21 protein-coding genes are annotated in these 42,261 nt (G+C 73.7%); 7 read left to right on the top strand and 14 right to left on the bottom strand.

All coding sequences use genetic code 11. The features are described 5' to 3' along the window. Positions 1-789, top strand: a 789-nt coding sequence (locus ACZ6CL_RS38845) for a discoidin domain-containing protein (RefSeq protein WP_468945276.1), incomplete at its 5' end; no start/stop codon positions are given. A 65-nt stretch (positions 790-854) separates the two neighbouring features. Next, positions 855-8,105: a type I polyketide synthase gene (locus tag ACZ6CL_RS38840; protein ID WP_468945274.1), complete on the top strand. Its 7,251-nt coding sequence runs from the start codon at positions 855-857 to the stop codon at positions 8,103-8,105. Here ACZ6CL_RS38840 and ACZ6CL_RS38835 read toward each other — a convergent pair. The 8 genes from ACZ6CL_RS38835 to ACZ6CL_RS38800 all read right to left on the bottom strand — a co-directional run bounded on the left by ACZ6CL_RS38835 (position 8,084) and on the right by ACZ6CL_RS38800 (position 26,745). Beyond that, complete coding sequence (locus ACZ6CL_RS38835) at positions 8,084-9,538, bottom strand: glyceraldehyde-3-phosphate dehydrogenase (protein ID WP_468945271.1); 1,455 nt, start codon at positions 9,536-9,538, stop codon at positions 8,084-8,086. The two genes, ACZ6CL_RS38840 and ACZ6CL_RS38835, sit on opposite strands and share 22 nt — an antisense overlap. Positions 9,539-9,664: 126 nt before the next feature. After that, complete coding sequence (locus tag ACZ6CL_RS38830; protein ID WP_468945269.1) at positions 9,665-10,231, bottom strand: cupin domain-containing protein; 567 nt, start codon at positions 10,229-10,231, stop codon at positions 9,665-9,667. A gap of 1 nt (position 10,232) precedes the next feature. After that, complete coding sequence (locus ACZ6CL_RS38825) at positions 10,233-12,203, bottom strand: class I adenylate-forming enzyme family protein (protein ID WP_468945266.1); 1,971 nt, start codon at positions 12,201-12,203, stop codon at positions 10,233-10,235. Continuing rightward, positions 12,200-23,953: an amino acid adenylation domain-containing protein gene (locus tag ACZ6CL_RS38820; protein WP_468945263.1), complete on the bottom strand. Its 11,754-nt coding sequence runs from the start codon at positions 23,951-23,953 to the stop codon at positions 12,200-12,202. Before ACZ6CL_RS38820 ends, ACZ6CL_RS38825 begins: the two co-directional genes overlap by 4 nt. Before the next feature lie 543 nt (positions 23,954-24,496). Beyond that, positions 24,497-24,979, bottom strand: a complete 483-nt coding sequence (locus tag ACZ6CL_RS38815; protein ID WP_468945261.1) for a hypothetical protein — start codon at positions 24,977-24,979, stop codon at positions 24,497-24,499. Positions 24,980-25,080: 101 nt separating this feature from the next. Next, a complete protein-coding gene (locus tag ACZ6CL_RS38810) occupies positions 25,081-25,566 on the bottom strand; it encodes a DUF6010 family protein (protein WP_468945258.1) in 486 nt (161 codons plus the stop codon). A 3-nt stretch (positions 25,567-25,569) separates the two neighbouring features. Continuing rightward, positions 25,570-26,031 carry a hypothetical protein gene (locus ACZ6CL_RS38805; RefSeq protein ID WP_468945255.1) on the bottom strand — a complete coding sequence of 154 codons (462 nt, stop codon included), beginning with the start codon at positions 26,029-26,031 and terminating at the stop codon, positions 25,570-25,572. Between the two features lie 24 nt (positions 26,032-26,055). Continuing rightward, entirely contained in the window at positions 26,056-26,745 is a 690-nt protein-coding gene (locus tag ACZ6CL_RS38800; protein ID WP_468945253.1) for a DJ-1/PfpI family protein, read from the bottom strand. Between the two features lie 199 nt (positions 26,746-26,944). Here ACZ6CL_RS38800 and ACZ6CL_RS38795 point away from each other — a divergent pair, with 199 nt between their 5' ends. Then, complete coding sequence (locus ACZ6CL_RS38795) at positions 26,945-27,883, top strand: GlxA family transcriptional regulator (RefSeq protein ID WP_468945251.1); 939 nt, start codon at positions 26,945-26,947, stop codon at positions 27,881-27,883. A 69-nt stretch (positions 27,884-27,952) separates the two neighbouring features. On the opposite strand, the gene ACZ6CL_RS38790 is transcribed toward ACZ6CL_RS38795, so the two are convergent. Further along, complete coding sequence (locus ACZ6CL_RS38790; protein WP_468945249.1) at positions 27,953-29,233, bottom strand: YeeE/YedE family protein; 1,281 nt, start codon at positions 29,231-29,233, stop codon at positions 27,953-27,955. A gap of 301 nt (positions 29,234-29,534) precedes the next feature. On the opposite strand from ACZ6CL_RS38790, the gene ACZ6CL_RS38785 reads away from it, so the two are divergent. Continuing rightward, positions 29,535-31,082, top strand: a complete 1,548-nt coding sequence (locus tag ACZ6CL_RS38785) for an amidase family protein (RefSeq protein ID WP_468945247.1) — start codon at positions 29,535-29,537, stop codon at positions 31,080-31,082. Between the two features lie 9 nt (positions 31,083-31,091). On the opposite strand, the gene ACZ6CL_RS38780 is transcribed toward ACZ6CL_RS38785, so the two are convergent. Genes ACZ6CL_RS38780 through ACZ6CL_RS38760 form a run of 5 tightly spaced genes read right to left on the bottom strand, consistent with a single transcriptional unit; the run spans position 31,092 to position 36,511 of the window. Next, positions 31,092-31,556, bottom strand: coding sequence for a ribose-5-phosphate isomerase (locus ACZ6CL_RS38780; RefSeq protein WP_468945244.1), 465 nt, complete (start codon positions 31,554-31,556; stop codon positions 31,092-31,094). Next, positions 31,553-33,313: a dihydroxyacetone kinase family protein gene (locus ACZ6CL_RS38775; RefSeq protein ID WP_468945241.1), complete on the bottom strand. Its 1,761-nt coding sequence runs from the start codon at positions 33,311-33,313 to the stop codon at positions 31,553-31,555. The genes ACZ6CL_RS38780 and ACZ6CL_RS38775 overlap by 4 nt, the downstream gene beginning before the upstream one ends. Then, complete coding sequence (locus tag ACZ6CL_RS38770; protein WP_468945239.1) at positions 33,310-34,770, bottom strand: FGGY family carbohydrate kinase; 1,461 nt, start codon at positions 34,768-34,770, stop codon at positions 33,310-33,312. The genes ACZ6CL_RS38775 and ACZ6CL_RS38770 overlap by 4 nt, the downstream gene beginning before the upstream one ends. Then, positions 34,767-35,837, bottom strand: coding sequence for a 2-hydroxyacid dehydrogenase (locus ACZ6CL_RS38765; RefSeq protein WP_468945238.1), 1,071 nt, complete (start codon positions 35,835-35,837; stop codon positions 34,767-34,769). The genes ACZ6CL_RS38770 and ACZ6CL_RS38765 overlap by 4 nt, the downstream gene beginning before the upstream one ends. 5 nt (positions 35,838-35,842) lie before the next feature. Further along, entirely contained in the window at positions 35,843-36,511 is a 669-nt protein-coding gene (locus tag ACZ6CL_RS38760; RefSeq protein WP_468945236.1) for an HAD family hydrolase, read from the bottom strand. Between the two features lie 108 nt (positions 36,512-36,619). Here ACZ6CL_RS38760 and ACZ6CL_RS38755 point away from each other — a divergent pair, with 108 nt between their 5' ends. The 3 genes from ACZ6CL_RS38755 to ACZ6CL_RS38745 form a co-directional block, all read left to right on the top strand. After that, positions 36,620-37,405 carry a DeoR/GlpR family DNA-binding transcription regulator gene (locus ACZ6CL_RS38755; protein WP_468945234.1) on the top strand — a complete coding sequence of 262 codons (786 nt, stop codon included), beginning with the start codon at positions 36,620-36,622 and terminating at the stop codon, positions 37,403-37,405. A gap of 103 nt (positions 37,406-37,508) precedes the next feature. Beyond that, positions 37,509-38,768: an MFS transporter gene (locus tag ACZ6CL_RS38750; protein ID WP_468945232.1), complete on the top strand. Its 1,260-nt coding sequence runs from the start codon at positions 37,509-37,511 to the stop codon at positions 38,766-38,768. A gap of 135 nt (positions 38,769-38,903) precedes the next feature. Beyond that, a partial coding sequence (locus ACZ6CL_RS38745) for a beta-ketoacyl synthase N-terminal-like domain-containing protein (RefSeq protein WP_468945229.1) occupies positions 38,904-42,261 on the top strand: 3,358 nt, incomplete at its 3' end.

Genomic DNA, 42,261 nt, shown 5'->3' with positions numbered 1-42,261 from the left:
CGCTCACTGTGCTTCGTCACCGCCGAAGTAATCGACGCACACGGCACGGTGGTCCCCGACGCCGACCACCTGATCGCCTTCCACGTGTCCGGAGGGTCGCTGGCGGGCGTCGACAACGGCCGCCAGGAAAGCGCCGAGCGCTACCAGGCCAGCACGCGCACCGCCTTCCACGGCAAGGCCCTGGCCATCGTCCGCTCCGGCACCAAACCCGGACACCTCACCATCACCGCCCGCTCAACGGGACTACGCAAAGCCACCGCCACCCTCCGCGCCACCGGCGGAACCGCCGCCCGTGTCACCCCCACCCCACCGTTCAGCCCCGGCCCGGGCCCGGCCGCGCCCACCTATCCGCTGGCCGACGCCAGCTACTCGGGCTCGCCCACCACGCTGCCCGCCGCCATGCTCGACGGCGACCCGGCCACGGGCTGGTCCAACGCCTGCACCAAGGTGGCCACTTCGCTGCTGCCCGCCTTCAACGGAGCCAGGAAGACCGACTGGGTCTCGGTGGCCTGGGCCAAGAAGCGCCGGGTGCGCCGCGTCGAGGTGTCCTTCACCCTCGACGCGACCCACACCCTGCCCGCCTCGGTCACGGTCTCCTCCTGGGACGGCCACCGCTTCACCCCGGTCCGCGACGCGCACACCACCTGGGCCGAGGCATCCGACACCCCGACCGTCATCACCTTCGCCCCCGTCCGCACATCACGGCTGCGGCTGGATCTGGTGAGCGCCCGTCCCGGGACCGCGGACGGCGCCCAGCGGATCACTAGGCTTGAGGTCCTGGACGATTAGGACACCCCCCGTCGCGGGCACGGTGCGTATGTCGAGTTACGCCCGTTTCAGCAGGAGGAGTGGGGATGGCGGAGGTTCGCGGGGAGTTCATCCGTACATTGCCCGGCGTCCTGGAAGAGCATGCGAGGCGGGCGGGGGACCGGACGGCGTTCCAGGATGCCCGGCGGGCAGTGACGTACGCGGCTCTGGAGGAACGTACCGGGCGCCTGGCGGGCCACCTGGCACGGCTGGGTGTGCGGCGCGGCGATCGGGTGGCGCTCCCCTTGGGCAACCGCGTGGAGATGATGGAGGGTTACCTGGCGGTGCTGCGGGCGGGGGCGGTGGGGGTACCGCTCGATCCGCGGGCCACGGACGCGGAGCTGGCGTACTTCCTCGAGGACAGCGGCGCGACCGCGATCATCACCGAGGAGGGGCTGCTGCCGCGGATCGCCCGGCCCGCGGACGGCCCGCCGCGCGTGACGGTCGTGGTAGCGGCCACGGACCGCCTACCCGGCGATGCCCCCGCGGGGGCGGCCCTGTTCGAGGCGCTGGCCGGCACGGACCCGGGCGTCCCGCCCCGGGACGACCTCGGTCTGGACGAACCGGCGTGGATCCTCTACACCTCGGGCACCACCGGCGAGAGCAAGGGCGTGGTCTCCAGCCAGCGCGGCGCCCTGTGGTCGGTGGCGGCGGCCTACGTGCCGCGCTTCGGCCTCCAGCGGCAGGACCGGTTGCTGTGGCCGCTGCCGCTGCACCACGCCATGGCCCACTCGCTGTGCCTGCTGGGAGTGGTCTCGGTGGGAGCGAGCGCGTACCTCCTCGACCGGGGCGCGAGCGTCGCGCGGGCACTCGCCGAACGGCCGTTCACCGTTCTGGCCGGAGTGCCCGCCGTCTTCCACCTGCTGATGGACACGGTACGGAACGGTGTGCGGCCGCTGCCCGGCCTGCGCTTGTGCGCCACCGGGGGCGCGCCGTGTCCCCCGGCGCTGCGGGCGGAGGCCGAGGAACTGCTGGGCGCGCCACTGTTCGACGGCTACGGCGCCACCGAGGCCTGCGGGAAGATCACCGTCAACGGGTTCGGCAGGTTCCACACCCCTGACTCCAACGGTCTGCCGCTGCCGGGCGTCGACGTGCGCGTGGCCGATCCCACGACCGGAGACGACGTCGTCGACGGCGACGAGGGCGAGCTGTGGGTCCGTGGCCCCAACCTGATGCTCGGCTACCACAACCGCCCGGATGCCACCGCCGAGGTCTTCCACGACGGCTGGTACCGCACCGGGGACCTCGGCCGCCGCCTGCCGCACTCCGGTATCCAGGTCACCGGCCGTCTCAAGGAACTGATCATCCGCGGCGGCCAGAACATCAACCCGCCCGAGGTGGAGCAGGTCCTGCTCGGCTGCCCGGACATTGCCGACGCGGCCGTCGTCGGCAGCCCGCACGACGTACTCGGCGAGGTGCCCATCGCCTTCGTCGTCCCCGGCTCCGGATCCGGCGGTGTCGACACCGGGCGGGCGCTGGCCGCCTGCCGGGAGCGGCTGTCGGCTTTCAAGGTGCCCGACGCGGTGTACGAGGTCAGTTCGGTGCCCCGCACCTCCTCCGGCAAGCTCATCCGGGCGGACCTCGTGCGACAGCTCGCCGGGCGCCTGACCACGGCGCGCGATTCCGCGTCGGCCGCACTGCGCGAACGGCTGCTGCCGCTGCCTCCGGGCGGCAGGTACGACGCCGTGCTGCGCCTCGTCCTCGACGCCACGGCAAGCGTGTGCGGCGTTCCCGAACCCGGTCCGGAGCCGGACCGTCCCTTCACCGCGCTCGGGCTCGCCTCCCTCGGGGGCGTACTGCTGCGGGACCAGCTCGGCGCGGCGACCGGCCTCGACCTGCCCGCGACCCTGGTGTTCGACCGGCCGACCCCGGCCGACGTGGCGGACCATCTGCTCACCGCGCTGATCGGCGGAGGTACGGCGCACAAGGCCGGGGCGGCGGCGGTCGTGACGCCTCGCACCTCCGCCGAGGAGCGTGAGGATCCGGTGGTCATCGTCTCCATGGCCTGCCGTTACCCCGGGGACGTGAACTCGCCGGAGGACTTGTGGCGGCTGGTCACCGAGGGCACGGACGCGACCTCGGACTTCCCCACCGACCGCGGCTGGGCGCTGGAGGGGCTCTTCGACCCCGATCCGGACAGGCTGGGCACCTCCGTCACCCGACGGGGCGGCTTCCTGCACCGGGCTGCCGAGTTCGACGCGGCCTTCTTCGGGATGTCCCCGCGCGAGGCCCTGGCCACCGACCCGCAACAGCGGCTGCTGCTGGAGACGGCCTGGGAGCTACTGGAACGGGCCGGTATCGACCCGGCAGACCTGCGCGGCGGCGACACCGGCGTCTTCGCCGGGATCATGCACGGTGACTACGGCCGCCGGTTCATCCACCACGGCCCGCACGAACTGGAGGCCCACCTCGCGCTGGGCTCGGCGGGCAGCGTGGCATCAGGCCGCGTCGCCTACACCCTGGGCCTGCGCGGACCCGCCGTGACGGTGGACACCGCCTGCTCCTCGTCGCTGGTGGCGATGCACTGGGCGGTGCGGGCCCTGCGGTCGGGAGAGTGCTCACTGGCCATGGCCGGAGGCGTCACCGTGATGGCGACACCCAGCCCGTTCGTGGCGTTCAGCAGGCTGCGGGGCCTGGCGCCGGACGGCCGGTGCAAGCCGTTCTCCGCGGCCGCCGACGGCACGGGGTGGGGTGAGGGAGTCGGGCTGGTGCTGCTGGAACGACTCTCCGACGCCCGCCGCAACGGCCATCCCGTACTGGCCGTCCTCCGCGGCTCCGCCGTCAACTCCGACGGTCCGTCCAACGGGCTGACCGCGCCCAGCGGCCCGGCCCAGGAGCGAGTGATCCTGGCCGCCCTGGCGGACGCGGGACTGTCCCCGGCCGACATCGACGGGGTCGAGGCCCACGGCACGGGTACCGCGCTCGGCGATCCCATCGAGGCCCGGGCGCTGATGGCCGCGTACGGCCCCGGCCGGACCGGCGGCCGGTCGCTGTGGCTGGGCGCGCTGAAGTCGAACATCGGGCACAGCCAGGCCGCCGCCGGGGTCGCGGGGGTCATCAAGACCGTCCTGGCCATGCGCCACGGGCGGCTGCCCCGCACCCTGCACACCGGCGAGCCGTCGCCCCAGGTGGACTGGTCGTCGGGCGCCGTACGGCTGCTGACCCGGGAGGAGGAGTGGCATCCGGCGTCCGGCAGCCCACGCCGTGCCGGGGTCTCGGCGTTCGGCATCAGCGGGACCAACGCGCACGTCATCGTGGAGGAGGCCGCCCCGGAAGACGCGGCCCAGGCTGCGGCGGCCGGTACCCCGGGGCCGCTCCCGGACGCCCCTGACCCCCTTCCCCTCAGGTCGTCGTCGCTTCCGCTGCTGCTCTCCGCCGCGAGCCCGCGGGCGCTGCGCGCGCAGTCCCGGCAGATCGCGGCGCGCTTGCGCGCACACCCCGAAGCGGACCTGGCCGACGTGGCGTTCTCCCTGGCCACCACGCGCGCCACGCTCGCGCACCGGGCGGCGCTGCCCACCGCGGACCGTGCGGTGCTGCTGACCGCGCTTGACGCGCTTGCCACGGACGGGCCCGTCCCGGCGCCGGTGTCCGCCGGGCGGCTGGCTCTGATGTTCAGCGGGCAGGGCGCTCAACGGCAGGGCATGGGAAGGGAGTTGTACGCGGCCTTCCCCGTCTTCGCCCAGTCTTTCGACGCCCTGTGCGAGCGGTTCGACGAAGTCGGCGGCCTGGAGCGTCCCCTGCGCACCGTGCTGTGGGCCGGGCAGGGCACCGGGGACGCCGATCTGCTGGAGCGGACGGATTTCTCGCAGGCGGGCCTGTTCGCGTTCGAGGTGGCGCTGTTCCGGCTGCTGGAGTCCTGGGGGGTGCGGCCGGACTTCCTGGCGGGGCACTCCGTCGGTGAACTGGCGGCTGCCCACGTCTCGGGCATCCTGTCGGAAGCGGACGCCGTCGAACTGGTCGGTGCCCGGGGGCGACTGATGCGCCAACTGCCCGCGGGAGGTGCCATGGTGGCCCTGGACGCCTCCGAGGAGGAGGTGGCGGAAGCTCTGGCGGATTTCCCAGAGAGCACCGCCAGCACGGACAGCGTCGCCATCGCGGCCGTGAACGCACCTCGGTCGGTCGTCATCTCCGGAACGGAGGCGCCCGTGTCCACCGTCGCGGCGCGGTTCGCCGCGCGCGGTCGCCGCACCACGCGACTTCGGGTGTCCCACGCCTTCCACTCGCCGCTGGTGGAGCCGATGCTCGCCGCGTTCGGGCGGGTAGCCGCCCGGCTGGCCTACCGGTCTCCGCGCGTCCCCGTCGTGTCAGCACTCACCGGCCGGTCGGCCGCCCGGGACGAACTGTGCTCCGCCGCCTACTGGGTACGGCACGCCCGTGAGGCGGTGCGCTTCGGTGACGTCGTACACCGGCTTGCCCAGGACGAGCGGGTGACCGCCTTCGTGGAGATCGGGCCCGGCGCGCAGCTCACCACGGCGGCCACGGCGGGTCTGGCCGGAACGAGTGAAGAGCCGGTGTGCACGGCCACCGTACGGGCCGGTGAGCCGGAACCGGATACGGTTCTCGACGCGGTGGCCCGACTGCATGTGCGCGGGCTGCCGGTGGACTGGCGCGGGGTGTTCGCGGGCAGCGGTGCCCGGCGGGTGGACCTGCCGACGTACCCCTTCCAGCGGAAGCGCTACTGGCTGGCCGACACCGCCGGTCCGGCGCCGGGCGCCGCGGGCCCGGCGCCCGCGCCGGACGGCCATCCGATGCTGGACCAGATGACCACCGTGCCCGGCACCGAGCGTCTGCTGTGCACCGGCCGACTGTCCACGGTGGACCAGCCGTGGCTGCTCGATCACGTCGTCGCGGGCCATGTGCTGCTGCCCGGTGCCGCGTTCGCCGAGCTGGTGGTCCACGCGGGCGACGTGTGCGGAACGGAGGTGCTGGAGGACCTCGCGCTGCTCGTCCCGCTGGTACTGCCCGCCGCAGGCGACCCGGTGCGGATTCAGGTGACCCTCGGAGAGCCGGACGCGTCCGGCCGCCGCTCAGCCGACGTGCACTCCCGCCCCGCGGACTCCGGTGCGCTCGGCGCCTGGACCCACCATGCGACCGGACGGCTCGGCCCGGTCACCGGTCCCCGTGGGCCCGCCCGCGACGCCATCGTGTGGCCGCCCCCGGACGCCGCACCCGTCGACCTCACCGGCGCCTACCGGCGGCTGGCGGACACCGGCTACGACTACGGCCCGGCGTTCCAGGGCGTGACGGCCGTATGGCGGCGGGACGAAGAGCTGTTCGCCGAGGTGGAGTTGGCGGAGCCGGTGGGCGCGGACGCCCGGCGGTACGGCATCCATCCCGCGCTGCTGGACGCCGCCCTGCACGCCCGGCTGCTCGCCGCGCCGCCCGAGGGCGGCGGCGCCCGGCTGCCCTTCGCCTGGCGCGGCATGACCCTGTTCGCCGACGGGGCCACGGCCGTACGGGTGCGGATCCGCGCCACCGGCGAGGACACGGTCACCGTCGACCTCGCCGACCGTACGGGCCTGCCGGTACTCCGGATCGAGTCGCTCACCACCCGGCCGCTCCGGGAAGCCGGGAAGGCGGCGGCCGGGACCCTGTACCGCACCCGGTGGACGGACATCCCGGCCACCGCCGTACCGGACGCACCCGCGCCGGCCGTGGCGGCGCCCGACGACCTGGGCCTGGGCTCGGTCCTTCCCGTCGCCGGCGGGGGTCCGCTCGTCGTCTCCCTCGCGGCCTCCTCCGGGCCCCCGGCTCCGCTCCCCCACCGGGTCGGGGGGCCGGTCGCGGAGGCACACGCCCTGACCGCCCGCGCCCTGGACCTGCTGCGGACCAGGCTGTCCGCCCCCGGGCCCCACCTGGTCGTGGTGACGCGTAACGCCGCCTCCCCGTCGCCGGACCTGGCCGCCGCCGCGGTGTGGGGTCTGTTGCGCACCGCCCAGTCGGAGTTTCCCGGCCGCCTCACCCTCGTGGACGTGGACGAGCGGCCGGAGTCCCTGCGTCTGCTGCCCGCCGCCATCGCCACGGGTGAACCCCAGCTCGCCGTCCGGGAAGGCACGGCACGCGTCCCCCGGTTGGCCGCCGCCCCGGCCCCCGCCGCGCCAACCCCCGCCGACGCGGCCCCGCTCCGCGGCACCGTTCTGATCACCGGCGGCACCGGGGCACTCGGCGGACTGCTGGCACGGCACCTGGCCACCCGTCACCAGGTCGGACATCTGGTGCTCATCAGCCGCCGTGGCCCGGCGGCACCGGGCGCGCGGCGGCTACGGGCCGCACTGGAGGAGACGGGAGCCCGGGTGGACGTGATCGCGTGTGACACCGCCGACCGCGACCGGCTCGCCACCGTGGTGGGGAAGTACGCGCCGGACCTGACCGCGGTCGTCCACGCCGCCGGAGTGCTGGACGACGGCGTACTGGAGGCACAGACGCCCGAACGGCTCACGGCCGTGTTCGGTCCCAAGGCTGACGCGGCCTGGCATCTCCACGAGCTGACGCGGGATCTGCCGCTGTCGCACTTCGTGCTGTTCTCCTCGGCGGCCGGACTGCTGGGCAACCCCGGCCAGGGCAACTACGCCGCCGCGAACGCCTTCCTCGACGGGCTCGCACTCCACCGCGCCGCTCTCGGCCTGCCAGCGCTCTCCCTCCTCTGGGGGCCCTGGGCGGACACGGAAGGCGACGGCGACGGCGGAATGGCTGCCCGCACGGAGCGGGCCGGACACGGCCCGCTCCGCACCGTCTCGGCCGAACAGGGCCTCGCGATGTTCGACACCGCGCTGGGCATGGGCGAAGCGGTGCTGGCTCCGTTGCCGCTGGCCCCCGCCCCGGCCACCGGCACCGCCGGCCCACCGGTCCCGCCGCCACTTCGCGGACTGATCCGCACTCCCCGCCCGGCCGCCCGGTCCGTGGCCGACGGCGCGAACACCGCCGAGGGGACGGCACACCCGGTCGGCTGGCGGGACCAGCTGGCCTCGCTGCCCGAGGCCGACCGGGCGTCCGCGCTACGGGCGCTGGTCCGCGAGGAGGCCGCCCAGGTTCTCGGCCACCCGGACGCGACCGACGTGGACCCCGGCGGCCACTTCGGCGATCTGGGCTTCGACTCCCTCACCGGTGTCCTGCTGCGCAACCGGCTGAGTACGCTCACCGGTCTGCCGTTGCCCGCGACGGTCACCTTCGACCGGCCCAGCGTCGCGGAGCTGGCGGAACACCTGCTCGCGGAGCTGGGCCACGCGCTGCCCGGAGAACCGATGGCCACCGTGGCGCCCCGCACGGGGCCGCGGAATCAGACCACCGGGGCGGGGTAGGTCGGGTACTCCACACCGGAGACATGCTGGACGACGCGGATGACCTGGCAGGAGTAGCCGAACTCGTTGTCGTACCAGAGGTAGAGGATCGCGTTGTCACCCTCGACCTTCGTGGCGCCCGCGTCGATGATCGAGGCGTGGCGCGAGCCGATGAAGTCGCTCGACACCGCGTCCGGGGCGCTGATGAAGTCGATCTGGCGCTTGAGCGGCGAGGTCAGCGACACATCGCGGAGGTGGTCGAGGACCTCCTCGCGGGTGGTCTCGCGCGCGAGCTGGAGGTTGAGGATCGCGATCGAGACGTTCGGCACCGGGACCCGGATGGAGCTGCCGGTGATCTTCGCCTTGAGGTCGGGCAGCGCCTTGGCCACGGCGGAGGCGGCGCCGGTCTCGGTGATGACCATGTTGAGCGGCGCTGACCGGCCGCGGCGGTCGGAGTTGTGGTAGTTGTCCAGCAGGTTCTGGTCGTTGGTGAACGAGTGGACGGTTTCCACGTGGCCGCGCTCGACGCCGTACTCGTCCGCCATCGCCTTCAGCGGCGGGACGATGGCGTTGGTGGTGCAGGACGCGCAGGACAGGATCTGCTCGTCCGGCTTGATGGTGCTGTGGTTGACGCCGTGAACGATGTTGGGAACGTCGCCCTTGCCCGGCGCGGTCAGGACGACCTTGGCGATGCCGGGCCGCAGGTGCTTCGACAGGCCCTCGCGGTCGCGCCACTTACCGGTGTTGTCGATGAGGATGGCGTCCTTGATGCCGTGCGCCGTGTAGTCCACCGACGTCGGGTCGTCGGAGTAGATCACCTTGATCTCGTTGCCATTGGCGACGATCCGGCTGTTCTCCTCGTCGACCGTGATGGTGCCCTGGAACTGGCCGTGGATGGAGTCACGGCGGAGCAGCGAGGCGCGCTTGACGAGATCGTCGGCGGACTGGCCGCCGCCTCCGCGGACGACGATGGCGCGCAGCCGCAGGCCGTTGCCGGACCCGGCCTTCTCGATGAGCAGGCGGGCCACGAGCCGCCCGATGCGGCCGAAGCCGTAGAGGACGACATCGCGTCCCTCGCGGCGCTCGATCTTGTTGGCACCGGTGGCACCGGCCACCGCCTCGGCGGTGAACTCCGCCACCGACAGACCGCGGTCGTCGGTCTTGTGCGTGGCGGCGAGCATACCGATGTCGATCTGGGACGGGCCGAGATCGAGCGTGGTGAGGGCCTGCAGGAACGGCAGCGTCTCGGTGACCGAGAGTTCATCACCGGCGATCTGCCGGGCGAACCGGTGGGTCTTGAGGATGCTGACCACCGACTTGTTCACCAGGGAGCGGCTGTGAAGCAGGACGTTGACGTCTCGCTCCCGGTGCAGCTTCCCGATGATCGGGATCATCGATTCCGCGATTTCCTCGCGGGTGTTCCAGTTGGTGAACGAGTCCTCGTTGACAGTCACAATTCATCTTTCGAGCTAGACGGCGCTCATATGGTAACCCGCCTGCACCTTTGATCAGCCACGAGGTGTCGCCGGGCCCCCGGGCTCGCGGCGACACCTCCTGGCAGGTCCGGCCTCCGGGGATGTCTAGCCGTGCTCGGCGGGCATGCCCGCACACGTCCGACAGGGACAGTGCGGACAGCCCACGGAGTGCAGGAAACGCGGCGGACCGGCCGTGGACCCGCAGATGAGGCAGGTCAGCTCACCGTCGTCGGCCACCACCTCCTCGTACGCCACGGGGATCATCCGGTCGTCCGCGCCGATCCGCTTGTGGGGCGCGCCGACGGCGAGGATCACATGGTCGGTGATCGCGCCGACCGCGTGCGGGATGCCGCCTTCGATCAGGAGGGTCTGTCCGGCGTGGGTCTCGTAGATGCGGCCGCCGTAGGTCATGGTGCCGATACCGGCCACGATGGTCAGGATGTGGTGGCCGGGGTGGGTGTGCGGGACGAACCCGGCGCCCGCGGGCAGCCGGATCAGATCGGCGCCGATGTCATCGTTGGTCACCAGTTCGCGCCCGCTGACCGACGATGTGCCGTGCACCGGAACCGGCAGCGCGGCGTGTTCCACGTGCAGCCCGGTGTGCTCGGGGCTCAGCGTCTTCTTCGCCCACGTGGCGATCTTCAGCGCGGGCTCGGTGTCCTGGTTCCGCATGTCACTCCCTCGGTTGTGAATCCCATACGACGCCGCCCAGGTCATGGCGGCCGGATCGCAGCACGGAGAAGCCCACCGTGGCCGGGTGGCCGGTGCGCGGCTGCCGCACCCAGGTCCAGCGGTCGGCACGGGCGGTCCCGTGGTCGTCCGCGAGACAGCGCCACAGGTAGTCGAGCGCCCATGGCGTGCCGTTGGTGGTGGAGGTCGGGATGGGGGCATGGGGCAGCAGGCGCAGCCCGCCGCCCCCGGACTTCCACCACACGCCGAACTGGGGCGTAGCAGACATATCGCCTTCGGTGGCGCAGATCTCGGCGGCGAGTGCGACGTGTTCCGAAAGGGGCCACTGGGACCGCAGATACGCGCGCCACCGGGCCTTCTCCGCTTCCGGCAGGGGTGTCCCGGCCCCGTGCGCGCGCACGTGTTCGCGCAGGAAGTCGAAGGCGGCGAAGACGGGCTCGTCGCCGGTGGGGACCGGCTCGTCCACGGCGTACGGCGCGATCGCGCGCAGCGCCCGGTGCAGGTCAGACGAGGGCAGGTCGGGCGAGAGCGCGGGGCCGGTACCGGGGCCGAGCAGGGTCCGGGCGGTGGCGGCGGCGTAGCGCAGCAGCCGTTCGTAGCGGACGGCGGAGATCCGCCGTACGGCCAGGGTGCGGCCCATCGCGGTGCGCTGCGGTTTGCCGGTGGCGGTGGCGAGGAAGCCGCCCCACCGCACGGCTGCGGGACGTACGGCGGACCGCTCGCACACGGTGCGCACCGCGTCGAGGGTGTCGGCGGGAGGGCCGTCGGCGACGAGGCCGACCTCATGGCCGAGCGCGGCCTCGGCGACGGGGACGGCGGCGAACCGGCCGCGCATCCCCGCCCCGTGCCAGGTGCGCTCCACGTCCAGCGGATAGTGCTTCTCGCCGCCGCGGTCGATGCGTTCCTTGGCGCGGCCCCGCAGGACGAGCAGTCCGTCGCGCAGCTCTCCGAGGTCGCCGGTGCGCAGCCAGCCGTCGGGGGTGAGGGCCTGGGCGGTGGCGGCCGGGTCACGCCAGTAGCCGTCCATCATGTCCGGTGTCCTGATCCATACTTCGCCGGATTCGAGCCGCACTTCCGTGTCGGGCAGCGGGAGTCCGACCGGCGGGAAGCGGTCCAGGTACTGCGCCGTGAAGTCCTCGCCGCCCAGCTCGGGCATGGTGAAACTGAAGTTGACCGCTTCGGTGAGCCCGTACCCCTGGCGGAGCCTGGACCCGTAGCGCTGGTGGAAACGGCGGGCGAGGTCGCCGGTGAGCGGGGCGGCCGCGGTGATCAGGTAGTCCAGGCCGTCCGGCCAGCCGGGACCGGCCTCCACCAGCTCCGTGAGCAGGGCGGGGACGATCGAGGCGGTGCGGGCGCCGCCCGCCGCCAGGTCGCGCAGATAGCGTTCGGGGTCGAAGGCGGTGTGCAGGACCAGCGGGGTGTGCGTGGTGTGGGCGCCGATGAGCGACATCACGAGGGCGTTGCAGTGGTACAGCGGCAGACAGGTGCCGTGCGGACGGTCGGGGGCGAAGCGGTGCAGCCGAGCCGTCTTGGCGGCGTTGCCGAGGACGGCGCGACGGCTGAGCATCACGCCCTTGGGGGTGCCGGTGGAGCCGGAGGTGAACATGATGAACGCCAGCTCCGCCGCCCCGGGATCGGGCTCGGCGGGCGCCCCGGGAAGAATCCGCAGCCCGATCGGGTGCGTGCGGTCGGCGCAGGTGTCGATCACGGCCGAGGCCTCCACCCGCCGCACGGTGGCGGCCAGTTCCGCGTCGGAGGTGCGCGGGTGTTGCGGTACGGCGACCAGCCGCCGGTCGAAGCAGGTGAGCAGGGCCCCGGCCAGCGGCTCGCCGTGCGGCAGCCGGATGACGACGCGGGCGCCCGCCGGAAGCGCGTCCAGGCCGAGCAGCTCGGCTCGGAAGCGTCGCGCCAGTTCCGTCGTGTCCAGCGCGGCTCCGTGCGCCACGGATGTCATGCGTTCTCCGTCCCTCGGGCGGTGCGGTCGTGGCGGCGCAGCGCTTCGGCGAGGAGGTGGCCGAAGTCGCCGATGTGCTGGTGCTGCATGATCCGCTCGTGGTCGCTGTCGACTTCGTGCAGCGTGAGCGCGCCGGTCACCAGCGGGCGCCACGCCTTCTCCAGCGCCGGGCGGTTTCCGGCCGCGGCCACGTGCACGGCGTCGCCGTCGAGGGCGGGGGGCCGGTAGGCGCGCAGGATCCGGGCGTTGTTCTTCGCCACCGCGACGATGCGGCCGATGTCCTCCTCGGTGAGGGTCGCGAGCGCGCTGCCCTCGGTGCGGAGCAGGGCGGTGACGGTGGCGAAGTCCAGCCTGCCGGGCGGGAATCGCCGCTCGTCGTGGCCTGCGGCGGTCACCAGGATGCGGTGGACGCGCTCCTCGTCGATGGGCGCGCCGGGTGCTTCGCCGCCGTCGTCGCCGTCTCCGGTGGGTGGCAGGGCGTCGACGACGCACACCAGCCCCGGTGCGACGCCCAGCTCCCGTAGCCGTACGGCCATGGCGTGGGCGACGACTCCGCCGAAGGACCAGCCCACCAGGTGATACGGGCCGTGCGGGCGCACCGACCGCAGCTCGTCCACGTACCGCTCGGCCATCTCCTCGACGCTGGAGGGCAGTTCGCCGATGCCACCGGGGCCCTCGCCCCGCAGGGCGTAGAGCGGACGGTCGCCGTCGACGTGGTGCAGCAGCCCGGCGTACAGCCAGCCGATACCGCTCAGGGGGTGCACGCAGAACACCGGCGCCGCCTCGCCGGTGGCGCGGTACGCGATGAGGTGGCCCCGGGTGGTGGGGGTGCCGTCGTCGAGGCGCGCGGCGAGCGCGGCCGGGGTGGCGGCCTCGAACAGGTCGCGGATGGAGGGCCGCAGGCCGAGGACCTCGCGGACGCGGGTGGCGAGCCGGGTGGCGCTCAGCGAGTGGCCGCCCAGGGCGAAGAAGCTGTCCGTGGCGCCGACCCGGTCCACGCCGAGCACCTCGGCGAACAACCGGCACAGCGTCTCCTCCCGGAGCGAGCCGGGGGCCCGGCTGCCGGTGCCGCTCCCCCAGTCCGGCTCCGGCAGCGCGCGCCGGTCCACCTTGCCGTTGCGGGTCAGCGGGAGGCGGTCGAGCGTATGGAGGCGGGCCGGGAGCATGTAGCCGGGCAGCCGGGCGGCCAGGTGTGCGCGCACGGAGTCGAGGTCGACGGGTGAGGTGGGAACGAGGTAGCCGACCAGCCGCCGGTCGTCCGGGCCCATGTCCCACACGGCCACCGTGGCGGCCCCGACCTCGGGGTGTGCGGCCAACGCCGCCTCGATCTCGCCGAGTTCGACGCGGTGGCCGCGCAGTTTGATCTGGTCGTCGTCGCGGCCGTGGAAACGCAGTGTGCCATCGGCCCGCCACGAGGCCAGGTCACCGGTGCGGTACATGAGCGTGCCGGGCGGGCCGAAGGGGTCGGGGACGAAGCGCTGCGCGGTGAGCGACGGGCGGTGCAGATAGCCGTGGGCGACGCCCGTGCCCGCCAGGTACAGGTCGCCGATGGCGCCGGGCGGCACGGGCCGCATCCGGGGGCCCAGGACGTACGCACGCGTGTTGGCGACGGGTCGGCCCAGGGGTACGCCGGGCTCCTGGGGGCCGGTGACGGGGTGGCAGGCCGACCAGACGGTGGTCTCGGTGGGGCCGTAATAGGCGAACAGCCGACAGCCGAGGTCGGTGAGGGTTTCCGCGAGCGGGCCGGGGACGGCCTCGCCGCCGATCACCGCGCGCATGCCGCGCAGCACGTCCGGCCGCCGGTCGGCCAGGGTCTGCCACCGCGAGGGGGTGGCCTGCATGACCGTGACGTGCTGCCGGGCCAGCAGGGCGAGCAGGGCGTCCGGGTCGCGGAGCGTCGCGGAGTCGGCGACCACGGTGGCGGCGCCGGTGACCGGGCCGAGGAACAGCTCGGGCACCGACATGTCGAAGTTGGCGGGGGCGGCGGCCAGGACGCGGTCGCCTTCGTGGACACCGAGGCTGTGGCGCATGGTGGCCAGCAGGTTGGCCAACGCCCGCCGTGGGACGACGACGGCCTTCGGGTGGCCGGTGGAGCCGGAGGTGTGGATCGCGTACGCGGCGTCGTCGGGCAGCAGGGCCGGGTCGGGTGAGGGGGCGAGTGTCCACGGATCGCCCCCGGTGTCCGGGGCGCCCCCGGTGTCCGGGGCGCGCAGGACGAGGAGGGGGCGGGCGTCGGCGAGCAGGGCGGCGATCCGGTCGGGAGGCAGGCCGGGGTCGTACGGCAGATAGGCGGCGCCGGTGGACATCACGGCCAGGCACGCCGTGATCAGGCCGGTGTCACGCGGCAGGCCTACGGCGACCAGTCGGCCGGGGCCCGCGCCACGGTCCCGTAGCGTCCGGGCCAGGTCCGCGACCCGTTCGGCGAGCTGCCGGAAGTCCAGCGTCTCCGTGGCGCCGATCAGGGCGGGCGCGTGCGGGGTACGGCGGGCCTGGGCCGTGAACAGCTCGACCACGCCCGCCCCGGCCGTCTGATGTGCGGTGTCGTTCCAGGTGGTGACGGTCCGGCGCTCCTCGTCCTCCGTGAGCAGAGGCAGGTCCGCGACGGGCCGGTCGGGGTCGGCCACGGCGGCGCGGAGCAGCCGGGCCAACCGCTCGTTGAGCGCGTCCGCCGTCCCCCGGGTGAACAGGTCGGCGTTGTACTCCAGCACCCCGGACACGCCCCCGGGCGCGCCGGTCGCGTCGTACTCCTGGCGCAGGCTCCACAGCAGGTCCAGGCGTGCCCTGTCGCCGTGCACGGCCACCTGCCGCGCGGTGATCCCCGGCAGGTCGATGTCGGCGCTCCCGGTGTCCTGGAAGGCCAGCATCACCTGGAAGACGGGGTGGTGTGCGGTGGAGCGCGGCGGATTGAGCAGCTTCACCAGCTGCTCGAACGGCAGCTCCTGGTGGTCGAAGGCGTCCAGGTCGGCCGTGCGCACCCGGCGCAGCAATTCGGCGAAGGAGGGGGTTCCCGACAGGTCGGTGCGCAGGGCGAGTGTGTTGACGAAGCAGCCGATGGTGTCGTGCAGTGCCGCGTCGTGGCGGCCGCCGACCGCCGTGCCGATCGGGATGTCCTCACCCGCGCCGAGCCCGGACAGCAGGGCGCCGAGCGCGGCGTGCAGCACCATGAACACGCTCGCGTCGTGTGCGCGGGCGAGGGCGGTGAGCCCTCGGTGCAGTTCGGCGTCCATCGCCAGCTCGACGGTGCCGCCACGGTGCGAGGTGGCCGGCGGGCGCGGGTGGTCGGCGGGCAGGGACAGCACCTGCGGGATGCCGCTCAGGGCGCGTGTCCAGTACGCGGCGTCGGCCTCGGTGGACAGCTCCCGCTGCCACAGGGCGAAGTCCGCGTACTGCGCGGGCAGCGGCTCCCACCGGGGAGCGGCGCCGGAGGCCCTGGCCCGGTAGGCGGCCGACAGGTCGCGGGTGAGCGGGGTCAGCGACCAGCCGTCGGCCGCGATGTGGTGCGGCAGCAGCATCAGCACGTGACGGTCGGGGCCCAGCACGTACAGCGTCGCCCGCAGGGGCACTTCCGTGGCCAGGTCGAAGGGGCGGGCGGCGTCGGCGGCGAGCCGCTCGGCGAGGCGTGCTTCGTCGGCCCCGTACCCCTCCGCCTCGTCCAGCACCACCGTCTCGAAGGGCGGTTCGGCGGGGGTGGTGGGGCGCTGCCAGGGCTCGCCGTCGTGGACCTCCACCACGGTGCGCAGGATCTCGTGGCGCGTGAGGACGTCCATGAGCGCGGCGCGCAACGCCTCGGTGTCCAGCGGGCCGTCGAGCGTGAAGGCGAAGGGCATGTGGTACGTCGGCCCCGCGTCCTCGAAGTGGTGGAGGAACCACAGGCGGCGCTGGGCGAACGACAGCGGGACACGGGCGGGCCGCAGTCCGGGCCGCAGCGGCGGGCGCCCTGCCGGACGTCCGGCCCGTGCCCGGTGGGGCTCGCGCCGCGCGGTGACGCGCGGGGCGAGCGCGGCCACGGTGGGCGCGTCGAACAGCGTGCGGATGGCGAGGTCGACGCCGAGGCCCGCCCGGATCTTGTTGATGAGCTGGGTGGCGAGCAGCGAGTGGCCGCCGAGGTCGAAGAAGCCGTCATCCACGCCGACTTCGGGTATGCCGAGCGTTTCGGCGAAGGCGCGGCACAGGAACCGTTCCAGTTCGGTGGCGGGAGCCCGTCCGGCCCCGGTGCGCAGCCCCTCGGTGGGCGCGGGCAGGGCGCGCCGGTCGAGCTTGCCGTTGCGGGTCAGCGGCAGCCGGGCGATCGGCACCACGAAGCCGGGCACCATGTATCCGGGCAGGTGGTCGGCGGTGTGCTGGCGCAGCGCGGCGGGGTCGAGGCGGGTGTCCGGGGTCGCGGGGACGGCGTACGCCACGAGCCGTACGCCGCTCGCTCCGTCGCCCGTGCCGTCGCCCGGGGCGTCTTGGGCGGCCTGGGCGATGACCGCGGCCTGGACGACATCGGGGTGGCGCTCCAGGACGGCCTCGATCTCGCCCGGCTCGATCCGGAAACCGCGCACCTTCACCTGCTGGTCGGTGCGGGCCAGGTACTCCAGCGTGCCGTCCTGCCACCGGCGCGCCAGGTCTCCAGAGCGGTACATCCGGGCGCCGGGCGGGCCGAGGGGGTCGGCCACGAAACGGGTCGCGGTCAGGGCCGGGCGTCCCAGGTAGCCACGGGTCACACCGGGGCCGGAGAGGTAGATCTCGCCGGGGCACCCGGGCGGCACGGGCCGCAGCGCGTGGTCGAGCAGGTGCAGCCGCAGGTCGGCGAGTGGTTCGCCGATGGCGCTGCGGGTGTCGGCCGGGTCGGTCAGTTCGGCGTACGTGGAGTGCACGGTGGTCTCGGTGATGCCGTACATGTTCACCAGCCGGGGGCGGCCGTGGATGCCGGGGCCATCGGGATACCAGTGGCGGATCCGGCGCGGGTCCAGCGCCTCCCCGGCGAAGACCACGACGCGCAGCGCGTGCCGGGGCGGACCGTCGGCTTCCCGCGCCATGTCCGCTTCCGCCTGGGCGAGTTGGTAGAACGCCGACGGCGTCTGACACAGCGCGGTGACCCGCTCGCGCACCAGCAGCTGCCACATCTCGCGCGGCGACCGGCTGACCGTGTGCGGTACGACGACGAGCCGCCCGCCACGCCCGAGCGCCGCCCACAGTTCCCATACGGACACGTCGAAGGCGTACGAGTGGAACAGGGCGTGCACATCGTCCGGGCCGAAGCCGAACCGCTCATCGGTGGTGTCCAGCAGCCGTACGACGTTGTCGTGCGTGACCACGACGCCCTTGGGGGTGCCGGTCGAGCCGGAGGTGTGGATGACGTAGGCGGTGGTGTGCGGGTCGGTGCACCGGCCTAGGTCACCGGCCGGGCCGGTGGCCAGGGCGGCGGCCGTCTCCGGATCGTCCTCCGGGTCGTCCAGCAGCAACCGGTCCTGGCCGGGTGGCAGCAGGGCGGCGGTGTCGGAGGTGGCCACGGCCAGCGGCGGGTCGGCCTCGTCGAGCACATGGCGGACGCGCTCGGGCGGAGTGGCCGGGTCCAGCGGCACATAGCCCGCGCCGGACTTGAGTACGGCGAGGACGGCGGTCACCAGGTCGGCGCCGCGTGGCAGGGCGAGGGCGACGAGTCGGCCCGGGCCCGCGCCGCGCGCCACGAGTGCCCGCGCGAGACGGTTGGCCCGTTCGTTCAACTCCCGGTAACTGAGGGTGCGTTCGCCATCGGTCAGGGCGGGGGCGCCGGGTCGCATCGCGGCCTGCGCCTCGAACAGCGCGGGCAGGGTGACCCGGCCCGGTGTCCGCTCGGTGTCGGCCAGCGGCTGAGGTGTCCGCTCGTCCGGCAGCAGGAGGCCGATGTCGGCGAGGCGGGCGCCGGGCGTGGCGGCGATACGGCCGAGCAGCGCGCCGAGCCGGTCGAGCAGGCGCCGGGCGGCGTCCGCGTCGAGGACGCCGGTGTGGTGGTCGAGCCGCAGGCCCAGCCGTGTCCCGTCACCGGGGAGGACGATGAGCGACAGCGGATAGTGCGTACCGTCCATCACCCGCAGCCCGCTGATCTCGATCCCGGGCGCGACGTCGCGCAGCACATCGGCGTCGAGGGGGTAGTTCTCGAACACGACCAGGGTGTCGAAGAGTTCGCCGTGTCCGGCCAGGCGCTGCAGCCGGGTGAGATCGGCGTACTGGTGCTCGACGACGGCGAGCTGCTGATCGCGCAGCGCGCGCAGCGTCTCCTCGACGGTGCGGGCGGGGTCGAGGCGGACCCGCACCGGGATGGTGTTGATCAGCAGGCCGACGATGTTCTCCACACCGGGCAGCTCGGGCGGGCGGCCGGATACCGTGGCGCCGAAGACGACGTCGTCACGGCCGGTGTGGGCGCCCAGCAGCATCGCCCAGCCGAGCCGGACGAGCGTGTTGACGGTCAGCCCGTGCGTACGGGCCGCCCGCCGCAGCGCGTCCGTCACCCCGGCGTCCAGCTCGGCGTCGGCCTGGCCGTGGTCGTCGGCGCTCTCCCGGCCGCGCTCACCACCGACCAGGGTGGGGCCGTCCAATCCGGACAGGACACCGCGCCACGCGGCCTCGTCGGCCTCGGCATCGCGCGTGGCGAGCCAGTCCAGATATGCGCGGTAGGGCGTGGCGGCCGGGGGCGTCGCGCCCGCGTAGAGGGTGAACAGCTCCCGGACCGCGATCGGCCAGGACCAGCCGTCCAGCAGGATGTGATGAGCCGTCAGCACGAAGACGTGCCGCCCGCCGGGGGCGCGCAGGAGAGTGGCGCGCAGCGCGGGCGGCCGGGCGAGGTCGAACCGCACCCGCCGGTCCCGGTCGAGGAAGGCGTCCTCCTCCGCGGGGGAGGCCACCCGCTCTTCCCGCCACGGAACGTCGATGTGGTCCGGCACCATCTGCACGGGCCTGCCGAGGGCGTCCGGGCGGAATCCGGCGGCCAGATTCGGGTGCCTGCGCAGCAGGGCGCGCAGTGCCTCGCGCAGCGAGGTGGCGTCGAGATCGCCGGTCAGCTCGAAGACGAACTGGACGAGATACGGATCGGCGCCACCGTCTTCGCCATGGTCGTACTGGGAGTGGAACAGCAGCCCGTGGGCGAGGGGCGCCAGGGGCAGCGCCTCGCCCTCATGGTCCGCCACGGGTGCCACCGGTCGCTCGTCCGCACCGGCGGCCAGCGCCGCGAGGTGGTCGAACCAGCGCCCGGCCAGGTCCGCCATGTGCGCGTCGTCCAGCAGCCGGCCGGCCCAGGACCACATGGCGGTGAGCCGGGGGCCTTCGGGGTGGTCCACGATGACGGAGTCGAGTTCGACGGCGTGCGCCAACGGCAGCTCCGGCGACGCGCCGGACGCGAGCACGCTCCCGTCCGGGCTCCAGTCCCGTTCGCCGTCCGCCTCGAAGCGGCCGAGGTAGTTGAAGGCGATCCGGGGCGCGGCCGGTGCCGCCAGCCGGGTGGCGGTGTCCGGGTTGAGGTGGCGCAGCAGGCCGTAGCCGAGGCCATGGGCCGGCACGTCGCGCAGTGCCGCGCGGACCCGGGCCACGGCCACGTCCCAGGGCGTGTCCCCGTCCCCCGCGTCGAGCAGCACCGGGTGGATGACGGTGAACCAGCCGACCGTGCGCGACAGTTCGAGACCGGCGGCGAACTCCTCCCGGCCGTGGCCCTCCAGGTCCAGCCCGACGGCCGTCTCCCCCGCGCCCCGCCAGTCCGCGACGGCCCGGACGAACGCGGTCAGCAGCAGGTCGTTCAGCGAGGCGCCGAACGCGGCGGTGGCCCGCTCCGCCAGGGCCGAGGTCAGCGCGGCCGGAAGGGTGCGGGTGTGGTGGCGGCGCGTGGCCTCGGTGTCCCGCGCCGGGTCCGGCCGCTCCGGCCGCCGCTCCGTCTGGAGGTGGCCGACCGCGTTGGCGACCTGGGTCCAGTACGGGAGTTCGGCCAGCACCGAGGCGTCCCGGGCATGGGCCGCCAGCGCCCTGCTCCACCGCCCGAACCCGGTGCCGACCGGCGGCGGCGCCGGGGTCCGGCCGTCGGCCAGCGCGCGCCAGCCGTCGCGCAGATCGTCGAGCAGGATCCGCCACGACACCCCGTCGACGGCGAGGTGGTGCACGGTGAGGACGAGCGTGCCGGACCGGTCGGCTCCGGCGTCGAACCACTCCGCGTGGACGACGCGCCCCTCGGCGGGATCCAGCCGCTCTCCGGCCCGCGCGGCGTGCTCCCGTACGGCGTCCTCCAGCGCCCGCCGGTCCAGCCCGGACGCGTCGTGCCGGACCAGCGCGATCCGGCCGCCGGGTTCGGTCCGCAGCTCCCAGGAGGAGTCCCGCGCCACCAGTCGGAGGCGCAGCATGGCGTGGCGGTCGAGCAGCCCGTCGAGGAGGGCGCGCAGCCTCGGCAGGTCCAGTGCGGCGGGGGTACGCAGCGCCATGGACTGCGCGAACCCGGTGACGGGCCCGCCGCGTTCGCGCAGCCAGTGCATCACGGGGGTCGGCTCCACCGCCGGGTCGGTGTCGGTGTCGACGCCGGTGTCGCTCGGGACGGTGTCACTCGGGACGGCGGCGCCCGGGCCCGTGGGCAGCGCGGACCTGTCGGCCACGGTCGCGGCCAGCTCCGTGACCGTGGGGTGGCGGAAGACGTCCTGCGAGGTGAGCGGGAGCCCTGCCCGGCGGGCCCGGCTGACCAGGTGGATCGCCAGGATGCTGTCGCCGCCCAGGGTGAAGAAGCCGGTGTCCGGCGGGATGTGCTGCTCGTTCAGGACATCGCGGAACAGCGCGGTGAGCGTCTCCTCGGCGGGCGTGCGGGGCGGCCGGTCCGTGGCGGCGCCGTCGGTGTCATCCCCTTCCCCGGTGTCGCGTCGCGTGGTGGGCGGCGCGGGCAGGGCGGCGCGGTCGAGCTTGCCGTTGCGGGTGAGGGGGAGCCGTTCGACGGGGACGATGGCCGACGGCACCATGAACGCCGGAAGGTGCTCGGCGGCGTGGCGCCGCAACGCGTCGGCGTCGGCCGCCCCGTCCGCTTCCGGGTGCGCGGTGACGACGTACGACACGAGCCTGCGCTCACCGGGCCGGTCCTCGCGGAGCACGGTGGCGGCCCGGGTCACGGCGGGGTGGCGGCACAGGGCGGCGTCGACCTCACCGGGTTCGACCCGGAAGCCGCGCAGTTTGACCTGGCTGTCGGCGCGGCCCGCGAAGTCCAGGGTCCCGTCCGGGTTCCAGCGCGCGAGGTCTCCGGTGCGGTACATGCGGGCGCCGGGCGGGCCGGCCGGGCAGGCCACGAACCGCTCCGCCGTGCGGCGCGGCGCGGCGAGGTAGCCCCGCGCGAGCCCGGTGCCGGAGAGGTAGACGTCGCCGGTGACACCGGGCGGGACGGGACGCAACGCGTCGTCGAGGAGGTGCACATGGGTGCCGTCGAGCGCGGTGCCGATGGGGATCGAGGCGGTGTCCTCGGGGAGATCGTCCACCGGGTGGCGGGTGGCGAAGACGGTGGTCTCGGTGGGCCCGTAGCCGTTGACGACGGCAGGGGCCCGGGGCGCGGAGCGGACGCGCCGTACGGCCTCGGGTGCGACCACGTCGCCGCCGGTCCACACCTGGCGGACCCCGGCGAGGCAACCGGGGTCCTCCTCGGCTATCGCCGCGAACAGGCCCGCCGTCAGCCAGAGTCCGGTGACACGGTGGGTGGCGATGACCTCGCGCAGGACGCTGAGGTCCGTACGGCCCGGCGGGGCGATGACGATCTCGCCGCCGGTGAGCAACGGCACCCACAGTTCCAGGGTGAGCGCGTCGAAGGCGTGCGGGGAGTGCAGCAGCACCCGCTCCGCGCCGCCTTCGTCCCACCAGCGGTCGGCGGCGAGCCGTACGAGATTGCCGTGGGTGACGGCGACGCCCTTCGGGGTGCCGGTCGAGCCCGAGGTGTACATCACGCACGCGAGGTGCTCCGGGCGCACGGTCACCGGAGGGGAAGGCGGCGGGGCGGACGGCTGGTCGCCGAGGACGAGGGTGTGGTGCCCCCGGTCGCGGAACCACACGGCGATGTCGTCGTCCCGGGTGGTGGCGTCGGTGACCAGGAACCGCGCCCCGGCTCCGGCGGCGATCGCGGTCAGGCGGCTCGTGCCGTCCGCGCGGTGCAGCGGCAGATACGCGGCCCCCGCCTTGACCACGCCCAGCACGGCGACGACGAGTTCGGGCGAGCGCTCGACGAGCAGGGCCACCGGTGTCTCGGCGGTGACACCCGCAGCGATCAGCCGGGCGGCGAGGGCGGTGGCGCGGTCGTCGAGCTGCCGGTAGGTGAGCCGTTCGCCGGTGGCGGCCGAGCGCACGGCGAACGCCTCGGGCGTGGCGGCGACATGGTCCTGGAACCAGGTGAGCGCGGTGCGCCCGGGGTCGGTGTGCCGCTGCGGCTGCCCACTGCCCGCCGTACGGACGCGGTCGCGCTCGTCGGCCGAGGTGACGGCGTAACGTGCCACGGGGGTCCGGGCCGGGCGGGTGGCGGCCTGGCGCAGCACCCGCAGGAAGCGGTCGCTGGCGTCGCGCAGCAGCTCCGGGGTGTGGTTGGCCGGGTTGGCGTCGGCGTCGATGGTGAGCGGACCGTCGCCACGGTCGTACGCCACCAGGGACAGGTCCTCCGAGGGCGGCGCCTGGACGTTGTGCACGGTGGCGGTGGCGGGGCCGAAGCGCAGACCGTAGGCGAAGCGCTGGATGTTGAGCACGGGCCCGAAGAAGCGCCGCCCGTCCTGCGGGTATCCGAGGTCGCGGCGCAGCTGTTCGCCCCGGTAGCGCTGGTGCCGCTGGACGAGGGCGATCGCCTCGTCGGCCCGGGTGGCCAGCTCCGTGAAGGGGGCGGCGGGGTCGACCCACAGCCGCAGCGGCAGCACATTGGCCGACATCCCGGGCACCTGGCGGCTCTGCTCGCTGACCCGCCCGGTGACCGGCAGGCTCAGGACGACGTCCCGGCTCCCGGTCATCGCGTGGACGAACACGGCGGTCGCCGCGATGACCAGCCGCGACCAGCGCTGCCCCATGTCCTGGGCGGCCGAGCGCAATTGGGCGAACTCCGCCGTGGGCAAGGTGCTGGTCAGCCGCAGCGAGGCGGCGGGCACCGGGGCCGGGCGGGCGGCCAGGCTCAGGAATTCCGGATGCCCTTCCATATGGCCGAGCCACCACCGCCGGTCGGCCTCCCACTCCGGTGAGGCGCGGTAGGCCCGGTCCTCGTCGAGGACCGCCCGCAGCGGGGTCCAGCCGCCTCCGGATATCGGGCCGCCGTCGAGCAGGCCGCCGTAGAGGTCCGCTACGCGGCGCGAGAAGAGCGTCATGCCGAAGCCGTCGAGGGCGATGTGATGCACCCGCGTGAACAGCAGATGCCGGTCGTCGCCGATCCGCAGGACGGCGCCGTCGAACAGCTCACCCTCGGCCAGGTCGACGGGGAGCGACAGCTCCTTGCGCATCCAGTCGAGGGCGCTCCCGTACGGGTCGGGCTCGTGGCGCAGGTCGCGTACGGGGAAGGGGACGGGGCGCGGGCGCGTCACGCGCTGGACCGGCCGTCCGTCCGGCGCCTCGGTGAAGCGGACGTGGAGGGCTTCGGTCTCGCGCACGGCCTGCTGGACGGCCGCCACGAGGACACCGGTGTCGAGGGTGCCGGTGATGTCGGTGTACTCGCCCCAGAGATAGGGCGAGGACAGGTCGGGCCGGGACCGCTCGGCCAGCCATACGCCTGACTGCGCCTCGGAAAGGGGGAGTTCGGTGCCGGTTTCGTCCAGGGCCATGAGGTTCCCGCCCGGTCGCCGTGTGACGACCTCAACGTAGAAGTGGCTTCACAGGGCGATTTGCATCAGTCGTCGGGCTGTTCGGGCACGGGGGCCGTTCGGCGGTGTTCCGATCTTGTCCGGTCGCCGGAAGACTAACAGGCGAGTAAAGCCATCGCAAAGGGATGGCAATGGAGAGGATCATCACTCCGTGCCGCCGGAGCGCGGCAGAACGCGCCGAGGCGCGACAGATCACGCCAGCTCACAGCCCTGTCACGCCAGCTCACAGTCCTGCATCAGCAACTCGGCCATCAGAAGGGCCGATTCGCTCCGCCACGCCGACGAGCACACCTGAGCCCTCGGCCGCCCCTCCCTCCCCTGCTTGCCCACCGGCCGACCTCGGAACACCTGACCGCGCCGCCCGCTCGTGAGCAACCGTCCCATCCGCAAACGCGGCAGGGCGAGGGCACGCACGGAACCGCCCGCCGAAGGCCGCGAGGGGCGGTCTTCGGCGGGCGGTGGGTCGGTCTACCGCGTGGTCGGTCGGTCGAGCGGTCGGGCCGGTCAGATACGGCCGCCCGTCATCCGCGTGACGGGGCCGTGACCGCTGCGCTCCGCGTGGCGGCCCACCGCGTAGGAGGCCGCGCTGAGGGCGGTGACACCGGCCGCGGCACCGGCCGCGATGAGCTTGCGGTTCTTCAGGACGGTCCAGGCGGTCGTGGCGGCAGAGGTCACCTGCCCCGCCGCCGAGGTCACGCCCTTCAGCGTGCTCGTCACGGCGGTACCGGCCGTCCCGGCCGCCTTGCCCGCCGTGGACCCCATCGAGGTCACGGCGTTTCCGACGGCGTGGCCCGCGCTGGTCGCGGCGCGTCCCGCGCCGTGCCCAGCGGACTTGGCGGCATCGGCGGTCGACTGGCCCGCGGACTCCGCCTTCGCCGCCGTCTTCTCCGCCGCCTTCGCAGAGGTCTCCTTGGCCTTCGCGGCTGTCGCCTTCGTGGCCTTGGTCGCGCGGTCGGTCGATTCGTTGTTCGCTCCTGCGTTAGCCATGCTGTGCGAATTGCCCGATCCGGCCGATGCAAACAAGGCATGAAGATTCCGGTGAGGACCTGTGGCTCGCCGGACGCGATCCGGCGCACCACCCGCGGAACTCACGCCCCGCGCGTCACCCGCGCGTCACCCCTCTGACCGCGCGAAACCTCACGCCTCCCGGCCCCGGCATCTGGCGCCCCGTCCGGTCGGGTGCGCTCGGCCCGGCCGCGGACGAGGTCGATCAGCGAGGGGCCGCCCCAGAAACACCACAGGGCGATGACGGGATCGCAGATGGCGCAGCCGAGCGAGGAGTCGTGGGCGAAGGGGATGATCGGGTTGCCCTTGACATGGTGCACCACGTCCCAGGCGGTGTGCAGGAGCCAGGCGATGCCGATGAACGTCCAGGACTCCAGCCCGCGGTAGGCGACGTAGGTGATGGCGGCGGTGGCGGGGAATTCCCAGCCGCCCAGGCCACCGCCGCTGAGGTAGGCCGCCCCGGCCCCCGCCACCATGACCGCGTTGAAGCGGCGCCGGTGCGGTTCGCGGATGAGCGACATCAGCAGGGCGTAGACGATGCCGACCAGGAGCGGCGCGAGGTAGGACATCGGTCACGCTCCCGTGGTGGAGCCGGGGCGGATGATCATCAGGATGGTGACCGTCGCCCACAGCAGGTTGAAGACGCCGGTGAGCATGGCCAGGCGCCCCGGCGCACCGGTGGCGGCGCCGGGAGTCCCGGCCGACGTGAGGGCTCCCTCCTGGGCGGGCAGGATCAGCACGGCCAGGACGGCCGCGGCCGCGGCGGTCAGGGCGATCGAGACGATCAGCCACGCGCTGCCGAGGACGCCGAGGCTGCTGGCGGTGGCGAACCCGAAGATGGGGACGGCGAGGCCGACGGCGGCGTAGACGCGGCAGATGCGGTGCAGCACCGCCAGGGTGGTCAGCGCCTCACGGTCATTCGGGTCACCGTGGGCACGGCGCAGGGTCGGCGGGAACATGCTCGCGGCGACGGTCACCGGGCCGATGGCCACCACGGCGGCCAGGACATGCAGGATGAGGAGAAGTTTCGTCATGGTCGTCGCTTCCGGAGGCGGTGGTCAGAAGCCGACGGGGGCCAGGCCCTGGTCGCGCCACACGATGCCGCGGCGCTCATGGGCGAACAGTTCTTCCACGGCGTGCGCGATCCGGGGGCCCATCTCGCGCTCCAGCAGATACAGCCCCAGGTCGAGACCGGAGGTGACACCGGCCCCGGTGACGAGGTCGCCGTCGTCGACGACGCGGGCGCTCACGGCGTGGGCGCCACCGGCGCCGAGGGCGTCCAGGCCCCCGTGGTGGGTGGTGGCGTGGCGCCCTTCCAGCAGGCCCGCCATGGCCAGGAGCATCGATCCGCCGCACACCGTGCCGACCGTCACCTCCGGGTTCTCCATGGCCGCCGTCAGCAGCGCGGGCAGCTCGGTGGCCATGGCGCGGTCCAGCAGCACGGAGATGAACTCGTCCGGCTGTCCCTTCCCCTCCCCCGCGCCCTGCCCGGGCGCCTCTCCCGGCTCGCCGAGGCGACCGGCGACACCGGGTACCAGGATCACACCGGCCCGCGCGGGGTCGAGGGCGGCGGTGGCCCGCAGGGTCAGGCTCCCGGCGCCGCTGGCCACCTCACGGGGCCCTTCGGCGGAGACCAGTTCCACGCTCACCGCCCCCGCCGAGGCGGCACCACCGGCGTACAGCACCTCGTAGGGGGCGATGACATCGAGCGGATCGAAGCCGTCGAACAGGACAACCTGGACGTGCATGGAGGACTCTCTTTCCGAGGCGGGAAGTCCGGCCCGTGCCGGGAACGCCACCGAAGGTAATCGGCTGCCGCCCCGCCTCCCAGTGGCATGAGTGCCACCTTTCAACGGGATAGTGCCACCGCGGACGCGAGCCATTCGACGTGCGACGACGTCGAGACTCCCCACCCTGCTCCGCCCGGCGAAGGGGTATCTTCCGGCCATGCACACCATCGCCGTTCTCGCGCTGGACCAGGTGATCCCGTTCGACCTGTCCACGCCGATCGAGGTCTTCGCCCGCACCCGGCTGCCGGACGGGCGCCCCGGTTACCAGATCCGGGTGTGCGCCGAGCGCCAGGAGACCGACGCCGGGACCTTCGCGCTGCGCGCGCCCTGGGGACTCGACGGGCTCCAGGGCGCGGACACGGTCATCGTGCCCGGTACCGCCAACCCCTCGGTCCCGCTCGCGCCCGAGGTCCGCGACGCCCTGCGGGCGGCGGCCGCGGACGGCACCCGCATCGCCTCCATCTGCTCGGGCACGTTCATCCTGGCCGCCACCGGCCTCCTCGACGGGCTACGGGCCACCACCCACTGGATCGCGGCCGGTACGCTCGCCGCCGCCTACCCGGACATCGAGGTGGACCCGGACGTCCTGTACGTCGACAACGGCCAGTTCCTCACCTCCGCGGGTGCCGCCGCGGGCCTGGACCTGTGCCTGCACCTGATCCGCCGCGACTACGGCTCGGCCGTCGCCGCCCACGCGGCCCGGCTGTCCGTCATGCCGCTCGAACGCGAGGGCGGGCAGGCGCAGTTCATCGTCCACGACTACGCGCCCACCCCGCAGGGCTCCGTCCTCGAACCCCTGCTCGCCTGGCTGCAGGACAACTTGGGCCGCGACCTCACCCTCGCCGACATCGCCGCCCACGCCGGAACCAGCACCCGTACCCTGATACGCCGCTTCCGCGAGCAGACCGGCACCACCCCGCTCCAGTGGCTGCACCGCGCCCGCATCCGCCAGGCCCAGCACCTCCTGGAGACCACACCCCACTCCGTGGAACGCATCGGCGCCCAGGTCGGCTTCGGCTCCCCCACCGCCTTCCGCGACCGCTTCAAACGCACCACCGGCGTCAGCCCGCACACCTACCGCCGCACCTTCAGCTGATGTGCCGCTAGGGCACGTCTCTTACTCGCTCACTGGGGCAGGCCCGGCGGTCGGTGGGGAGAGTCACGCTCAGCACATGCCGTCGCCCGGCTTCGGGTTGCCGAGCCCGAAGAGCGGCCGCAGCTTCAGCCCGGCCCAGGTGCCGACGAGGGCGACGGCGCCCCAGAGCCAGCCGTGCAGGCTGCCCGAGGCGATGCCCGCGAGGTACGCGCCGATGTTGCAACCGCCCGCCAGCCGGGCGCCGATGCCCATCAGCACCCCACCGAGCACCGACGCGACCGCCGTGCGCCACGGCACGCCGCGGTGGAGCGTCCACGTACCGCCGAGCGCCGCGGCGGCGGCCGCGCCGACCATGATGCCGATGTCGGTGAGGCTGGTCTTGTCGCCGAGCACCGGCCCGGCGAGCATCTCCTTGTTTCCGGGCTGCTGCCACCAGCTCCAGGTCTCCGGGTGGCCTCCGAGGACTCGTACCAGCTCCGAACCCCACAGGCTGAACGCACTGGTGACGCCCCAGGCGCCACCGGACACCAGCAGCACTCCGGCTCCCAGCACACCCAGCGCCAAGGCGCCGACCGCCAGCGGCCACGAGCCGCGCAGCACCCGGGCGGCGGCGCCGCGCGCGGAGGGCACCGGTCCGGTCGGCGGCGGGGTGCGCCGGGCCTGCACGAGACGGCTGGCCAGGGCGACGGCGGCGAGCACGAGGATCGTCACCGCCCAGGAGCCGAACCAGCCGATGTGGTCGGCCATGAGGACCGGCTCCAGGGCGGGCAGGTTCTTCCACAGGTCGAACTGCCAGGCGGCGAGCGTCGCACCGCCGATGAAACCGCCGAGGGTGAGCACGATCGACGTCTGCCCCGAGCCGACCGCGAAGAGGGTGCCGGAGGCGCAGGCACCGCCGAGCTGCATGCCGACGGCGAAGACGAACGAGCCGATCAGCAGCCCCAGGCCCAGCGGTTCGGCCGAGGGAGCGGGCACGGACCCGAACAGTCCGGTCCCCGTGCCGATGACGAGGGCGAACAGGGTGGCCGTGGTGCCGAGCAGCAAGGTGTGGGCGCGCAGCCCGGTGCCGTTGCCGACGGCGACCAGCTGCCGCCAGGCGGAGGTGAACCCGAAGCGGGAGTGGAAGAGGGCGATGCCCAGCCCGAGCCCGAGCAGCAGCAGGACACCGGGCTTGGCTCCCTGGGCGGACCACACGTACGCGGTCAGCGCCGCGGCAAGCAGCCCGGACACGGCGAGCGGCACCCGGCGCACCGGCGGCGCGGCGGGCGCCTCCGGCCGGGGCACGGAGGTGGGTGAGGGGGACAGCAGCGCGGCGGTCTTCGCCGCCTCGGCGGGCGGGGCGGTGGTCACGGGCGGACTCCGGGGAGGTGCGGGAAGGCGAGAGGGGCGGCGGGCGCTCTGGGGAACCGGCCGGTTCCGGCTCAGCGGCGACAGAGGCCGTCGTCGACGCACCACGCCGAGCTCGCGAACAGCGCGAGACGCAGCAGACGGGCGGGTGCGGACATGCCCTCGAGGATACGGCCCCCGCCAGCCGGTGAGAACGGCAGGTCACACGGCTGGGCTGTGGAGTCAGCCACAGACCGATCGGGAATAGGCCTTGCGCACGGCCGCCGCCTGAGGTCCGCTGTTTCTCATGAAGATCATGAAGACCATGAGCAAGCGGAGCACCGCCACGGTGATCGCCACCCTGGTCATGGGCTCCCTGTGCGCGGGCGCACCGATTCCGCGCGCGGAGGCCGAACCCGCTGGTTCGCCGACGGCGGCGGGGGTCGATCTCGACACGGTGACGATCCCGGAGTTACAGGCGCGCATGGCGGGCGGATCACTGACGTCGTCGGCCCTGACCACCGCCTATCTTCGGCGGATCGAGGCCATCGACCCCACCCTCCACGCCGTGCTGCGCACCGACCCGACGGCGCTGCGCCAGGCTGCCGCCAGCGACGCCCGGCACCGGCGCGGGGAGATCCGTGGCCCGCTCGACGGCATCCCCGTACTGCTCAAGGACAACGTGAACACCCGCGACCTGCCCACGACGGCCGGGTCGCTGGCACTGGAGGGCAGCCCGCCGGACACGGATGCCGCGCTGGTGACCCGGCTGCGGGACGCGGGGGCGGTGATCCTCGGCAAGACGAATCTGTCCGAGTGGGCCAACTTCCGCTCGGAGAAGCCGACTTCGGGGTGGTCGGCGGTGGGCGGGCAGACCCATAACCCGTACGTGCTGGACCGCAACCCGTGCGGGTCCTCCTCCGGTTCGGCCGCCGCACTCGCCGCGTCCCTGGCACAGGTGGCGATCGGCACCGAGACGGACGGTTCCATCGTGTGCCCGGCCGGGATGAACGGGGTGGTCGGGCACAAGCCCAGTCTGGGCCTGGTCAGCCAGGACGGAGTGGTCCCGATCTCCGCGGAGCAGGACACCGCGGGGCCCATGGCCCGCAACGTGACCGACACCGCGCTCACCCTCTCGGTGCTCAGCGGCGGCACCGCACCCGTCCCGGGGAACCCGGCCCGCCCCGGCAGTCTGCGCGGCAAACGGATCGGCCTGTGGCGGCTGCCGTCGCTCGGGGCGGAGGTGGACGCCGTGATGTCCCGTACGGCGGAGCGGCTGCGGAGCGCGGGAGCCGAGGTCGTCGAGGTGACGCCCCCGTACCAGAAGCGGCTCGCTGACCTCGAATTCCCGGCACTGCTGAGCGAGTTCCACCGGGACATCGACGCCTACCTCGCCACCCGCGAGGGGCCGCGCGACCTCACGGAGCTGGTGGAGTTCAACCGCACCCACCCGGCGGAGCAGGGCTGCTTCGCGGGCCAGGAGCTGTTCGAGCGGGCGCTGACCGCGCCTGCCACCACGGACCCCGAATACCGGGCCATGCGCGCCGAGTTGAAGGACCTGTCCCGGCGTTCCCTCGACGAGACCATGGCCGCCCACCGGCTGGACGCCATCGCCTCGCCGACGAACCCGCCCGCCTGGACGACGGACTGCGCGCGGGGCGACAACGATGTGATCCCGTCCTCCACCCCGGCGGCCGTGGCCGGATACCCGTCCCTGTCGGTGCCCGCGGGGATGGTCGACGAACTGCCGGTGGGCGTGCTCCTGATGGCCGGTGACCGCGAGGACGGCAAGCTCCTCACGCTGGGGGCCGCGGTGGAACGGCGGCTGCACGCCTGGCGGGCACCGCGCTACCTGCCGTCGAACGCCCCCTAGAGGCCCGCGTCAGCTCTCGTAGGCGCGGATGGCGGCGACCTTCTCCGCCGAGGGGGAGGTCTCGTCGAAGCGCTGGGCGAGCCAGTCGTCGGTGAGCGCGCGGGCGAGTTCGAGGCCGATGACGCGCTGGCCGAAGCAGAGGACCTGGGCGTTGTTGCTGAGGACGGAGCGGCGTACGGAGTAGGTGTCGTGGGCGGTGACCGCGCGGATGCCGGGGACCTTGTTGGCGCTGATGGCCACGCCGAGGCCGGTGCCGCACACCAGGAGGGCGCGGTCGGCGGCGCCGTCGGCGACGCGGCGGGCCGCCTCGACCGCCACGTGCGGGTAGGCGGTGTGCTCGTCACTGCCCACGCCGACGTCGATGACCTCGGCCACCCGGGGGTCGTCCAGCAGATCCTGCTTGAGGGCTTCCTTGTAGCCGTAACCGGCGTCGTCGCAGCCGACGACGATCCGGAACGGAGTCGCGGTGGTCATACGGCATCGCTTCCTGTCGTCGCGGGGAGGGTGGCGACCGCGGTCAGCACCGCGGCGAGTGAGGTGGCTCCGGGGTCGGGGGTGCCCACGCTGCGCTCGGCGAGGGGGCGGGCGCGGCCGAGGCGGGGGCGCAGGGTGGCGGTGTGCTCGGCGGCCGTACGGGCTTCCGCCACGGCGGCCGCGTACGCCTCGGCCACCGGCGCTCCGGCGCGCAGCTGTCCGGCGAAGGCGGTGGCGAACGGGGCGAGGGCGTCGACCAGGGTCTTGTCGCCCACCTCGGCCCCGCCGAGCGAGGTGACGGCGGCCAGCGCCTCGGTGGCGGCGGAGGCCAACTCCTCGCGCCCGGGTGCCCGGTCCGCCGGGAGTACGCCGCCGAGGGCGCGCAGCGCCGCGCCCCACAGCGCGCCCGAGGTGCCTCCGGCTTCCGCCGCCCAGGCGTCGCCCGCGGCGGTGAACACGGCTGCGGGGGCGAGCTGTTCGGCGTGCGCCTTCTCGGCGGCCGCGAGGGCCGCGTCGACGCCTTTGCACATGCCTCGGCCGTGGTCGCCGTCGCCCGCGACCGCGTCCAGCCGCCCCAGCGTCTCCGCGTCCCGGTGCAGCGTGTCGCGGGCGGCGCGCAGGGCGTGGACGGCCAGTGCCGCGACCTCGACCGCAGCGCCGGACGCGGTGGCGGCGGGCCGGTCCCGGCGGCGGCTCGGGGCCGTGGCGGTCCGTACGGTGGCGTCGGCGGAGGTGTCGGCGGCCGGGAGTTCGGGCAGGGCACCACGGCGGAAGGCCGGGGTGTCGGCGGGGGCCCGCCACAGCCGTTCCAGCTCGTCGTCCAGCCAGGTCAGGGTGAGGGAGCAGCCCGCCATGTCGAGGCTGGTGACGAGTTCGCCGACCTCGGGGCGTACGGGGGTGAGCCCGGCCTCGTCCAGCAGCCTGGATACGGCGCCCCACAGCACGTACAGCTCCTCGTACTTGGTGGCGCCGAGGCCGTTGAGGACGGCGGCGACCCGCCCGCCGTCGCCCGCGCCCTCGGGCCGGTCCGCCAGCAGCCCCGACACCAGGACGCGGGCCAGTTCCTCCGCCGTGCCGAGGGTGTCCTCGCTCACGCCCGGTTCGCCGTGGATGCCGAGGCCGAGGCCGAGGCGGCCCTCGGGGACGGTGAACAGGGGTGCCTCGCCGCCGGGCAGGGTGCAGCCGTCGAAGGCCACGCCGAGGGTGCGGGTCCGGGCGTTGGTGTGCTCGGCGACCCGGACGGCCTCCTCCAGCGGGGCGCCCTCCTCGGCCGCCGCCGACGCGGTCTTGAAGACGACGAAGCCACCCGCGATGCCACGCCGGCGCGCCGTCTGGTCGGCGGGCGCGGAGGCGATGTCGTCGGTGACGGCGAAGCAGCGGGCGGGGATGCCGTCGCCCGTGAGCTGCCGTGCCGCGAGGCCGAAGTTCATGACGTCACCGGCGTAGTTGCCGAAGAGGAAGAGGACACCACCGCCCGCCTCCGCCGCCTCGGCGACCGAGCGGGCGCGGGCGGCCGACGGGGAGGTGAACACGTCGCCGATGACCGAGCCATCGGCGAATCCGGGGCCGACGACACCGCAGAAGGCGGGGTAGTGGCCGGAGCCGCCACCGGTGAGGACGGCCACCTTCCCGGCGGCCGTGGCGCGGGCCCGCACCACGCCGCCGGGCACGGCCCGTACGTGTTCGGGGTGGGCGGCGGCGAACCCGGTGATCATGTCGTCGGTGAACCGGGCGGGGTCGTTGAAGAGCCTGGTCATCGTGTACTCCAGCCGTCGCGTGCGGCATCGAGGGCGAGGCGGTAGTCGGCGTAGCCCTCGGCGTAGTGGTCGATCAGCCCGCGCTCGGCGGGCACGGTGCGGCGCGGGGCGCGCCAGGCGCGGGCGTCGACGGGTGTGCCGAGGGAGTGCCAGGCGGTCTGGGCCGCGCCGCGGATGCCCACGGCGTCGTCGCAGACGTCCAGGTCGCGGCCGAGCACACCGGCGAAGACGCGCGCCCATTCCCCCGAGCGCGCGCCGCCGCCGCACGCGGTGATGGCGCCGCGGACGCCGAGGGTTTCCATGCAGTGCCGGGCCGAGTAGGCGACGGCCTCGCACAGCGCCCGCACCAGGTCGGCGCGCCCGGCCAGCGGGGAGAGTCCGTCGAAGCGGCCGCGGGCCCGCGCGTCGACGAAGGGGGCCCGCTCGCCGCTGGCCGACAGGAACGGCAGGGCGGTGACGCCCGAGGCGCCGGGCGGGGACTGGACGAGCAGCGCGTCCAGCGCCTCGATCTTCACGTCGAGCAGCTTCAGCAGCCAGTCCAGGCCCGCGGTGCCGATCATGGCGGGCATGACGCGCAGGAACCGGCCCTCGTACGGGGTGGCCAGGACCATTCCGGCGGGTTCGTCGTCGGCGGCCGGGCGCGGCTCGCTGTCGAGGGTCTGGGCGGCGAGGGTGGTGCCGATGATGAGGTGGCCCTCGCCGGGTTCGGCGACGCCCGAGCCGAAAGCGCAGGCCGGTATGTCGAACGGACCGGCGGAGACCGGCAGTCCGGCGGGCAGGCCCAGCCGCCGGGCGGCGTCGGGCAGCAGCCGGTGCAGGGTGCCGGGCGGCGCCGGGTCCGGCAGCAGCCGCCGGTGGTCGGACAGTCCGCACAGTTCGAGCGCGGTGTCGTCGTACGTACGGGTGGCGACGTCGAGGAACGGCTGCGAGGCGTCCGAGGCGTCGACGGTGACGGCGCCGGTCAGCCGCTGTACAACGGCGTCCACGCAGTACCCGGCGACGTGTGCCGCTTCTAGCCGCTCCGGCTCGTGTTCGGCGAGATGCGCCAGCAGGGGCGCGGCGGAGCCGGGGAACAGGCCGACGCCGGTGCGCCGGTGCAAGGCGCGCAGGGTGCCGTCGGCGGTCCACCGGTCGAGCCGGTCGGCGGCCCGGCCGTCCATCCAGGACAGCGCGCGGCCGACCGGGGCGCCGGTGGCGTCGCGCAGCCACAGGCCGTCGCCCTGCCCGGTGAGGGCCAGCGCCTCAACCGGTTCGCCGTCCATCTGCCCGGCGTCCGCCAGCGCCGCCCGTATGACGGTCTCCACGGTGCCCACGACGTCGTCCAGATCCTGTTCGACGCGCTGTCCGGGCAGGGTGTAGACGGTGCTCCGGGCCTCGTGGGCGGGGGTGGCCCGGCCGTCGCGGGAGATCAGCTGGGCCTTGGTGACCGACGTACCGATGTCGACTCCGACGATCACGATCGGCCTCCGGTCAGCACCTCCGGGTTGGCGATGTGCCGCGGCCGTTCGCCGCGCAGGAACCGGGCCGCCTCGGCCGCGGTGATCAGGGCGGCCCGGTCGGCGGTCTGGCGGGTGGCGCCCGCCAGATGCGGTGTGGTGATGACGTTGGGGGCACGGTGCAGCGGCCAGTCGGCCGGGGGCGGTTCGACGTCGTAGACGTCGAGGGCGAGCGCGCCGAGCCGCCCGGACTCCAGCAGCCCGGGCAGCGGGGCGTAGTCGAGCAGATCGCCGCGGGCCGAGTTGACGAGGACGGCGCCCTCGGGGAGCAGCGCGAGGTTCTTGGCGTTGAGCAGATGCCGTGTCTCGGGGGTGACCCGGGCGTGCAGGCTGACGACGGAGCTGCGGCGCAACAGGTCGTCCAGGGAGGTGAGTTCGACGTTTTCCGCCTTCGCCCTGGCCGGGTCCGCGTACGGGTCGGACACCAGGACGCGGGCGCCGAAGGCGCGCAGCACGCGGGCGACGATCGCGCCAATGGCCCCGTACCCGACGAGGCCGACGGTGGCGCCGTCGAGTTCGAGACCGGCGTTCTCGTAGGCGTAGTAGTCGCCGCGCCACATGCCCTCCTTGAGGGCGGCGTCGGCGAAGGTGATGCGGCGCAGGGCGGCGAGCATCAGACCGACGGCGAATTCGGCGGCCGCGGCGGCGTTGCGCCCGGGGGTGAAGGTGACGGGGATGCCGGCGGCGGTGGCGGCGGCCACGTCCACGTTGACGGGGCCGCCGCGGGCCACACCGATGAACTTCAGCTGGGGTGCCTCGCGGATGACCCGGGCGGTGAAGGGGGCCATCTGGGTGAGCGCGACGCTCGCGTCACCGAGCGCTTCCAGCACCTGTTCCTCGGTGCCGCTGGCCTCCTTGACGCCACCGTTTCCGTGGGCGTCGGCCCCGACCGGGCCGAAGGGCTCGTTCGGCCAGCGGGTGCGCAGCGTACGGAAGGTGAGCCCGGTGGAGGGCAGGGCCTCGCTCAGGGCCGCGGAGAAGAGGCCGGGGGCGATGAAGTCGTCGCCTGCTACCAGGACCGTGGTCATGTCGGTCACTCTCCTCGGGTGTCGAGCTCGCTGAGCAGGAAGTCGCGTACGGCTCCATGGTCCGGGGAGCGGAAGGCGGCGGCCGCGAGCGCGTCCTCGGCCGGTGGGTACTGCGGGTTGGGGATGGCCACGACGGTCATCCCGGCGGCGGCCGCCGCGCGCAGTCCGTTGCTGGAGTCCTCGACCGCGAGGCAGCGCTCCGGCGCCACGCCGAGGGCGCTCGCGGCGGCGAGATAGACGTCCGGGCTCGGCTTGCCGCGCGGCACTTCGGCGCTGGAGACCGTCGCCTTGAAGTGGTGGTCGACCCCGTGATGGACGAGGACGGCGTCGATGACCCGGCGCGGAGCGGAGGAGGCGAGCGCGATGGGGCCGCGCTCGGCGGTGGCGGTGATCATCTCGCGGGCGCCGGGCAGCAGCTCGATGCGCCCGTCCTCCAGCGCCTGGACCATGCCGTCGACGACGGTCCGTTCGGTGTCGGCCGCGGAGCCGCCGGCCTCACAGAACCGGGTGAGGTAGGCGGCCCACTCGGGGGCGCTCATCCCCTGGACGTCACGCGTCTGGTCCGGGCCCCAGGAACGGCCGTGCGCCGCGGCGTACGCGGTCCACAGCTCCTCCCACAGATGCTCGCTCTCCACCAGGACGCCGTCCATGTCGAAGACCACTGCGTCGGCCATGCGTACCCCTGATCCCCTGGCTGATGATGTCGGTCCAGCGAAATTAACAGTCTCGATGTGAGTTGTCACCGGTTCCATGTGAGAAATTGGCACGGCAGGATGGAGTACATGACTCTCCCGTCTTCGCGCGGTGCGCGGCAGCAGCGACACCAACTGATCGTCGACCACGTTCTGGCCCGGGGCGACGCCACCGTGGCCGAGCTGGCCGAGCTGACCGGCGTCAGCCTGATGACGGTCCACCGGGACATCGCCGAGCTGGCGGACCGCGGCATTCTGCGCAAGTACCACGGGGGTGTCTCCGCGCAGCCCTCGATGGTCTTCGAGTCCAGTTCGGACTTCCGGCTGCACGCGCACGCCGAGGAGAAGCAGGCCCTGGCCCGCGCCGCGCTGTCGTTCGTGGCGCCGGGCATGTCGGTGATGCTGGACGACTCGACCTCGGCGCTGGCCCTGGCCCGGCTGCTGCCCGAGGTGGGGCCGCTGACCGTGGTGAGCAACTACCGCCTGATCACGGAGGAGCTGCGGAGCGCCGAGGGCATCCGGCTGATCTGCGTGGGCGGCGAGTACTCGCGGACCCACGACTCATGGATCGGGCTGCCCGCGATCGACATGATCAGCGGCATCTCCGTCGATCTGACCGTGCTGTCCACCTCCGGGATGACCGCGGGCATGACGTTCCATCAGGAGCAGGAGATCGTCAGCATCAAGCGGGCGGCCCGGCAGGCGGGCGCGACGAGCGTGCTGCTCATGGACCACAGCAAGGTGGGCCGCCGGGCGCTGCACCGGCTGGAGAGCGTGGACTCGTTCGACCATGTGCTGCTGACCGGCCCGGTGGATGAGGAGCTGCTGCGGGAGATGCGGGAGCTGACCGATGTGCGAGTGGTTGAGGCGCAATAATTAACATCCGATCGCGTGAGTCTTACCAAGACTCTTGATATTTCTCTCGGCGCGCTTGAGTATCTGCGGTCATACTCCGTCACACCTCAGAGTGGAGGTAGCGATGCCGAAAGCCTTGGTCCTGGGCTATGTGGGCGTGCTCTTGTTCATGATCGGCGATGGTGTCGAGTCCGGCTTCATCGCCCCGTACATGGCCGACCACGGCGCCGGGACGGACGTACGGGCCGGGTACGTCATCACGGTGTACGGCATCGCCGTCATGCTGGCGTCCTGGTTCTCCGGCGCGCTCTGCCAGGTGTGGGGGCCGCGCCGGGTGATGTGGACGGGCCTGGTGATCTGGGCCGTCTTCGACGCCGCGTACCTGCTCTTCGCGCTGGGCACCGAGAACTATCCGCTGATGCTGCTCTTCTACGGCATCCGGGGCTTCGGCTACCCGCTCTTCGCGTTCGGCTTCCTCGTCTGGATCACCAACACGGCGCCGACGGCCCGGCTGGGCACGGCGGTCGGATGGTTCTACTTCGCCTTCACCGGCGGCCTGCCCACCCTCGGCTCGCTGTGGTCGAGCCTGACCATCCCCTGGTTCGGCCGCCTGGGCACGCTGTGGTCCGCGCTCGCGCTCATCCTCCTCGGCGGCGCGGTCGCCCTGGTCGGCGCCCGCCGCAGGCCCGGCGGCGACCGGATGGCGCCGCCGGAGGTCACCACCGGGCAGAGCCTGCTCAACTCCGTCTCCATCATCTGGACCCATCCGCGCGTCCTGGTGGGCTGCCTGGTCCGGGTCATCAACACCGCCCCCGAGTTCGGCATGCTGGTGTACCTGCCGCGGATCTTCTCCGACGACGTCGGCTTCGGCGAGGACAAGTGGCTTCAGCTGCTGGCGATCATCTACGGCACGAACATCTTCTTCAACCTCATCTTCGGCGTCCTCTCCGACCGCATCGGCTGGCGTACCACCATCGCGGGCTTCGGCGCCCTGGGCTGCGCGATCAGCGTCACGACGCTGTACTTCGTACCGGTGTGGCTCGGCCCGGACTACTTCTGGGTCGCGGTGCTCGCGGGCATGTTCTACGGGGCGACCCTCGCGGGGTTCGTGCCCATCTCGGCGCTCATCCCGTCGATGGCCCCGGAGAACAAGGGCGGTTCGATGGCCCTGCTCAACCTGGGCGCGGGCGGCGCGGCCTTCGTCGGCCCGGCCCTCGCCAGCCTGTTCTTCCCGCTCGTCGGCGCGGGCGGCGTCACGCTGGTCTTCCTCGCGCTGTACCTGGTCGCGTTCGTGCTGACGCTGCTGCTGAAGCTGCCGGAGGAGCGGGACGGCGAGCCGACGACCGCTGACAAGCCGCGAGCGGGCGCGACGACGACCTCGTAAACCCGCTCTGCCGTGACGTCCCTGCCGTAAACGGCTCTGTCGTCAGCCGCCCCACGGAACCGGGCCCTCCCCTTCGCCCCTCCCTCAGGAGGGAAACTCCCACAGGGTGGAAGCGAGCGAACGAGGAGAGCCTTGATGCCCGGACCGAATGGCGAGACCACACTGCTGGGGGTCTTGCTGGACGCCGCCGAGGTGGCTCCCGACCAGGTGCTGACGCATGTGCGGGGAGACGGCTCCGAGCGGATCGTCACCTACGCGCGGTTGCGGGACGACGCGCTGCGCGTGGCGGGCGGCTACGTGGCGGCGGGGGTGGCCCCCGGCACCTGTGTCCCCCTGCTCGCCGACCGCGGTGACGACTTCCAGGCGATGTTCTGGGGCGCGCTGGCGGCGGGGCTCGTCCCGGTGCCGCTCGCGCCGGACGCGCGGCGGGTGGCACCGGTGTGGGAACTGCTGGGCCGCCCGCCGGTAGCCGTGGACGAGACCACCGAGGCGCTGCTCGCTGAACTCCCCTCTCCTGCAATCCCCTTGAGGCTGGAGACGCTACGCCAGGGCCGCCCGCCCGCCCGGCTGCCGGTGGCCGCCCCCGATGACGTGGCCTTCCTGCAGTTCTCGTCGGGCAGCACCGGGGCGCCCAAGGGCGTTCGGCTGACCCATGCCTGCGTCCTGGCCAACCTGGGGCAGATCCACTCCGCCGCGGCCCTCACCCCGGACGACGTCGTGGCCAGCTGGATGCCGTACTTCCACGACATGGGGCTCATCGGCACTCACCTGGCCCCGCTCGCCGCGCGCGCCAAGCAGGTGCGGCTGGAGCCGCTGACGTTCGCCAAACGCCCCGCCCTGTGGCTGGAGACGGCCGCCCGGCACCGGGCCACGGTCCTGTCCGCGGCCAACTTCGCCCTCGCGCTGGCCACGCGGCGGATTCCCGACGAGGTGTTCGGCCGACTCGACCTGTCCGCCGTGCGGTTGGTCCTCGTAGGCGCGGAGCCGATCGCCCCGGCGGTGTGGCGGCGGTTCGTCATCAAGGCCCGGGCGTCCGGTCTGGCCGCCCGCGCCCCGCAACCCGTCTACGGCCTGGCCGAAGCCACCCTGGCGGTCACCTTCCCGCCCCTGGACGAGGTGGCGGCACCCCGCGTCCTGGACCGCACGGCCCTCAGCCGGGGCCACGCGGTCGACACCGCCCCCGGCCCGGACGCGGTGGAGCTGATGGACGTGGGCCTGCCGGTGCCGGGCTGCGAGGTGCGCATCGCCGACGACGCGGGCCACCCCCTGGACGACCGCCGCGTCGGCCACGTCCACGTACGCGGCCCCCAGGTGGCCCGCGGCTACCACGAGGCCCCCGAGTCGACCGCCGCCACCTTCGTCGACGGCTGGCTGCGCACCGGCGACCTGGGCTTCCTGGACAACGGCCGCCTGTGCGTCACCGGCCGCGACAAGGACGTGATATTCGTCAACGGCCGCACCTACCACGCCCCCGACCTGGAGGCGGTGGCCGCGGCCACCCCCGGCCTTCCCACCCCACTGACCGCCGTCGTCGGCTCGACCGACCCGGCGGGCGGCACGGAGCGGGTGGTCGTCTTCGTCCAGTGGCCGAGCCCACCCCGCGAGGCGACGACCGTGCTCGCCCGGGTAGCGTCCCGCGTCCGGCAGGCCCTGTCCCACGACGGCGTACGGGTGCTGCCCCTGCCACCGGCAGGGTTCCCCCGAACGACGAGCGGCAAGCTACGCCGCCGGGCGATGCGCGAGCGCTTCGAGGCCGGGGCGTACGCGACGGTCGAGGCCCGGTGGGCCGAGGACCCAGCCGCCACCGCCCCGGCCGCTGACGTCCCGGCCGCTGCTGCCCCGGCCGCTGGCGCCCCGGCGGACGGAGGTTCCGTGGCAGATGGTGTTGCGACGGTGGGACTGCCGTGGCGGGAAGTTGCCGAAGTTGTCACAGGTGTCTGGGCGCGGGTGCTGGGGCGGCCTGCGCAGAGCATCGGGGCGCACGACCGGTTCCTCGCCATCGGTGGTTCGTCGCTGAAGGCGATGGAGGTGCTCGCCGCGCTGGAGGACACCTTCGGTGTCGCCGTACCGCCGGGCGTGCTGCGCGATCGTGACACCGTCGCGGCGCTTACTGAATACCTGGTGGCGGCGCGTGGCGGCGCGTCGCCGGAGTCTGAGCGCCCCCGCTCTGCCACGGGCGAACCGGGGGCGGTCGCGATCGTCTCCATGGCTTGCCGTTTTCCCGGGGCCGATACCCCCGACGCCTTCTGGGACCGGCTCGTGGCCGGGGACGACGCCGTCGGTCCCGTGCCGGGCCACCGGTGGGCCATCCGGCCGGAAAGCACCGCCCGGTGGGGCGCGTTCCTCGGCGATCCGGCCGGTTTCGACGCCGCGTACTTCGGCATCGACGAGCAGGAGGCCACCGCTACCGACCCGCAGGGCCGGATCTTTCTGGAGCTGGCCCACGAGGCCCTGGAGCGCGCCGGTTACGCGGGCCCCCGGCGGGCGGGCAGACGTGTCGGGGTGTTCGCCGCGACCGGGGAGAGCGGCTACCGCGAGGTGCTGGCGCGGGCCGCCGGGCCGGAGGGCGGGCTGCCGCCCGCCGCGTTGACCGGCAACCTCCCCAACCTCGTCGCCGCCCGCGTGGCGCAGAGCCTGGACCTGACCGGCCCGGCCCTCGCCGTCGACACCGCCTGCTCCTCGGCGCTGGTCGCGCTGCACCTGGCGCGCCGCAGCCTGGAGTCCGGCGAGTGCGATCTCGCCGTCGTCGGCGGAGTCAACCTGGCGCTGTCGCCGACCGGCCACCGGCTGTTGGAGCAGGCGGGGGTGTTGTCGCCGACCGGGCGCTGCCGCGCCTTCAGCGCCGCGGCCGACGGTTTCGTACCCGGGGAGGGCGGCGCGGCGATCGTGCTGGCCCGGCTGGACGACGCGCAGCGCGCGGACGACCCGGTCCTGGCCGTGCTGCGCGGCACCAGCGTGAACAACGACGGCCGCTCGCTGAGCCTGCTGGCTCCCAACGCGCTCACCCAGCGGGAGATCATCGTCCAGGCGTACCGGGACGCGGAGGTCGACCCCGACCGCGTGTCCTACGTCGAGGCGCACGGCACCGGTACCTCCCTCGGTGACCCCGTCGAGCTGCGCTCCCTGCGCCAGGCGTTCGGGCCGCGCGCCGATGGACAGCCCCGCTGGCTGGGCTCGGTGAAGACCAACGTCGGCCATCTGCTCAACGCCGCCGCCATGCCGAGCCTGGTCAAGGTGATTCTGGCCCTGCGCCACCGGGAGTTGCCCGCCTCCTTGCACCACGATTCGCCTGGTGAAGCGGATGATTTCGCGGTGGTCAGCGAGCATCGCCCGTGGACGGCGCCCGGCCCGCTGGTGGCGGGTGTCAACGCCTTCGGGTTCGGTGGCACCAACGCCCACGCGATCCTCGAGGAGGCGCCACCGCGCCCGACCGGTGCCACCGAGGACGACGGCCCGCATCTGCTGACGCTCTCGGCGCGCAGCGCCGACGCCC

The sequence above is a fragment of the Streptomyces sp. NPDC041200 genome (assembly GCF_055591805.1).
This window is presented reverse-complemented; position numbering and strand designations above follow the sequence as displayed.

What these genes read in the sequence shown, in the direction of transcription:
- ACZ6CL_RS38810 (WP_468945258.1), bottom strand. Translation starts at nt 25,566, where the DNA reads ATGTCCTACCTCGCGCCGCTCCTGGTCGGCATCGTCTACGCCCTGCTG.
- ACZ6CL_RS38820 (WP_468945263.1), bottom strand. Translation starts at nt 23,953, where the DNA reads ATGGCCCTGGACGAAACCGGCACCGAACTCCCCCTTTCCGAGGCGCAG.
- ACZ6CL_RS38830 (WP_468945269.1), bottom strand. Translation starts at nt 10,231, where the DNA reads ATGCGGAACCAGGACACCGAGCCCGCGCTGAAGATCGCCACGTGGGCG.
- ACZ6CL_RS38760 (WP_468945236.1), bottom strand. Translation starts at nt 36,511, where the DNA reads ATGGCCGACGCAGTGGTCTTCGACATGGACGGCGTCCTGGTGGAGAGC.
- ACZ6CL_RS38775 (WP_468945241.1), bottom strand. Translation starts at nt 33,313, where the DNA reads ATGACCAGGCTCTTCAACGACCCCGCCCGGTTCACCGACGACATGATC.
- ACZ6CL_RS38825 (WP_468945266.1), bottom strand. Translation starts at nt 12,203, where the DNA reads ATGACATCCGTGGCGCACGGAGCCGCGCTGGACACGACGGAACTGGCG.
- ACZ6CL_RS38785 (WP_468945247.1), top strand. Translation starts at nt 29,535, where the DNA reads ATGAGCAAGCGGAGCACCGCCACGGTGATCGCCACCCTGGTCATGGGC.
- ACZ6CL_RS38765 (WP_468945238.1), bottom strand. Translation starts at nt 35,837, where the DNA reads ATGACCACGGTCCTGGTAGCAGGCGACGACTTCATCGCCCCCGGCCTC.
- ACZ6CL_RS38815 (WP_468945261.1), bottom strand. Translation starts at nt 24,979, where the DNA reads ATGGCTAACGCAGGAGCGAACAACGAATCGACCGACCGCGCGACCAAG.
- ACZ6CL_RS38755 (WP_468945234.1), top strand. Translation starts at nt 36,620, where the DNA reads ATGACTCTCCCGTCTTCGCGCGGTGCGCGGCAGCAGCGACACCAACTG.
- ACZ6CL_RS38750 (WP_468945232.1), top strand. Translation starts at nt 37,509, where the DNA reads ATGCCGAAAGCCTTGGTCCTGGGCTATGTGGGCGTGCTCTTGTTCATG.
- ACZ6CL_RS38800 (WP_468945253.1), bottom strand. Translation starts at nt 26,745, where the DNA reads ATGCACGTCCAGGTTGTCCTGTTCGACGGCTTCGATCCGCTCGATGTC.
- ACZ6CL_RS38780 (WP_468945244.1), bottom strand. Translation starts at nt 31,556, where the DNA reads ATGACCACCGCGACTCCGTTCCGGATCGTCGTCGGCTGCGACGACGCC.
- ACZ6CL_RS38795 (WP_468945251.1), top strand. Translation starts at nt 26,945, where the DNA reads ATGCACACCATCGCCGTTCTCGCGCTGGACCAGGTGATCCCGTTCGAC.
- ACZ6CL_RS38840 (WP_468945274.1), top strand. Translation starts at nt 855, where the DNA reads ATGGCGGAGGTTCGCGGGGAGTTCATCCGTACATTGCCCGGCGTCCTG.
- ACZ6CL_RS38805 (WP_468945255.1), bottom strand. Translation starts at nt 26,031, where the DNA reads ATGACGAAACTTCTCCTCATCCTGCATGTCCTGGCCGCCGTGGTGGCC.